General features: G+C 45.7%; 50 protein-coding genes (2 of these 50 cut by a window edge). 21 read left to right on the forward strand and 29 right to left on the reverse strand.

Annotation, left to right across the window (positions count from 1 at the left end):
* The 3 genes from C9J01_RS09360 to C9J01_RS09370 all read left to right on the forward strand — a co-directional run.
* On the forward strand, positions 1-1,127 hold the 3' portion of the coding sequence (locus tag C9J01_RS09360) for a phospholipase D family protein (RefSeq protein ID WP_158264517.1). The gene continues 274 nt to the left of window position 1, outside the view; the window shows 1,127 of its 1,401 coding nt (coding positions 275-1,401); the start codon falls outside the window, past its left edge; its stop codon occupies positions 1,125-1,127.
* Positions 1,128-1,297: 170 nt separating this feature from the next.
* Positions 1,298-1,480, forward strand: coding sequence for a hypothetical protein (locus tag C9J01_RS09365; protein ID WP_107297858.1), 183 nt, complete (start codon positions 1,298-1,300; stop codon positions 1,478-1,480).
* Positions 1,481-1,574: 94 nt separating this feature from the next.
* On the forward strand, positions 1,575-2,279 hold the full coding sequence (locus C9J01_RS09370) for an SDR family NAD(P)-dependent oxidoreductase (protein WP_107297859.1): 705 nt from the start codon (positions 1,575-1,577) through the stop codon (positions 2,277-2,279).
* A gap of 39 nt (positions 2,280-2,318) precedes the next feature.
* On the opposite strand, the gene C9J01_RS09375 is transcribed toward C9J01_RS09370, so the two are convergent.
* Entirely contained in the window at positions 2,319-3,686 is a 1,368-nt protein-coding gene (locus C9J01_RS09375) for a YjiH family protein (RefSeq protein ID WP_237156921.1), read from the reverse strand.
* Between the two features lie 281 nt (positions 3,687-3,967).
* On the opposite strand from C9J01_RS09375, the gene iadA reads away from it, so the two are divergent.
* The gene (gene iadA, locus C9J01_RS09380) at positions 3,968-5,104 is read left to right on the forward strand and encodes a beta-aspartyl-peptidase (RefSeq protein ID WP_107297861.1); all 1,137 of its coding nucleotides are present in this window, start codon (positions 3,968-3,970) and stop codon (positions 5,102-5,104) included.
* A 101-nt stretch (positions 5,105-5,205) separates the two neighbouring features.
* Positions 5,206-6,651 (forward strand): YfcC family protein, encoded by a 1,446-nt coding sequence (locus C9J01_RS09385; protein WP_107297862.1) that lies wholly within the window; start codon positions 5,206-5,208, stop codon positions 6,649-6,651.
* A 147-nt stretch (positions 6,652-6,798) separates the two neighbouring features.
* On the opposite strand, the gene C9J01_RS09390 is transcribed toward C9J01_RS09385, so the two are convergent.
* The 5 genes from C9J01_RS09390 to C9J01_RS09410 all read right to left on the reverse strand — a co-directional run bounded on the left by C9J01_RS09390 (position 6,799) and on the right by C9J01_RS09410 (position 13,116).
* Positions 6,799-7,863 carry an alanine/ornithine racemase family PLP-dependent enzyme gene (locus tag C9J01_RS09390; protein WP_107297863.1) on the reverse strand — a complete coding sequence of 355 codons (1,065 nt, stop codon included), beginning with the start codon at positions 7,861-7,863 and terminating at the stop codon, positions 6,799-6,801.
* Positions 7,864-8,089: 226 nt separating this feature from the next.
* Complete coding sequence (locus tag C9J01_RS09395) at positions 8,090-9,013, reverse strand: LysR family transcriptional regulator (protein WP_107297864.1); 924 nt, start codon at positions 9,011-9,013, stop codon at positions 8,090-8,092.
* Between the two features lie 266 nt (positions 9,014-9,279).
* A complete protein-coding gene (locus C9J01_RS09400; RefSeq protein ID WP_107297865.1) occupies positions 9,280-10,452 on the reverse strand; it encodes a MalY/PatB family protein in 1,173 nt (390 codons plus the stop codon).
* Between the two features lie 9 nt (positions 10,453-10,461).
* Complete coding sequence (nhaC, locus tag C9J01_RS09405; protein WP_107297866.1) at positions 10,462-11,958, reverse strand: Na+/H+ antiporter NhaC; 1,497 nt, start codon at positions 11,956-11,958, stop codon at positions 10,462-10,464.
* A 132-nt stretch (positions 11,959-12,090) separates the two neighbouring features.
* Complete coding sequence (locus tag C9J01_RS09410; protein WP_107297867.1) at positions 12,091-13,116, reverse strand: LacI family DNA-binding transcriptional regulator; 1,026 nt, start codon at positions 13,114-13,116, stop codon at positions 12,091-12,093.
* Positions 13,117-13,528: 412 nt separating this feature from the next.
* Here C9J01_RS09410 and C9J01_RS09415 point away from each other — a divergent pair, with 412 nt between their 5' ends.
* The 4 genes from C9J01_RS09415 to C9J01_RS09435 all read left to right on the forward strand — a co-directional run bounded on the left by C9J01_RS09415 (position 13,529) and on the right by C9J01_RS09435 (position 18,486).
* Positions 13,529-14,878 (forward strand): patatin-like phospholipase family protein, encoded by a 1,350-nt coding sequence (locus C9J01_RS09415; protein WP_107297868.1) that lies wholly within the window; start codon positions 13,529-13,531, stop codon positions 14,876-14,878.
* Between the two features lie 651 nt (positions 14,879-15,529).
* Entirely contained in the window at positions 15,530-16,543 is a 1,014-nt protein-coding gene (locus C9J01_RS09425; RefSeq protein ID WP_107297869.1) for a DctP family TRAP transporter solute-binding subunit, read from the forward strand.
* Between the two features lie 139 nt (positions 16,544-16,682).
* Entirely contained in the window at positions 16,683-17,156 is a 474-nt protein-coding gene (locus tag C9J01_RS09430) for a TRAP transporter small permease (protein WP_107297870.1), read from the forward strand.
* Between the two features lie 49 nt (positions 17,157-17,205).
* Positions 17,206-18,486, forward strand: a complete 1,281-nt coding sequence (locus C9J01_RS09435; protein WP_201797813.1) for a TRAP transporter large permease — start codon at positions 17,206-17,208, stop codon at positions 18,484-18,486.
* Positions 18,487-18,562: 76 nt separating this feature from the next.
* On the opposite strand, the gene C9J01_RS09440 is transcribed toward C9J01_RS09435, so the two are convergent.
* The 5 genes from C9J01_RS09440 to C9J01_RS09460 form a co-directional block, all read right to left on the reverse strand.
* On the reverse strand, positions 18,563-19,741 hold the full coding sequence (locus tag C9J01_RS09440) for a M20 metallopeptidase family protein (protein ID WP_107297872.1): 1,179 nt from the start codon (positions 19,739-19,741) through the stop codon (positions 18,563-18,565).
* Positions 19,741-20,190, reverse strand: a complete 450-nt coding sequence (locus C9J01_RS09445) for a hypothetical protein (protein WP_107297873.1) — start codon at positions 20,188-20,190, stop codon at positions 19,741-19,743. Before C9J01_RS09445 ends, C9J01_RS09440 begins: the two co-directional genes overlap by 1 nt.
* Positions 20,174-21,007 carry a DUF3100 domain-containing protein gene (locus C9J01_RS09450; RefSeq protein WP_107297874.1) on the reverse strand — a complete coding sequence of 278 codons (834 nt, stop codon included), beginning with the start codon at positions 21,005-21,007 and terminating at the stop codon, positions 20,174-20,176. The genes C9J01_RS09445 and C9J01_RS09450 overlap by 17 nt, the downstream gene beginning before the upstream one ends.
* 556 nt (positions 21,008-21,563) lie before the next feature.
* Complete coding sequence (locus C9J01_RS09455) at positions 21,564-22,280, reverse strand: SGNH/GDSL hydrolase family protein (protein ID WP_107297875.1); 717 nt, start codon at positions 22,278-22,280, stop codon at positions 21,564-21,566.
* A 149-nt stretch (positions 22,281-22,429) separates the two neighbouring features.
* Positions 22,430-23,362, reverse strand: coding sequence for a LysR family transcriptional regulator (locus tag C9J01_RS09460; RefSeq protein ID WP_107297876.1), 933 nt, complete (start codon positions 23,360-23,362; stop codon positions 22,430-22,432).
* A 112-nt stretch (positions 23,363-23,474) separates the two neighbouring features.
* On the opposite strand from C9J01_RS09460, the gene C9J01_RS09465 reads away from it, so the two are divergent.
* The 3 genes from C9J01_RS09465 (at position 23,475) to C9J01_RS09475 (ending at position 25,072) form a co-directional block, all read left to right on the forward strand.
* The gene (locus C9J01_RS09465; RefSeq protein ID WP_107297877.1) at positions 23,475-23,720 is read left to right on the forward strand and encodes a hypothetical protein; all 246 of its coding nucleotides are present in this window, start codon (positions 23,475-23,477) and stop codon (positions 23,718-23,720) included.
* A gap of 3 nt (positions 23,721-23,723) precedes the next feature.
* Entirely contained in the window at positions 23,724-24,650 is a 927-nt protein-coding gene (locus C9J01_RS09470) for a sodium-dependent bicarbonate transport family permease (protein WP_107297878.1), read from the forward strand.
* 116 nt (positions 24,651-24,766) lie between these two features.
* Positions 24,767-25,072: a nuclear transport factor 2 family protein gene (locus C9J01_RS09475; protein ID WP_107297879.1), complete on the forward strand. Its 306-nt coding sequence runs from the start codon at positions 24,767-24,769 to the stop codon at positions 25,070-25,072.
* Positions 25,073-25,157: 85 nt separating this feature from the next.
* On the opposite strand, the gene C9J01_RS09480 is transcribed toward C9J01_RS09475, so the two are convergent.
* The 6 genes from C9J01_RS09480 to C9J01_RS09505 all read right to left on the reverse strand — a co-directional run bounded on the left by C9J01_RS09480 (position 25,158) and on the right by C9J01_RS09505 (position 31,251).
* A complete protein-coding gene (locus tag C9J01_RS09480; protein WP_107297880.1) occupies positions 25,158-26,045 on the reverse strand; it encodes a RecX family transcriptional regulator in 888 nt (295 codons plus the stop codon).
* Positions 26,046-26,206: 161 nt separating this feature from the next.
* Positions 26,207-27,475, reverse strand: a complete 1,269-nt coding sequence (locus C9J01_RS09485; protein WP_107297881.1) for an NADH:flavin oxidoreductase/NADH oxidase family protein — start codon at positions 27,473-27,475, stop codon at positions 26,207-26,209.
* A 221-nt stretch (positions 27,476-27,696) separates the two neighbouring features.
* Positions 27,697-29,106 carry a uracil-xanthine permease family protein gene (locus tag C9J01_RS09490; RefSeq protein ID WP_107297882.1) on the reverse strand — a complete coding sequence of 470 codons (1,410 nt, stop codon included), beginning with the start codon at positions 29,104-29,106 and terminating at the stop codon, positions 27,697-27,699.
* Between the two features lie 42 nt (positions 29,107-29,148).
* Entirely contained in the window at positions 29,149-30,381 is a 1,233-nt protein-coding gene (locus C9J01_RS09495; RefSeq protein WP_107297883.1) for a urate hydroxylase PuuD, read from the reverse strand.
* A gap of 64 nt (positions 30,382-30,445) precedes the next feature.
* Positions 30,446-30,769 carry a hydroxyisourate hydrolase gene (gene uraH / locus C9J01_RS09500; RefSeq protein ID WP_107297884.1) on the reverse strand — a complete coding sequence of 108 codons (324 nt, stop codon included), beginning with the start codon at positions 30,767-30,769 and terminating at the stop codon, positions 30,446-30,448.
* The gene (locus C9J01_RS09505) at positions 30,766-31,251 is read right to left on the reverse strand and encodes a 2-oxo-4-hydroxy-4-carboxy-5-ureidoimidazoline decarboxylase (protein WP_107297885.1); all 486 of its coding nucleotides are present in this window, start codon (positions 31,249-31,251) and stop codon (positions 30,766-30,768) included. Before C9J01_RS09505 ends, uraH begins: the two co-directional genes overlap by 4 nt.
* Before the next feature lie 254 nt (positions 31,252-31,505).
* Between C9J01_RS09505 and C9J01_RS09510 the strand changes: the two genes are divergently transcribed.
* Positions 31,506-32,147: a TetR family transcriptional regulator C-terminal domain-containing protein gene (locus C9J01_RS09510; protein ID WP_107297886.1), complete on the forward strand. Its 642-nt coding sequence runs from the start codon at positions 31,506-31,508 to the stop codon at positions 32,145-32,147.
* Between the two features lie 81 nt (positions 32,148-32,228).
* Here the strand turns inward: C9J01_RS09510 and C9J01_RS09515 are convergent, their stop codons facing one another.
* The 7 genes from C9J01_RS09515 to C9J01_RS09550 form a co-directional block, all read right to left on the reverse strand.
* Positions 32,229-32,816, reverse strand: coding sequence for an HvfX family Cu-binding RiPP maturation protein (locus tag C9J01_RS09515; protein WP_107297887.1), 588 nt, complete (start codon positions 32,814-32,816; stop codon positions 32,229-32,231).
* Positions 32,817-32,863: 47 nt separating this feature from the next.
* Positions 32,864-33,550, reverse strand: a complete 687-nt coding sequence (locus C9J01_RS09520) for an HvfC/BufC family peptide modification chaperone (RefSeq protein WP_158264518.1) — start codon at positions 33,548-33,550, stop codon at positions 32,864-32,866.
* Positions 33,534-34,433, reverse strand: a complete 900-nt coding sequence (locus C9J01_RS09525) for an MbnB/TglH/ChrH family RiPP precursor modification enzyme (RefSeq protein ID WP_107297889.1) — start codon at positions 34,431-34,433, stop codon at positions 33,534-33,536. The genes C9J01_RS09520 and C9J01_RS09525 overlap by 17 nt, the downstream gene beginning before the upstream one ends.
* On the reverse strand, positions 34,421-34,747 hold the full coding sequence (locus C9J01_RS09530; protein WP_107297890.1) for a hypothetical protein: 327 nt from the start codon (positions 34,745-34,747) through the stop codon (positions 34,421-34,423). The genes C9J01_RS09525 and C9J01_RS09530 overlap by 13 nt, the downstream gene beginning before the upstream one ends.
* Positions 34,737-35,693: an MBL fold metallo-hydrolase gene (locus C9J01_RS09535; RefSeq protein WP_107297891.1), complete on the reverse strand. Its 957-nt coding sequence runs from the start codon at positions 35,691-35,693 to the stop codon at positions 34,737-34,739. The genes C9J01_RS09530 and C9J01_RS09535 overlap by 11 nt, the downstream gene beginning before the upstream one ends.
* Before the next feature lie 450 nt (positions 35,694-36,143).
* A complete protein-coding gene (gene cydB / locus C9J01_RS09545; protein WP_107297893.1) occupies positions 36,144-37,280 on the reverse strand; it encodes a cytochrome d ubiquinol oxidase subunit II in 1,137 nt (378 codons plus the stop codon).
* An 11-nt stretch (positions 37,281-37,291) separates the two neighbouring features.
* Positions 37,292-38,875 (reverse strand): cytochrome ubiquinol oxidase subunit I, encoded by a 1,584-nt coding sequence (locus tag C9J01_RS09550; RefSeq protein ID WP_107297894.1) that lies wholly within the window; start codon positions 38,873-38,875, stop codon positions 37,292-37,294.
* A gap of 344 nt (positions 38,876-39,219) precedes the next feature.
* Between C9J01_RS09550 and C9J01_RS09555 the strand changes: the two genes are divergently transcribed.
* On the forward strand, positions 39,220-40,218 hold the full coding sequence (locus C9J01_RS09555; protein WP_158264519.1) for an AraC family transcriptional regulator: 999 nt from the start codon (positions 39,220-39,222) through the stop codon (positions 40,216-40,218).
* A 100-nt stretch (positions 40,219-40,318) separates the two neighbouring features.
* On the opposite strand, the gene C9J01_RS09560 is transcribed toward C9J01_RS09555, so the two are convergent.
* Both C9J01_RS09560 and C9J01_RS09565 read right to left on the reverse strand, forming a co-directional pair.
* Positions 40,319-41,770 (reverse strand): coniferyl aldehyde dehydrogenase, encoded by a 1,452-nt coding sequence (locus C9J01_RS09560; protein ID WP_107297896.1) that lies wholly within the window; start codon positions 41,768-41,770, stop codon positions 40,319-40,321.
* Between the two features lie 131 nt (positions 41,771-41,901).
* Entirely contained in the window at positions 41,902-42,759 is an 858-nt protein-coding gene (locus C9J01_RS09565; protein ID WP_107297897.1) for a LysR family transcriptional regulator, read from the reverse strand.
* 97 nt (positions 42,760-42,856) lie between these two features.
* On the opposite strand from C9J01_RS09565, the gene C9J01_RS09570 reads away from it, so the two are divergent.
* The 6 genes from C9J01_RS09570 (at position 42,857) to C9J01_RS09595 (ending at position 51,606) form a co-directional block, all read left to right on the forward strand.
* On the forward strand, positions 42,857-43,921 hold the full coding sequence (locus C9J01_RS09570; protein WP_107297898.1) for an HlyD family secretion protein: 1,065 nt from the start codon (positions 42,857-42,859) through the stop codon (positions 43,919-43,921).
* 9 nt (positions 43,922-43,930) lie between these two features.
* A complete protein-coding gene (locus C9J01_RS09575; RefSeq protein WP_107297899.1) occupies positions 43,931-44,944 on the forward strand; it encodes a DUF2955 domain-containing protein in 1,014 nt (337 codons plus the stop codon).
* 32 nt (positions 44,945-44,976) lie between these two features.
* Complete coding sequence (locus C9J01_RS09580; protein WP_107297900.1) at positions 44,977-45,864, forward strand: LysR family transcriptional regulator; 888 nt, start codon at positions 44,977-44,979, stop codon at positions 45,862-45,864.
* Positions 45,865-45,960: 96 nt separating this feature from the next.
* Complete coding sequence (locus C9J01_RS09585) at positions 45,961-47,088, forward strand: efflux RND transporter periplasmic adaptor subunit (RefSeq protein ID WP_237156922.1); 1,128 nt, start codon at positions 45,961-45,963, stop codon at positions 47,086-47,088.
* Positions 47,089-47,093: 5 nt separating this feature from the next.
* Positions 47,094-50,162 carry an efflux RND transporter permease subunit gene (locus tag C9J01_RS09590; RefSeq protein ID WP_107297901.1) on the forward strand — a complete coding sequence of 1,023 codons (3,069 nt, stop codon included), beginning with the start codon at positions 47,094-47,096 and terminating at the stop codon, positions 50,160-50,162.
* A complete protein-coding gene (locus tag C9J01_RS09595; RefSeq protein ID WP_107297902.1) occupies positions 50,149-51,606 on the forward strand; it encodes an efflux transporter outer membrane subunit in 1,458 nt (485 codons plus the stop codon). Before C9J01_RS09590 ends, C9J01_RS09595 begins: the two co-directional genes overlap by 14 nt.
* A gap of 106 nt (positions 51,607-51,712) precedes the next feature.
* On the opposite strand, the gene C9J01_RS09600 is transcribed toward C9J01_RS09595, so the two are convergent.
* The 3 genes from C9J01_RS09600 to C9J01_RS09610 form a co-directional block, all read right to left on the reverse strand.
* Entirely contained in the window at positions 51,713-53,626 is a 1,914-nt protein-coding gene (locus tag C9J01_RS09600; protein ID WP_107297903.1) for a hypothetical protein, read from the reverse strand.
* A gap of 277 nt (positions 53,627-53,903) precedes the next feature.
* On the reverse strand, positions 53,904-54,599 hold the full coding sequence (locus C9J01_RS09605; protein WP_107297904.1) for a TSCPD domain-containing protein: 696 nt from the start codon (positions 54,597-54,599) through the stop codon (positions 53,904-53,906).
* Positions 54,600-54,617: 18 nt separating this feature from the next.
* Positions 54,618-56,768, reverse strand: a complete 2,151-nt coding sequence (locus C9J01_RS09610; RefSeq protein ID WP_107297905.1) for an adenosylcobalamin-dependent ribonucleoside-diphosphate reductase — start codon at positions 56,766-56,768, stop codon at positions 54,618-54,620.
* Between the two features lie 424 nt (positions 56,769-57,192).
* Between C9J01_RS09610 and C9J01_RS09615 the strand changes: the two genes are divergently transcribed.
* Positions 57,193-57,671: the 5' portion of a M15 family metallopeptidase gene (locus C9J01_RS09615; protein WP_107297906.1), read on the forward strand. It continues 208 nt past the right edge of the window; only the first 479 of its 687 coding nucleotides appear in the window; its start codon is at positions 57,193-57,195; the stop codon falls past the right edge of the window.

Consider the following 57,671-nt stretch of genomic DNA (forward strand, 5'->3'; position numbering starts at 1 on the left):
ACAAGTGGCTGGTGGATATCGATACTCACCCGAATCTATCGATCAAAATTTTCAACCCATTCAATGCCCGTAAACTTGGTTGGCTAACCCGAGCCGCAGACTTTGAAATGCACCGTGATAGGCTAAATCACAGGCTACATGAGAAGTACTTCAATGTAGATGGAAAGACCATGATTCTAGGAGGCCGTAATATCGGCGATGACTATTTTGGCTATAGCCCACAAGCGAACTTCTTTGATCTCGACGTCATAGTGAAAGGGCCTGTGATCCAAGATTATGAGCGTAACTTTAATACCCTATGGCAAGGGGAGTTAACGGTGCCAGTTAATGAGGTGATTGCTTATAACCCAGACAAGCACAGTGGTTCATTCGATAAAGTCTATGACAAAGTGATGGCAGAGAATCAGCCTTTACAGGAGTCAATAATTCGCAAAGTTAGCTTACTGCCGAAACCTGAGTACATAAAGGCATCAGTAACCCCGATGTTCGACTCGGCAAGCAAACGGACAGATAGCCAATCCTATCTGCGCAAGCGTATTGAACACTTTGCTAATGTGAACCAATGGCCCGCTGAAGAGTTATTCCTTTCAACGCCTTATATGATTAAGTCCGATGAACACGAAGAATTGTTTACCGCTTTAGCCGAAAGAAATGTTGAAGTCACTGTGTTGACTAACTCGGTCGCTTCCAATGATTCGCCATTTGCCTCTGCGTATTATCAAACTTATCGCTCAGCATTAATGGAGAAGGGCATCAACATATACGAGTACGACAGCCACGCTTTGCACTATAGCAATTTCTATAACGCCAATGCCTATTACCATAACAAGGCATTTATTGCTGACAATACGATTTCATTTATTGGTTCATCTAACTTCGATCCGCGCTCGGATATGACAAACCTAGAACTGGGTTTATTAATTGAAAGCCAAGCATTTGCAACAGAGCTTAAAGCCTATTTGCTCGATAGCCATACAGATAAGTTTTGGCAGGTGGAGCAAGCTGAGGGTGAGGGCTATGTCTGGTCGAAACAAGATGAAGTCTCTCATAACGAGCCAAGGATGAAGTCGGAAAAGCGGCTTATTAATGGTTTTTATCGCATGCTCAAAATTCAAAACGAACTTTAATTAGCCTTCATATAAGTCAAGGTCATTTTGCGACATAATAACTTAAAGTGTTGATTTTAAATTGTTTAATTTTGTTTTTGAAAAAAGTTTTGTGAGCTGGAGCCATAGAACCGAGTGAGCTGAAAATTAAGATGTAGGTGACTGGGAATCAAATTTAATGGAATAAACCTATGTGTAAAAAACATCAAGCAAGGCAGAGTATCGCCTCTTACATGGCACAGTCAGCGAGTGAAGCTAGCGTTGAGGATCTCGAGGTGTTACTGACGGAGTTAGTAAAAGAAGTTGAAACAAGACAGGGAACCGAATTTGCCCAGGTGATGTGCGAAAAGGCGAGTTTGGATCTGCTTCGTTAATGGGATCTAGCCTTGGGCGTTCTATAGAAAGCAAAATAGCTTTGCGACAAGAGCAAAATCTAATTCGATATACTCCCTAAAAAAGAGGTATCACATGATTAAAACTGCAACTGTCGCTGCGCCATTTTCTGAGGTGGCCACCCAATTAATTGAACAGTTAATCTCGGAAGGAACCAAGTTGGTTGGGTTCGCTCGTGTCGGAGACGAGCAAAGAGGTGCACTACTCGAGGCTAAGTATGAAGGGGCGATCCAAATCGTTTATGGCGATATGGCCGACCCAGAATCATCACAATACATGGTTGCATCGGCCATTGACCATTTGGGTAGCATTCAAGCCCATTATCATTTTGCCGGTGTGTTCTCCTGGAACCATTGGCAACATGTAGAACCTGAGGAAGTTGCACGTTTGTTTAATGCCAACTTCCAAACAGCATGGTGTATGTCTAAATCGCTAGTCCCTGTCATGCTGGGAGAGAGTCGCAGCAGTATGGTATTCGTATCAGCAAGGGACACGTCACGTTTTGTAAGTGCTGGTTTTGGCCCTTACATGGCTTCAAAATTGGCATTGAACGGCTTAGTGGAAAGTTTGGCTGCGGAGTTGATCAGCACCAATATTACCGTTAATGCTGTACAGCCGACGGTTATAAATACTGAAGTTAACCGTAAGGCACTGCCTGATATTGAGCCTGATAGCTTTGTCGACCCTGCCCAACTGGCTGGCATAATGATAGATATCACTAGGCCGACAAGGCATCAGCTATCGGGGGCACTGATCCCGGTAAATAGTGGATTGATATGAAAAAAAGGATCTGACTGAGTCAGATCCTTTTTCAATTTGTTAGCCAAATAAAAACAGTGCAGTAGGGATGGCTAGCATTAAGCTTAAGAAAGTCCTAATAAACCAAACTACGACAAGCTGGAAAATATTCAGCGGGATTTTTGTTGCGAGAATGCATGGGATCGATGCTGAGAAAAATAGGATCGAGGATACACAAACGACACCAGCAGAGAAACGGGCAACAATATCAGCATCTTTCATTAATAAGGCCGGCAAGAACATTTCTGCCAACCCGGAAGCACTTGCTCTTGCCAATGCCATTCCATCTTCCAAGCCCCAAATTAATGTCACCGGATAGAACAGGTAGCCAATCCAATCAAACACCGGAGTGTATTTTGCGACGAGCAAGCCAATCACACCCACTGACATAATTGAGGGTAATATGCTGATTGTCATGACTAAACCATCTTTGAAGTTCTCCAAGATATTTTTGCCAATCGGTGGGGCTTTCTCTGCAACGGCTAGGCCGTTTTCAATCGCAATTTTTAAGCGGCTTCCTTTGACAGTATTTGGCTCCCTATACTCAGCTTCATTGTTGATGCGTGACAGTGGAGGCAGGCGAACGGTAATCGCTGTAACAACAAATGTAATCAGTAACGTTAGCCAAAAATATTGATTCCATACCGGCATCAAGTCGAGTGTTTTGGCAACAATGATCATAAAAGTGGCCGACACTGTTGAAAACCCCGTCGCGATAATGGCGGCTTCACGCGCACTATAGTGGCCTGCAACATAGACACGGTTGGTGATCAACAGGCCAATTGAGTAACTACCGACAAATGAAGCAACAGCATCGATGGCACTTCTACCCGGTGTTCTCCACACGGGTTGCATCAACTTTTGCAGTAAAATCCCGATTGTTTCTAGCAAGCCATAACTGACCAGAAATGCGAGAAATACAGAACCAACGGGAACAATTAATCCTACGGAAATAACTAGCTTGTTGAACAGAAATGGCAGCATGTCAGGTTGTTGCAATATGGCAGGGCCTGATTGAGTAACGGCTAAAAAGGCAGCGATAACACCTAGCCATTTTAGTATCAGGAATACTTTCTCAGTCGTACTTTGCCGCCATTTTCCTGTTACTAAGGGATATATAGCCCCAGCCAATATCATTGCAATGGCATACCAAGCTGCGCCACTGCCAAGGCTGGTCTTGAGAAAGGTAACGATATGATCGAGAGGGATACTTTGTTTATCGTTAAAGGTGACTGGTACAAAAAAGATAAAGATCCCAATAGCACTTAACCCCAACAGCCTAAACCAATAATTGGTATTGGAGGGGGTAGATTCACTCATTTGACTCATAACACTCTCCTTGTTTAATTGACAATAATGTATATACAAAAGAGTGCGTAGTAAGTTCATGAATGGTTTGTTTGTGATCTAAGTGTTAATCATGTTGCCAAAATGAGATCTTGTGCCTGTTTTTTAATCGAGTTGGATATGGTTGGATATATACAATTAAGATCATTTTCTTAATGATGCAATACATCGATTTTCCGCAAAGTAACTATCTCAACCTCGCTATTTATCTTTTACTGCAATAGTCGTTCAATGTTTACAACCAACAAGCAGAGCGATGCACTTAGTTAAAGAATCCCTTCGCTTGTCTTCGGAAGTTACAAATCCCAAAGGAAAGAGGACACATGTTTACCCTACTGAAAAACGCAAATCTCTATAATCCCAATAAAGTTGGTAAAACGGACATCTTAATAGGACAAGGAAAGATACTGGCGATAGATCCTGATTTAAAGGTTAAGGGATTACCTAACCTTACCGAAATTGACTGTCGCGGCAAGATCGCTGCCCCCGGGTTGATTGATCAACATGTGCACCTTATTGGTGGTGGGGGAGAGTCTGGCTTTGCCAGTCGAGTCCCTCAGGTTAGCCTCAAAAAGTTATTGCAAGCAGGGACTACTACAGTAATCGGTGTACTCGGAACTGATGGTATATCGCGTTCACCTAGAGATTTGTATGCCAAAGCAGCAGCCCTGACTGAAAGTGGGATGAGTGCTTACATGTATACTGGCTCTTATGAAGTTCCGACCAAAACCATTACAGGGTCTATTCGGGATGATATGGCATTTATCCCGTCTGTATTGGGTGTCAAGGTAGCCCTGGCAGATCATCGATGTTCATTTCCGACCACTCAGGAACTTGCGCGTATTACCTCAGATATCAGAGTTGCAGGTTTGTTATCTGGAAAATGCGGCGTGCTTCATATCCACATGGGTGACCTACCCAATGCTTTTGACAAGATTGATGAACTCTTAGATATGGGAATACCCATTAAACACTTCTCACCAACTCACCTCGAACGTAATGCAAGCTTGTTTGATGAAGCGGTCCGCTTTGCTTTGAAAGGCGGGAAAATCGATATTACGTCTGCGCCTGGTAACTTTGCTGATCAAGAGCAGATGATAAAACAGGCACTTGAATCAGGGGTAGCTGCTGACCGTATAACGACCAGCTCTGATGGTAACGGCAGCCTGCCAGAGTTTAATGAACAAGGCGAGCTTACCGGTATTGTTGCGGCAAGTTGTGATAGCAACCTGGCATTCTTACCGAAATTAATCAATGTGGGCATTGAGCCTGAGAAGGCCATCGCCATGATGACGGCTAACGTCGCTGACACATTAGGAATCAATAAAGGTCGAGTCGAATTAGGTTGTGATGCAGATATCTGTATTTTTAATGATGACTTTACGATTGATTCGGTGATTGCCAAAGGGAAGACCATGATTTTGGCTGGAGACGTATTAGTAAAAGAGAACTTCGAGTAATGCTTTGATTTCTATATTTCCCAATAACAATTCCTACTCAGTGTTTGGTACAGAGAGTTACCGTTTTCTGCTGGTGACAGCAGTAAGACAAGGAGATAATAATGACGACCCAAACCGCGACAACAGAAGAGAAAACCGGCTTTTTTGCTAATTTTAAATTTCCTTCAGCTTACACCATACTTTTTGCCCTTATTGCATTTGTCGCTTTGCTGACCTGGATTATTCCTGCGGGTCAGTATGAGCGCGTGATGAACGAGGAACTTGGTCGAGAAGTGCCTATAAGTGGTACTTACCAACCGATAGACAGTAACCCGCAGGGTGTCGTGGATATTTTACTGGCACCGATAGATGGTTTTTATGATCACAACAGTTATGAAGCCGCGGCGATTGATGTTGCCTTGTTTATTCTCGTTATCGGCGGTTTCCTTGGTTTGGTGACCAAAACAGGGGCTATTGATGCCGGTATCGCTCGGGTAACCGCACGATTCCAAGGGCGAGAAGAGTTGATGATCCCTATATTGATGGCGATGTTTGCTGCAGGGGGGACAATTTACGGTATGGCAGAGGAAACAATCCCGTTCTATACACTGCTTGTCCCTGTCATGATGCTGGCTCGTTTTGACCCTTTGGTTGCGGCGGCAACTGTGCAGTTAGGTGCGGGTATTGGTAGCCTTGGCTCGACCATCAACCCATTTGCCACCGTAATTGCCTCTAATGCAGCAAGCATCTCATTTACAGACGGTATCGAACCACGATTTGCGATATTGCTAATTGGCTGGGTGATCTGTGTCGGTTATGTCATGCGCTATGCCAAAATGGTGCGTGAAGACAAGACCAAGTCTATCGTGTATGACAAGTATGAGGAGAACAAAGCTTTCTTCCTTGGTAATCAGTCTGATGAACTAATTGAATTTACGACAACACGTAAAATCATTTTGGCACTGTTTGCTGCGTCGTTCGGAATCATGATCTACGGCGTAGCGATGGCTGGTTGGTGGATGGCCGAAATATCAGCCATGTTCTTGGCTGCAACCATCATTATTGGCTCAGTAGCCCGAATGAGTGAAGAGGAATTAACATCCAGTTTCATCAATGGTGCCCGTGATTTATTGGGCGTTGCACTGATCATTGGTATCGCACGGGGGATAGTTGTCATCATGGACCGCGGGATGATCACCGATACGGTTCTTAACTATGCCGAACATGCAGTAACAGGCCTTTCATCGATTGTCTTTATCAACGTAATGTATTGGCTTGAGGTGTTATTGTCGTTCGTTGTGCCTTCTTCGTCGGGCCTTGCAGTCTTAACCATGCCGATTATGGCTCCCCTTGCCGATTTTGCGGGCGTAGGCCGTGATTTGGTTGTAACGGCATATCAATCCGCTTCCGGCTTGGTCAATATGGTCACACCAACGTCTGCAGTATTGATGGGGGGACTGGCAATCGCCCGCGTACCTTATGTGCGCTGGTTAAAATGGGTCGCTCCGCTGATAGGCATGCTGACCGTGTTAATCATGGCGACACTAAGCATTGGCGCAATGATGTAAATCATTCGGATTAAGGTAATAACATCGCCACCAGTAATTAATATTGCTGGTGGTTTTTTCTGTTTTATAGAGAGGAAATTAATCTGGGCTAATGGGGTAATTTATATATAGGCAAGGCGGGCTTTGTAGCCCGCTTAGTTTGCAGTATTAGATAAATCGCTTATTGACATACTCAGAAGTCATACATTGCAAAACACCACTATAGGAAAGATTGAATGTAACCAAGCTGCCAATTTGGTAGTTGATGTCGCTATCATTTATATCCAGAATTAAATGGTCACTGCTTCCGCCTATAACAATAATATGTTTGTCTTGCGGGATGATTTGACTGATATCGACGTCCTGTTTACCGATTGCACAGATGGCACGCTTACGAAGCCCTAGGTCGATAAATTGAGGTTTGTTACCAAAGGCGTCCAATGCTGTGGAATTAGCCGGTAAAGACGGTTTCACTTTTATCTCGATGATCTCTACCGAAAGATCGAAAGTGTCCTGACGCGTCTTGGGAACTGGATCATCGTTAAGTCCTATGCCCATTAGCAGTGATGCACCAAGTCTTAGTTGGTTGATCCCTTGAGGGAGTTCCCCTCGCCGCATAATATTCAGTCCGGCCGAACTGGCCCCGGTGACATACTTGAGCTTAATCTGGTTTTCGTATTCTATCTTTGCGGCAATGGAAAGCAATTCGTTTTGGTTTTCGGTACTGGGCTCGACACCACCGTAGCACGCAAGGTTAGTCCCGAGGCCAACAAGCTCAATGCCTGGTAATGCAATGGCCTGACGGGCAAGAGCTAACGTTTCTTCTTCAAAAAATGCCCCTTCACGCAGGTCGCCCAAGTCATGCATGAGAATAACTTGGTGCACTCGGTGTTGTTGCGTGGCTTCTGCTGAAAGGGCGCACAAGGTTGTCAGTTCAGAATTCAGTGAGATATCTGCATAACGGACAACATCATGTACTTCACTGATAGCAGGTAATCGAAGTAACATTTTTTCAGCATCGAGCTGATAGAGTTTTTTTAGGTTGGCAATGCGTGAATCAGCCAATAAATGAATACCGCCCTTGATGATAGCCTGGCCGACCTCTGGGTAAGCACAGGCGAGCTTGGTTACTCCTGCTGGAGTAACGCCATGTTTTTTGCAGGTCGCAACCATACTTTGGGTATTATGGGTTATCGTATCTAATCGAATATTAATGCATGGATAAACGCTCATTGATTTACCTTTGTAATTAACCCACATAAATAAATTAAAAGGCTTAGTGGCTTGCTAATCAGGTGGGTATGTTTTTATCTGTAAATATTTAGCGCTTTTGGGGAGGAATAATAAATAGTGAGGTTAATATGGTTACTTTGCGAAAACTCGATGTATTGGAAATAATGAAATAAAACCGACGGGATAAGGATTTTTATCCCGCGGGTAGATGATAAATAATAATGTTTTATGCTGTGTTTAAGTCTTTATCTTGATCAAGATGAACGCTGACAACAGCATTCATAAACTGAGTTGCAGCCAGAGACTGTTCTTTTGAATTCAGAGTAGTCAGATGGAAATCCGCAAGATATTCGAGAGAGGGGGCGTTGACTTTGACCATTTCACCGCGTTGCTCCCAGATATAGGCGTAGTGGTCAGGAAGATATCCAACGAAGTTGCCTGATAAAATCAGGTGTGCTGTTGCCTCCATATTCGTACTGCTGGCAAGGTGCATGATATCTTTCGTTTCGCTAAGCGGAGTGATTTTATGTGCTAAACCACGCTCAACAATCGGGTAATCGAGCAAATCCTCGACCTGAACCTCTCGGGTGAGGGTCAGGATTGGGTGCTCAGCCGAGCAATATAAGCATTGTTTTTCATTAAACAAAAAAGTGTAGTTTAGACCATCTTTAGGTGTTTCTGATGAGGTGATCCCCAACTCTATTTTACCCTCTAGTAACATCATCTCAATTTGGTAAGAATCACGGATATCGGTATCTATGGTTACTTTAGGGTAATCATTGCAAAAGTGGCGGATTGCCTGCTGGATTTTGCATCGTGGGTTGGTTGCTAGGTTATCGGTAAGGGCAAGGTGGATATGGCCATGAGAGACATTTCTAATACTATCTAGTCGTCTTTCGAAATGGGCGATATCCTTAAAAAGCTCTTTGCTGTACTGATAAACTTTTTGACCGTCACTGGTGAGTCTGAATCCTCTTCTGCCACGATGGCATAATGTCATACCGAGTCGTGTTTCCAAGTCATTCATCCGAGTACTGATAGTCGACTGGTGCATGTTTAATTTAAATTGAGCTGCAGAAAAGCCGCCTGATTCGACAATGGTAATGAAGAGGTGGAGCAATTTAATATCAAAATCATTAACTTTTTGCATTTGTGTTTCTCAGTTTCTATTTATCAGATGTTTTACTGATACCTGATGATATGTTGTTTAATGCTACTTTATCCTCCAGATTATTTCTGAGAGGTATCGCACTGATAAACAGAATGGTCAATAGCGGTTCGATTTTCTCTAATACATTTCGCAGCTGTTTAAGAGTAGTTGAGGGTTTATTGAACCCAATAAAAAAGGATCTGACAGAGTCAGATCCTTTCAGGTGGCTTCGTAACGCTATGGCTAAATTGTCATTTGGAAATGACCTATACAGCAAGCGCCGCTTTCAGTCTCTTACAAGCCTCAAGCAAAGTTTCACGGGGGCAACCTAGGTTCAAGCGGATATAGCCTGCCCCTTCAGTTCCGAAGGCAATGCCCATACTTGGCACAATGCCGGCTTCAACCAACTTTTGCTCCAGAACAGCATCTTCAAGCCCTAACTCGTGGCAATCTACCCAAGCAAGGTAACCAGCTTGTGGCGGCTGTAAGTGCAGTTGGGGCAGCTCTTTTTCAATGAAAGTTGAGAGGGTGTCAATGTTGCCTTGCAGATAGAGCTTCAATGCATTTAGCCAATCACCAGATGACTGGTAAGCGGTTGTCGCTGCGCACATTGCCAAGCTGTTATAGACATCCATGCCATGGGCATCAAGGCGACGGATAAAGGCCGTTTTTAGTTCGCTGTTTGGGATCATGAAGTTAGAGATCCGCAATGACGACAGGCCAAATGTCTTACTTGCAGCAGTGGCAACCACAAGGCGTTGTTGCAAAGCCTCCGGTAGTGCCAGAGCAGAGTGGTACTGGTGACCCGGCATAGCCAAATCGCCCCAGATTTCATCACTGAGCAGCCACACTTGGTAGCGTTCACATAATTCGGCCAGTGCCAGAATCTCTTGTTGCGACCAAGCTTTGCCTACAGGGTTGTGCGGGTTACAGAAGATCATCACCTTGCAGCCTTGCTCAAAGCATTGCTCGAGGTGGCTCAGATCCATCCGGTAGTCACCATTGTCATTAACCAGAGGGTTAGCGATGATTTCACGGTCATTGAGTTCGGTGATCTTGCGGAACGAGCCGTAACCCGGAGTTTGCATGACCACCTTGTCGCTAGTTTGGGTCAGCATCTGGATCAACATTGAGAGGCCGGGTAGGACACCGTGCACTGTTGTGATCCAGCTATGATCGATATTGATCCCATGTTGCTGCTGGTACCAGTTGATGATCGCTTGGTAATACTCATTGCTACGTTCGGCATAACCAAAGATGCCATGCTCAATACGGTGGTTGAGTGCTTCCAGTACTGCTGGTGGGGCTTGGAAATCGTAATCCGATACCCACATAGGTAGGCGCTCTTCAGAATCAAGCCCTAGCTTTTCGGTCATGAAATCCCATTTGAGCGAGCCGGTTGAGCGGCGGTCATGAACCTGGTCGAAAGATACTGTCATGGTGTTACCTTAATTCGCTTCAGCAGTTGCCGAAGGGGTTGTTGCTTGTTGTTCTGAGGCTTGCTCAGTTGCCTGATTCATTGCTGTTTGGGTAATTGGCGCTTTTGCAATGCCGAAGCCAGTGAAGCCGTAGATAATGGCGAAGATCACGCCGGTGTAACACTGGATAGCCCAAGGCAGGTAATCGAGGGTGGATACGCCAAGGGTGCCGGCCATGTATACACCTGCAGCGGTCCAAGGCACTAGCGGTTCGATGATAGTACCGGCATCCTCGATGGTACGGGACAGGTTCTTGGTATCTAACCCCATCTTGCGGTAGGCATTCTGGAACAGTTCACCCGGGATAAGAAGCGCCAGCTTACCGTCGGATGTGGTGAATACAACGGTGATGGTAGCGATGACAGTCGACAGGATTAACTGGCCAGTAGTGCGGATAAGGTGCAGGAAGTGGCCCAGTACGACATTGAGTGCACCTGTCAGGCTAAGGATCCCGGCAAAAGCAAAGGCACAGAAGACCAATAAGATAGTGCTCATCATCGAGAATAAGCCACCGCGGTTAAGCAGTTTGGCAACATCGGGAATAATACCGTCTATTGCGTGGCCGTTGGCGCTGAACATACTGATGTTGAAGCCATCGACATAGGCTTGGAAACCTTGTTGAAGGCTAAAGCCTTGGAACACCATACCCAGACCAAGTGCGATGGCTGATGCAGTCAGCATCAAAGGGATCACTGGTTTCTTGGTCAACGCACCCCAAAGGATCATTACAGGTGGAATAACGAGTAGAATGTTTAGGTTATACAGGCTTTCAAGGCTAGCGAGGATCTCAACCACTTTTTGCGGCTCGGCTACACCTGCGATATCGCCGTGCTGGCCAGCGAAAAAGAACACGACAGAGGCGATGACAAAGCCAGGCAATGTGGTGTAGAGCATATGCTGGATGTGCTCGTAAAGGGTGGTGCCTGACACAACCGGTGCGAAGTTGGTTGAATCGGAAAGTGGGGAGATCTTATCACCGAAGTAAGCACCAGAAACCACAGCACCTGCTGCAGCAGCAAGTGAAACATCCAAACCTGCGGCTACACCCATTAGCGCCACACCCACAGTACCCGCCGAGCCCCAGGAGGTACCGGTGCATACAGACACGACACTGGTGACAAAGAAGGCGGCAATCAAGATATATTCAGGGCTGATCACTTTCAGGCCCCAGTAGACCATGTAAGGGATAGTGCCGCTGATCATCCAACTGGCAATCAAACCACCGACCGAGACCAGAATAAGAATAACCGGCATGGCTTTGGCGAGCTTCTCGACGATAGCCCCCATGATGTCATCCCAGTTGTAGCCCATGCGATAAGCGATAAAGCCCGTAAACGCGGCTGAAACTAATAGTAGCGGTTCGATACGCAGTCCAAGCATGCCGTAACCAATTGCCAATAAGCCAAACATTACCGCGATAGGGGCTATCGCCAGCGGGAGTGATGGCAGAGGCTTTGTATTTGTCATTGTGTTGTCCTCTTTGAGTCAGTACAGGTTTGTTTCAATGACACAATGTTAAGGGGGCACCCAGATACAAAATGAGAGCTAGGTGTTGGTTTCATGTAAGCGCTTACATGGCGTGTGTACATATGAGATACATCACAGTTTTTTGCTTAAAACAGTCTTTCTGGGGCTTGCAACGGTCTGCCGCTCGACAAGCGTTGCTTCGAATTGGTGCTCACTCGGCGGGTTCATGCCCGTTGCTTTTAACTTCAATGCCAGTTTGGCGGCATAGGCCGACATTTCATCGATGGGGTTGTGCATGGTCGACAGGCGAGGGTAGAGATAACGGGCCAGAAGGACATCATCAAAGCTGACAATTGAAATGTCATTAGGCACATTCAAGCCTTGTGAATGCAGGCTAGCCATCAGTCCTGCCGCCATGACATCGTTGAACGTGACAACCGCAGTAACCTCCGGGCATTGGGTTAACAGCTGCTCACCAGCCAGCTCGCCACCGTGCTCGCTGAAGTTTTGATTGATGACCCAGTTAGGCTCTACCGCCAAGTTCGCTTGTTGCATGGCATCTCGATAGCCTTCGAGTCGGTCCGTCCTGTCTTCAATCGGAAGATCGCTGGTGACACAAGCTATTTTGCGGTGGCCTTGGTCAATCAGGTATTTGACTGATTCAGCCGCTCCCTTGCGGTTATCGACCCACACAGAGCGGTTGGCTATCTGGGGAATGGTCCGGTTGAGCAGCACCATCGCAGGTAACTGCGCGCTGTATCTGAGCAGGGTAGAGTCGTCGAGCATCTTGGAGTGGACCACCATAGCTTCGCAGCCTTGGCTGATAAGAAAATCCAACCCTTCTTTTTCCCGCTGGGCATTGTGGCCGCCGCTGACAACAACTAACTGGCAGCCTTGCTGCCGTGCTACTTCTTCAACATGCTTGGCGATAAGGGCAAAGAATGGATCTGCAAGGTTACCGGTCAACAAGCCAAGTGTGTTATTGGAGCGGCTGGCAAGGGCCGTCGCTCTGGCGTCACGCTGGTAGTTCAAGCTCTTAATCGCCTTTTCAACCCGCTCCAAAGTGACGGGTTCTACATAGGCCGAGCGGTTGATAACCCGTGAAACGGTCGCGGTGGACACGCCTGCCATTTGGGCGACATCTTTAATGGTTGCCATAAATCTATACGTCGAATATGTGCTAAGGGAATAAACGGCGCGGAGTGTAGCGAGATTGAAGGCAGAAAGCTGTTAGGTGGGTCAAAGGTAAGTAATAAAGGCTGCTTTTTTATTGAGACTAGGCAGAGCACTGGGATATTGAAGCAGTACTCAAGCCGGAACAAAAAAGTAGCTACTTTAAAGACTAGTTGGTAACTGCTCGAGTTGTTTGTTAAGTTAATTTTCAGCCTCGCAATATAACAGGCTTAATATGAAATAATTGACCATATTTGAATAACACATATTCGTAGTACAGTATGGTGGGTATTGCTATGATGTTTTAAATTTAATATTTAATCAGTGTCTTACTGGCAATGACAATTATTTTTCATATGCATTGATTTAGTTATTGCTTGGTTGGGTTGGATAACATATGAAGAAAAATATCCTTGTCATTTTATTGTCTTTTATTTTATTTGGTTGTAGTAATGGTTTACATCGTAACCCTGTCCCTTCTCATTTAGAAGTCAATGATGGCTTACTAAGCTCGAAAACATTAAGGCATTGGGGTGATATACCTTACTCTGTTGAGCAGTATGTATTTGATGAGAAGTTGCGGAGTGCTACATTTGATAAGAACCTCATTGTTGATGAAGCGGGAAATATTAAGCCACAACACTTTTTGACAATATCGGGAGGGGGGGCAAATGGTGCATATGGTGCTGGCCTTATAAATGGTATGACAGAAAGTGGTAAACGTCCGGAGTACCGTATGGTGACAGGGATAAGTACCGGAGCTATTCTGGGTTTATATGCGTTTTTAGGTGAAGACTATGATCATAAACTAAGGGAATTTTATACAGAACTCTCAGATCAAGACCTTTATGAAACTCGATATATTTGGCAAATATTTTCAAGTTCATCGCTATTGAACACAGCAAGGTTCGAGAAGCTTGTAAGAGACGAAGTTGACCGAGAACTAATAGATAAAGTAAAGAAAGAGTACTTGAGAGGCAGAACTTTTCTAGTCAAAACCACCAATCTTGACGTCCAAAGACCTGTGATTTGGAACATGGGGGAGATTGCAATGCACGATACTGAAGAGGCAGTGCGACTATTTCAAAGCGTGCTTATAGCTTCTGCTTCAATTCCCGGTGTATTTGAGCCCGTTCTAATTAGATTCAATATCAATGGCGTTATTTATGATGAATTGCATGTGGATGGTGGTGTTATAGCACAGGCCTTTTTCATTCCAGAAAATATGGATGTTGAAGAAATGACTAGTGTTGAAGACAAGCAACTCACACAGTTAGGGATAAATCTGCCAGAGAGCAGAGTAAGTCATACTTGGATGATAAATAACTCACGAATCGGGGCTATTTGGGAGCCTACACAACCGACATTAACTAATATATCAAGTCGATCAATATCAACGATGATAAAGTATCAAGGTCGAAATAATATAAATAATATATATCACCAAAGTAATTTGATTGGATCTACTTTCAACTATTCATATATAGATCATCGGATCCCTGATACACCACAAGACGCTCCGTTTAGTAAGGAGTATATGCAACATATGTATTGCTATGGATATGTGCAAGGCCTCAGTGATAAGCATTGGCATAGTCAACTACCAGATTATTCAAAAATGAAAAATATTGAACCATGGTACGATTTGCAGGCTAGAATTGAGAGTTTTAATTGGAATGTAATTCAGCCAGGGTTAGCCGAGTCAATTAATCGATGTATTTTGGATTTAAATAGTATTAATAGGTGATATTACATCTACGGTGTTCAGATGCTGAAAAATTCCAGTTGCTGTTATTGGAATAGATATAATATTAGGGCCTCTCGAGCGTAACGCGAGGCCCTACTTTTCTATATGTATGTCGTGATTATCGCGTTGCGGTAGTAATGAAGTTTTGTGCCTCTACCAGCGGTCTGTCCTGTCTTCACTTGATTAAGGTATTTGACTCAGCCGCTCCCTTGCAGTTATAGACCGACACAGAGCGATTAGCTATCTGGGGAATAGTCCGGTTGATCTGTACCATCGTAGGCAACTGCGCGCTGTATCTCAGCAGGGTCGAGCCGTCTGGCATTTTAGAGTAAACCACCATGGCTTCGCAGTCTTGGCTGATACCGATTTTTAAAGCGGATTAGAACAGTATAAAAGTGGTATTGCCGGATAATTAAAATCGGGGTGTTATGGTCGTTTGCAGTTAATTAAACTAGGAATGTCAGAAACTTCATTTCATGTGTCTTGTAAATGAAGGATTTATACGTGTTAATTTTTTCAATATAAATTTGAAGTGATAGAATATTAATTACTAATATCCCAAGTTGTGATATGTAATGTTGACATTGAAGTATTGAATTACAAACAATGAGTTTTGTGTGTTAAATATAAAAACATGGATGATATCCTTTTATGAAAAAAAATTTAATAAAGGCTAAGGGTTTAGCCAAATTAACGACTATTGCATTTTTGACGGCGAGCGTAAGCTTTGCGGCTCAGGCAAAAACCTTCCGTTTATCTCACAATGTCTCAAACACGACAACTTGGCAGCAGGGTGCTGATAAGTTTAACGAACTACTGCAAAAAGGCAGTGATGAAAAATTGAAAGTGCGTGTTTTTCCAAATTCTGTTCTTACTGGTGGAGACCAAATAAAACAGGCTGAGATGTTGGGTGCCAACAAGATTGATTTTGTCCTGACATCTGCCATCAATGTGACGCCGCTAATTCCTGAAATGGCGGTATTCTCCTTGCCTTATTTATTTGATAGTTACCAAGCGGTTGACAAGGCTATTCAGGGGAAAGGGGGCAAGCTTATTGAAGAAATTGCCCTTGAGAAAAACATTATTATTCTGGCCTGGGGCGAAAATGGCTTTCGTGAGTTGACCAACAGCAGGAAGGCGGTTACTTCGCCTGATGACTTGAAAGGAATGTCGGTACGTGTAGCTGGTCCTATGTATATTGATGTATTTAAAGATCTCGGTGCAAACCCTCAGCAGATTCAATGGGCTGAAACCTTCTCAGCGCTCCAGCAAGGGGTTGTTGATGGGCAGGAAAACCCAGTAGGTGCCATTATTGTTCCGCAGCGCCTATATGAAATCCAAAGTAATATCACCCTTTGGCACTATTCCTATGATCCTATCTTCCTAGCGGTCAGCCGCAAAGTGTGGGATGGGTTTGATACCGATACCCAAAACATGGTCGCGAATGCAGCCAAGGAAGCGATGCAATACCAAATTGATGTATCACGGAAAATGACTGCCGATGGGGTACAGGTACTAAAAGATGAAGGCATGAATGTTGTTGAATTAAATGCTGAGCAGATAGAGCAATTTAGACAGAAAACTAAACCATCTTTCAATAAATGGAAAGATGTTGTGGGTGCCGATATTGTCAAAGTCTTTGAAGATGCTATGGCAGCAAATTGATGTATTAGTGTTGTAGAAGTGGTTTGAGGGAATCAACCTGCTTTGATAGATAATAAAATATGATATACCCAGGCCTTTAATAGGCCTGGGTATATCAATTTCTTGAAGTGCCAGAATTGAAGTAGTGAAAAGATGTATTATGGCTGATAACGTTAAATCCCTATGGGGAAAACTCGAAGAGATAATTTGCTTTATAACATTTGTTGTAATGCTTGTTTTAGGATTTTCTAATGTTGTTGTACGGAGCCTTACCAATTACTCACTTGCATCAACGCAAGAGATTGTTATCAATGGTATGGTTATCTTGACTTTATTTGGGGCTGCTATCGCAATCAAACGTGGGCAATTGCTTGCGGTTGGCTTTTTGATTGACAATGTAAGTGCCCCATTCCGAAAAGGGATGCAGGTCATCCTCTCTTTGGCCGTCGTATTTACATTGTCTGTAATGTTTTACTTCATGCTCGACTTGCTTAGTAATCAATACCAGTCCGGAATCACTTCTAGTGCCATGCAGGTTAAGGTGTGGTATTACACGGCACTATTACCTCTTGGTTTCGCAATAATGATTGTGCGGCAGATTGAATGGCTGTTCAGTCAGCTAAGAAGCAAATAATACTCATAATATCAGGGACGTAATTATGGATTTCTCCACCGGAAGCCAGATGATAATGTTGTTTTTTATATTGATCATCTGCGGTATTCCTGTCGCGTTTTGTTTGGCTTTGTCAGCATTGTTTGCAATGTGGCAGATGGATTTTGGCTTGGACATGGTTGCAGACTTGCTGATTGCGGGCAGTTCTAAATATACCTTACTGGCTATACCGTTTTTTATTTTAGCGGGCAACATCATGGGGGTCAGCGGCATTGCAGAACGCATGATCCATTTTTTCAGGGTACTGGTTGAAAAACTTCCTGGGAATATGGGACTGGTTGGCACTGTAGTCTGCTTGTTCTGGGGAGCGGTAAGTGGCTCTGGACCGGCTTCTGTCGCCGCTATAGGTCCTTTGATCATTAAAGGAATGGTGGAGGATGGTTACAGCAAGCCATTTGCTGCCGGTTTGGTATGTACCGGGGCTGCACTCTCGTTGATTATTCCTCCTTCTATTGGTTTGGTAATTTACGGCGTGATAGCTGAAACCTCGATAAGCAACCTGTTCCTTGCCACTATCGTGCCTGGAATATTACTGGGTTCATTGATGTTGCTAATGCTGCCTTTATCTCGATTTTATCAAGAAAATTATCACCTAGAAGGGCCTATATCTATTAAAGCCCTTGAAGTTGACGAGCCATATTTTAGCCGCTTATACAACGCTTTCAGCCACGCATTTTGGGGATTGTTTACGCCAGTACTGATCTTGGGTGGGATCTATGGTGGGATATTTACTCCAACAGAAGCGGCAATAGTGGCTTCGGTATATGCGATTGTGGTGGGGACCCTGATCTATCGTTCTATTGGCTTGAAACAACTCTATTGCTCATTTGTCGATTCTGCTTGTTCTTCGGCAGTGGTGATGCTGGTCGTTGCTTTCGCAGGGCTCTTTGGCTGGGTGATTGAAATCGATGGTTTGGTCGGTGACTATTCCGAAGTATTGATTGCAATGAGCCAACATCCGCAGGTTATCTTGTTTGTCATTCTGGCGATATTGCTGGTTGCAGGGATGTTTATGGATGCGGTAACCATTATGTATATCACCTTGCCGATATTTTTACCGGTCGTCCGTTCCCTGGGGATAGATCTCACTTGGTTTGGTGTTTTGCTGATGACGGCATTATCGATTGGTTTGATAACGCCACCGGTTGGTATCAACTTGTTTGTTGCGGCAAACATTTCCCACTGCTCATTGGGTTCGATAGCCAGAGGGGTGATGCCATTCCTATTGATTTCAATATTCGGCCTTTGCTTGCTGGTGTGGTTCCCACAGATATCTCTATTCTTACTTTAGCCTCTCAGTTACCGTATAAAAAAGGTCTGGTACACATAGCACCAGACCTTTGAATCACACATTGAAATCGCAGTGGTTATCGTGTCGCGATATTAATGAAGATTTGTGCGCCTACCAGCGGGGCGTGCTCGTCAACATAGTACGGATTGGAGTGAAGGTAGTTACAGATCCCTTTCTCTTTGTTACCCGAACCCAAGAAGAAGAACGCACCACGCTTGTCTTCAGTCGCGTTAACCATGTAGCTGAAGTCCTCACTGCCGGTCATTGGCGAGCCATTGACGTTCATCATATCAGCAGGCACGGCATCTCCAGCAGCTTCAACTATGCGCTGGTAAGCTTCTGGATGGTTGATAATGGCAGGGTAACCGCAGTATGTCATGGTGGTGTTGAAACCACGGAGTTTGCTCTGGGCAACGATTGACTCAAAGCTGCCGCGCAGCACTTCATCGGTTTCACTGTCCATCGAGCGGATAGTCCCGCGCGCCTGTACATTAGCCGCTACAGCATTTGGCACCGTACCACCGTTGAACATGCCGCAGACGAATACCGCAGGCGAGAACGGGTTGGTCTGCTTGGCAACGATGTAGTCCATGTCTTCGATAATACGTGCACCTTCGCGGATAGCATCTAACCCTTTGTGGGGCGTTGAGCCATGGGCAGATTTGCCCTCGATGTCCAGAGTCCAGGCACTGCCGTAAGAAGACATAATGCCGTTGTTGATGCTGACGAAACCACATTCAAGCGCCGCGTCATTGTGAAGGGCATAGACTTCGTTCACGCCATTCATACAGCCAAATTCGACCATCTTGTTAGCGCCATCGACACGCATATCTTCTTCAGCCATCTGGAAGATGAAACGCACGTTGTGCTTTAGCTCATCCTGGTAAGCTGACAGATATTTTGCCGCAGTCAGCAGGGTTGCCATATGGACATCGTGGCCACAGTTGTGGGCACGACCTGCATGCTTTGAAGCATGTTCGTTGTCCGTAAGGTCATCCATCTCCAGTGCATCCATATCAGCACGGAAGGCAACCATTTTGAAAGATTCATCAACAATCAAATTAGCAATAAAGCCGGTGTAGCCTTCGTAAGTCGTGATTGAGTAGCCACACCCATTCATGATGTTCTGGCAGTAAGCCGAAGTCTTGTATTCTTCGCCCGACAGCTCAGGGATTTGATGCAATTCTTGGCGAGTCGTGATACTGAAAGTGGTTAGTTCCAGCAGTTTATTGTCGATATTAAAACGAGACAGCATTAGATAATCCCTTTCATTGAGAAGCCAATTTGTGCAATCAAAGATGCGCCTAGGAAACAGCTAGTTGAAACAACTAGGAACAATACAATCACTTTCCAAGATAGCTTTTTCAGCTCTTCCATCTTGCCACCTACTGACAGACCCGCAAAGGCCAACAGAGGAACAGTACAAGACAGGAACTGGACCTTGCCGATTGAATCGAGGAAGAAGGTTCTAATGGCCGTTTCAGGTAAACAAATCAAAATACCGATAATGGTTGCGTAAGCAAATGTCGGTAGCGGTGACTTGATGTAGTTTTTGGCCACCAGAGATAGGAATACCACAATCGACATCGCGATAAAGCTATCCCACATATTGAAGAAGTTGATACCTGTGGTCAGGGTTTGTGTGAACATGGCAAGTAACAGTGCCAAGAACACAAACTTCATATCATTAAGCACCGACTGCATCTTGCACCTCTTTCTTCTGGCAAATTTTGTAAACGAATTCGGCAAGTGGAATACCGATAAATGTTAGGGATAGTGCACCTAGTACAGATGAAAGCAGGTTAGATGCTGCAGCAATACTCAGGGCTTGCTGGGCCATTTCAGGGTTAAGGTTACTGACCAGTGCCCCCGACGCTGCACTTAGCATCGAGCCACTGCCAACACCTGTGCCGGCAGCAAGTGCGAGCGGGTGAATACCTGTTAGCGGGCCAACACTACCCAGTACACTGAACCACAGGGTACCGATCACCGAACCACATAGGTAAATCGCAAGAACGCCAATGTACTCTTTGGTACCCGTACCGTATTTGCCTTGAATTACAGCAATAGAAGGCTCACGGCTAATTGATGAACATGCACCGATAGACTCACGACCCATACCGAATTTCACCGCTAAAGGAATGGCTATCAGAATTGGCAACAGGTTGCCAAGCTCTTGGAAGATAAGCGGGATACCGGCATCCAAAATGATGTCGATGTTTGGAATGATCATACCTGCGTACTGGGTGCCCAGAACAAGCAGGCAGAAGCCCACCATTTTTGATGAGAAAGATTCTTCTTCTTCGGTGAAGATCTTACCCCATGCGCTAATTTTATTACGTACTGGATTTAAAGAAATGATCATCCCGATCGTTACGGCAAACAGCATTGGCAAGATGGCAATGTTTATTTCCCCGAACGAAATATTTTTTGTTCCAATAACAACTTGCGCAATGAATATAACAGCCATTGCGATAACAGTTGATATTGCAACTATTTTTATAGGCGAGCGATTACTCATAGGTTTCTACCTGGTTAGTTATTTTTCGGGATGAGATATTAAAGAAGGCTAAAATATAAAATGTGAAGCAAATCGACTTTGTTGAGAATCAAAAGTTATTAGATATTTTGTTTTTTGGCACTTAAACCAACTGGCAACAAAGCCTATGGAATTGCTAAACATATGATGTTAAATGACTTGTTACTTAACTTAAAAACAACATAAAATTTGTGGTTTTTGGTATGCGAGACAACTGTGCAATGCGGTGTTAACGCTTTGGTATGGTTATTCTTTACTTTTTTTAAACGTGCAAGGCTTTGCTCTCAAGTAATGTTATAAATGTTATTTGAATTTTTTAGCCGAAAGAGTGGTGAATGATATGCGATTGCATGAAGGGGAGAGTGTTAATGGTAATATGTTGCTAATATTAAGGTGATACTGATTAATTAAATAACAATTAAAGTTTGAGGCGGACCAAGGCCGATGTTTGGTTTTTGATAGTTTCCAGGCTTATAGACACGAAGAAATAATAGAACCTACTAAAAACAATGATATTAATAACTAGCTGCAATAGTTTTTATCGGTGCGAGGACCACCTCGCCTCAATGAGTTTCGCCACCGCTTGTCCCCATTGTTGGTAAATCCGTGGACCGGGGTGGAAGCCATCAACGGCCATGTGGCCGACATCCAGTGGACCGCCAATATTGACCAGTTCGCAATCTGGCTGGGTGTCTACCCATTTTGTTAATTTCCGATTGAAGGCCTTGGCCTTACTGCCTAAATACCAACGCAAAGGATGGGGCAGGGAAGGGAAAACCTCCATGGGTGGAATTTCATTAAGAATGATGTGTTGGCAAGAGAAATGGCTTCGCAGTGTGTTGGTCAGTGTCTGCTGGTGTTTGAGCCACTTAGCCGCACTGGTTGGTTTGGTCACGTCATTTACCCCAGCTGAAATGACCACGACATCATACATTTGCTTGGGGTGTAACAACGCTGACTGGAGCACTTGTTTGGTGGTAAATCCTGTTTTGGCGATAAGCTGCCATTCGACATGGAACTGTTTTTCCAGAGCGGAGATAAGCTGGCCTGACAAGGCTTGAGATTGACATTCTGCCCCCACACCGGCGGCAGCTGAGTCGCCGAGCAATAGCACTCTGAGCGGCTTTTTACCTTGTCCACTTTGGCCTTGACGTGGCCCTTGGGCTTCATTGAGGCATGGAATAGACTTGCGGACATACTTGCCTTGTACCCAAAAAATGGGGCCCATCAGAACCAGGATAAGTTGATGCAGCATAGGGAACTCTCTGTTGCTTCTTCCTACCATTTTAGGGTTAAGCCTAGCCCGAATTGACCTAGGCTGCAGGCTCAGAATTAAGAGAGTCGTTTTCCATCTGCGTTGTGTATTTGGTGATGGAGAAAGTGCTTGCTAAGGCCCGTGTTTGATTAAAACTGCACTGCTTTTTTCATTACCTCCCGGCCCTCGGTTTCCACATAGCTCAGAAACACTTGGGCGATAGGGGATAAGCTTTCGGCTTTTTTCCATGAAAACGACCACTTAGATTGAATGGGCAACCCCTCGACATTGATGGTTTTCACGCCATATATCTCGCCAAAGGCAAGCGTATGGGCTGAGAGGATTGAAACGCCAAGCCGGGACAGTACCGAATGAATGATGGCTTCATTACTGGCGATAGTCATTTTGATGTTGGGCTTATGCTGCTGCTCATTGAAAAAGCCCTCGATGGCATAACGGGTACCCGAGCCCTGTTCCCTGATAAGGAAATCCTGTTGGCAGAACTCTTCCATTGTCACAGAAGGCTTACCTGCCAATGGGTGGTTGGCTTCGGCAATAGCGACCAGATCATTGGACATAAACTCAATCACATCGAGGTCAAGCCCTTCGGGCAAGTGACTAAATACATAGAAGTCATCCAACCCTTGTTCCAGACGGTCGATGATCTGTTGCCGGTTGGCGATGGTAAATTGGATATCAATGCCGGGGTAGTGTTCGCAAAAAGGCCCGAGCAAATGTGGGATAAAATATTTTGCTGTTGTGACACAAGCTAGCCTTAGCGTTCCCGATTTCAGCCCCCTCAGGCTGGAAAGTTGCATATCCAATTCTTCACAGTTTTGCAGAATTTTCTTTGCCGTTGTGACTGTAGCCAGCCCAGCATCGGTGAACTTGAGCTTTCTGCCGACTTGCTGGTACAGCGGTAATCCGATGGCCTCTGCGAGCTTTTTCAGCTGCATAGAAACAGTTGGCTGGGTCAGGAACAGGGCTTCAGAGGCTGATTTAATGCTTCCTTCCTCGTAGACAGCCAATAAAATCTCCAACTGGCGGAAGGTGCCAATATGGGCGTGGAGCCGAGAAGACATGAGGTTCTCCAAAATATAAATTAGATTTTTATCTAATCATAATATAGTTATTATCTATTTTTATCTATTTTAAGCTGGCGTTAAGATTTCCTCAATTTCGATGGAGGTCAAGATGAAGATAAGAAATGTCGCTTTGCCAATGCTAACCAGTGCGATGCTGGTTTTGTTTTATAGCTTGAGTGCAGCACTGGGCCAGGGATTGTTGGGTTTTGCTATTTTGGCTGCGGGCTTGGCTGGCTTTACCGTGTTTTCTGCCGTTAAAACCGAACAAACTAAAGGCGCAAAATCAGCCGGTGCTGTGGCTGGTCAAGTGTTACGGGGCCAGTCTTTGGCTGTTCAAGGTTCAGGGAAGCAGTAGAACATGGATGCCGTTGTCGCTTTTTTTGTCCTTGGGGTAGTGTGCCAACTGCTTGGTGCTAAGGTTTCTTTTCCAGAAGGGCTATATAAAACCTTGAGTATGTTTCTAATGGTGGCGATAGGCCTTAAAGGGGGCATCGCGCTACAGGAACATATCGACCCAAGCTTGTTTACTATGTCTATTGCGGTTATTGCCTTTGGCTTGTTATTGCCGCTGATAGCCTATCCATTACTGCGTTATTTTGGTCAGTTGGACCGAATCAATGCCGGTGCGGTTGCTGCCCATTACGGCTCGGTCAGTGTCGCGACCTATGCTGTTGCTGTGGCCTTACTCGAGGCTAACAACATAAACTATGAAGCTTATTTCCCGCTGTTTGTAGTCTTACTAGAAATGCCAGCAATTTTGGTTGGTTTGATACTGGCCAAGGGAAGCTTGAAGCTCATCAATGCCGAATTTATCAAAAAAGAACTGGTGGCCAACCAAAGTATCCTATTGATGGTCGGCAGCTTGTTGATTGGCTATTTCGGCGGGCACAGCGTGCAGAAACTGTCACCGTTTTTCATTGAACTATTCTCGGGCGTATTGGCGTTGTTCCTGCTGAAAATGGGCCTTGTGGCAGGTGAGCAACTATCGGCACTCAAAAAGAACAGCCTGTTCTTGGTGAGCTTTGCCATTCTGATGCCGATGATAGGCGGCATCGCAGGGACGGGCCTTGGGTATATGCTTGGCTTTAGTGGTGGCGGGATTGCATTAATGGCTATTCTGGGGGCGAGTGCTTCTTATATCGCAGTACCTGCAGCAATGAAAGAAAGCCTGCCGGAAGCCAATGCGGGAATGTCGATAACGGCTGCTTTGGGTATTACTTTCCCATTCAATGTTTTGCTGGGGGTACCGTTCTTCATAGCTCTTGGGCAATATCTACAGGCTTAGAGCAATATTGATAATCTGCTATTTATACTCACCCTTTGGGGTTAAGGTTGAAGCGGGGCTAAGTACTATACTGCTAGTTAACTTTAGCTCTTCCTAGACCGAGAGAGGATAGGATCATGTCAGCACAAGACAAGTTGGGTGGTTACGCGAGTGGTTTCACCCATTTAGATGCCGATGAGATTGCAGATAACGTGACCTCTGATTACATGCTGTTGGATCAAAATGGCATTGTCCACAGCAAAGAGGGCCTTCAAGCCTACATCACTGGGCTGAGAGAACATGGCGATAAGATGGATATCACAGAGGTCATGGTAGATGGTGGTAAGGCCTGGTGTAAGTGGCAGGTTGGCGAAGTTGTGGGAGCAGGCTTAATCAGCTTTGGTGATGAGGGTGTTACGCAAGAGCAACTGTTTTTCCTCTAGCGAAGAACATCAATAAATGAACATCAGGGAGCAAACGAACGTTTGCTCCCTTTTTTTTGCAATTTGAAAGTTACTATAACCCAGCTTATTCCAAGTGATGTTCAAGGGCGTAGTTGGCATCCGCAAAGCTAAATCCTTTACGGACCAAGAAAGCGGTGGCCTTTTTCTTCTCGGCAAAATCGACGATAGGGGATTTATACTTTTTATTGAGATGTTCCAGCGCCTTTTGCTGGTCTTCATTCTCTTGCTGTTCACTATCATCGCTAGCTAGCGTCTGTTCAATGGCTTCCTGGCTGATCCCCTCGCTGCGTAGTTTTTGGATCAGCCCTGTTCGGCCCATTTTCTTGCTGTGTTTGTTGACTAACCTTTCTGCCAACTTCAATTCGTGCTCCAAATCCAATGATTGCGCCATGATGGCTTGAATTTTAGCAGGGCTAACCCCTTCTTGTTGCAGGCGTAAGCTGATATCCCTAGCACTCTTTTTACCTGCGTATTTACTTATGGTTCGGGTTATTAATACTTCTAATTCTGAATCTTCGATAGTCTGTAGCGCATTATCGATATCGTCTTGGCCTACACCTTGGAGCCTAAGCTTTTGTGTCAGTTTAGTTGGTCCATAAGAGCGGCAGCGCGAGTTGACGTAGGTTTCAGCATAGCGTTGGTCATTGAGATAACCGAGTTCGAGCAAGCGGCCGATAACCTGGTTAATCCATTCGGTGTTGGTTGTTTTCTTAGTCAGCTTTTCCTTTAGCTTCATGACGGAATAGCCGCGTTGGTTCAACCACCAGATGGCATACTCGTAGACGTCCTCGACCTTTTGAGCTGGCTTAGGGCCGGTCTTCTTTTGACTATATGTATCGCCGTTTACCTGTTTTTTATTGCCAGATTGATGCTTATTATTGCCAGACTGCTTTTTATAGGCTGGGCGATTGCTAGGTCGGGTATCGTTATTATCAGGCTGATCAGGAGTCATGTTATCCAGTTTTTGCTGTGTTTATTACTGCCAAGGTATTGAGAGGGGTTATAACAAACAGTCAGTTGGGAATGCAAGGCATTACAATGGGGTATAAATGAAGAAAACTAGAATCACGGCACGCAATCATCGTCGTGCCGCAACTTTGGTTGACGGTCAGGTTAAGCCCGACGTTTTCTGAAGGCGTAAATTCCTGCGCTGGCAAGGGTTTTAAATACCACTCCCCAAGCATTTAACCTAGGTTTGGGGTCAAGCCCTTTAGCCATGCGCCACATCTGCTGCTCATACCAGGTGATGCTTAGCATGCCCAAACGATCCATCGCTTTGTTTCCTGTTGTGGGGTTGGCTAACGGCATGCTGTAGTTGGCATTGGCCAGCAACTTATTTGGAAACTCAGCATCAATAGCCGTGGTACGAGCCAGACCAATAAAGTCAGTAGCGCCGCTCTCCAGTGCCTCATTCATCGCCGGCGCACTGCGAAAACCACCGGTTACAACCAGTGGCACATCCACTAACTTCCGGACCTTCTCCATATAATCAAGGAAATAGGCCTCACGTTGTATGGTGCTTTGTTTTGCTGTTTTGCCACTCATCATCGAAGGGCTCTCATAGGTGCCGCCGGAGATTTCGATTAAATCTATCCCAACTTCAGCCAAGGAACGAACAACTTGCATGGAGTCTTCTTCGGTAAAGCCGCCTTTCATGAAATCAGCGCTGTTGAGTTTTATGCCAATCGGGAAGTGCGCGCCAACTTGCTCCCGGATCGCGTGGTAAACCGAAAGGACAAAACGCATACGGTTCTCGAGGCTGCCGCCCCACTGGTCATCCCGTTGGTTGTGCCTTGGAGATAGGAATTGGCTAACCAAATAACCGTGGGCACCATGAATTTGCACACCAGTAAAACCGGCGTCTTTGGCCAGTTTCGCGCTGGTGGCAAATTTTCCGATAATCGAGAGAATTTCTGGTTCGGTAAGGGCTCTTGGGGTGTTGAAGCCTTTTTCTAACCCTCTCGATAAAGATATTGCCGAAGGGGCGACGGGTTCTTTGCAAAGGAAGTTCGGTATTTGCTTACCAGGGTGATTGAGTTGAGGCCAAATGTGGGAACCACTGTGTTTTCCGGCTTCTGCCCACTTTCTAAAAATAGTGAGATCGCTCTTTTCGTCAAGAACGACATTTTTCGGCTCACCGAGTGCATTTCGGTCAATCATGATGTTGCCAGTCATTGCCAAACCAATCCCTCCTTCGGCCCAACGGCGGTAAAGGGTGACCAGACCCTGTTTAGGGTTATGGTTGGCATCACCGAGTTGTTCACTCATTGCTGACTTGAACAAGCGGTTCTTTATTGTTGTGGCTTTACCTAGCGGAAATGGGCTATTGAGAGATGGCGTGTTAGTTGCTTCCGTGCTTTGTTGTAATTCTGCTTGCGCCATAGTGATTTCCTTATCGGATATGTTTGGGAGCGATAAAATAAGTACGATCGTGCTTTTTATATCATCCTATAGAACGGATAGATACTGTTCAGATCGCATCAATAGCTTTTTTGCTGTGGTGTGAGAGAGTTTTTACGGTTGAATTTTTGCAGGGAACAGGTGGTATTTGGGAAGTGGCAAGCGGGGGAGTGCCCCCCGCTGGTATCGTTGATGGCAAGAAATTATGCCTTTTTCTGCGCGAGAGAGTGGTCGATTCCGCTACTTTGTTGATCTTTGATATCGGTACTTTCGTGTTTGGGCATTGCCAAAGTCATGAATATGGCAACGAGGCCGCTGGTGGTGACCGGGGAAATAAAGATGCTTTGTATGATTTTCGGCATATCGGAAACCACCTCTGGAACCATCATCACGCCTAGGCCCATACCGAATGAGACTGCCATGATCATTAGATTTCGACGATCCAAATCTTCACGGGCAATGATTTTGATCCCAGCCGCAGTCACGGTTCCAAACATGACTAATGTAGCCCCGCCAATCACAGGTTTGGGTATTGTCATCAAGATGGAACCGACAATGGGAAACAAGCCCAGTACAACGAGAATAAGGGCAATGTAGTAACCCACGAAGCGGCTAGCAATACCCGTGAGTTGAATCACGCTGTTGTTTTGGCTGAAGGTTGTATTGGGGAAAGTATTGAAAATTGCTGCCAACATTGAGTTGACACCATCTCCTAAAATCCCGGCTTTCAGGCGCTTTAAATATCCGTGCCCTTCGACAGGTTGCTTGGTAACCAAGCAGTTAGCGGTAATATCTCCAGCAGATTCAATTGCTGTGATGGTGTAGATGATGGCAATCGGGAGGAATATGGCCCAGTCAAAGTCGAAGCCGAACTTGAAAGGGACAGGTACACTGAATAACGGTTGATTAAAGGCTTGGCCAAGATTCACCATCCCCATGTTATAGGCCAATAGGTATCCGGTAGTAATACCGATTAAGATTGCCGACAACCTGATAATGAGGTGTGAAGATCGGTTGAGTAAAATAACCATGCTTAGCACGACACCGCCTACCAATAGGTTTTGCCAACTGCCTAAATTAGACGCGTTGACCCCTCCTGCTAGATCTGTCATCCCTACTTTGATTAACGATACGCCAATGGTGGTAACAACAATACCGGTAACCATCGGAGTGATAATGCGTTTTAACTTAGTAAGGCATTGTGAGATTAATATTTCAATAAATGCGCCGACAAAACACACCCCAAATATCATTGCCAATATTTGCTCTGGGGTGGATCCATTTGCTTTCATCAAAAGGCCACCGGCTAAGATGGAGCCAAGAAAAGCAAAACTGGTACCTTGAACACATATCATCCCCGCACCGACAGGGCCTATTCTGCGGGCCTGAATGAAAGTACCCACACCAGAGACGATTAACGCCATGCTGATCAGGTAGGGGATATGTTCGCCAAGCCCCAATACGCCACCAATAATCAGTGTGGGAGTGATAATACCTACAAAACTGGCCAGTACGTGCTGGAATCCGGCATACAGAGCTTCTCCTGTCGCGGGTTTATCGTCGAGCTGATAGACAAGATCAGTATCGTTTTCACTTTTTTGATCCTTTTTCATAATGACTTCCTTTTCTGCTGTATTTATAAAACGGTTATCGGCTTAGCTTCCGGCATTTGAGCGCAGAACGTTATTGAGCTTTTTACGTTCTTCGTCGGTCATTGTGGTTTTATTGAGGAATGGCATATCGCCGGTATCAACAGTTCTGACAAGGATCCGCTCTTTCCAACGTTCAACATCCTGCCAATTGTCGAAAACCGCACCAAGCGGGGCGACCTTGAAAACATCATCAGTCGGGTTGGAGCTATGGCAGCTGCTACAGCGCTGTTCGATGATGTCCATTACCGTGTGCTGGCCGGGTGAAAGCGGGGCCGCTTCAGAATTAACCATGGCTGGTTGGATAGCGCTGTTGTTATCTGGGAGAGTCGCTGCTGGTAGGCTGATGACAACCGCAAGCGAGAGCATAGCGACTGAGCCTGCACCCAATACCCAAGGTTGGTGCTTGCCACTGTGTTTTAGATTGAAGTAATGGCGAATATAGGCACTGATCAGCAAAATAGCCATACCGACTGCCCAATTGAACGGGTGCTGATATATCATCGGATAGTGGTTGCTGATCATCAGAAACACTACGGGTAAAGTGAAGTAGTTATTATGGACGGACCGTCTTTTTCCCTCTAGGCCCGGCTTGGGATCGACAGGCTTACCGGCGGTAACTTGCCGGACCATCTTACGTTGTCCGGGAATAATTTTGAGAAAAACATTGTTCGCCATAATTGAGCCGATAAGGGCGCCCATATGGATAAATGCACCACGACCGCTGAAAATCTGGCTGAACCCGTAGAAAAATAGCGCACCCATTAGCAGCATTACGGGAATAAACACGCTCTGCTTCCGGCTTATCGGTGAACGTAAAATTAGCTCATAGGCTATGACACCCAGAACAATTCCTCCTACACCCATTGCAATCGCTTCGTGAATACTGAGTGCCATAACCCTTGGATCGATTAGGTAGGCTTGGGCGTTAAAATAGTACATCCAAAACAGCAACAGCGTACCAGTGATCCAAGTGGTGTATGCTTCCCACTTGAACCAGTGTAATTGTTCGGGCATTGCTGGTGGTGCAGCTTGGTACTTGGCAACTTCGTAAAAGCCTCCCCCGTGGACGGCCCATAGATCGCCCTTGATACCTTGTTTCTTTTTATGTTCTGGAGGCGTTTTCAAACTGTTATCGAGCCAAGTGAAATAAAAGCTCGCCCCGATCCAGGCAAACGCACAAATGACATGAAACCATTTGATGAATAGTGATATCCATTCATAGAGTTGTGGCCACATAGATTCCTTTCCTTTTATTATTTTTTGTTGACTTTACTTGTTCGTTTTTTTGTTCTTCTGAGTGTTAGCTTCCCCTATATGTGCTGTATGAATAGGGTGATAACAAAAGGGGGATGTGATAGTGCCTGTCATCGGTAACGCAAAAGGTCACCCTGACTTCAGGAAAAAAAGCCTCACCGAACTGTTGCTTGCAATACTTATCGGTATCGAAAACTAAAGTGTATTGCCCCTGATAGAGTTCTATTTCTTCAAAGCGAACGCGACCATCACTGTCTGTGAGTTGTTGATCCAGCGGGGTAGGTGTCGTGGCGTGATACAACGAGATGGCAATACCGGCAGCAGGTGTGCCCTTGCTGGTATCAAGGATATGGCAACTTAGCGTTCTCATTGGAATGCCTCCATGCGGTGTTTGCTGATTTTAATTTGCTCTTCAGATGCGGTTTTAAGTTCTTGATCAAAGCTCCTATCGATCCGTGCTTTAATGAGCCTGAGCATTTCGGCGGCAGTTTTATCCGAGGCGAATACGATAAAAATAAATCCGAATTTATCGAAATAGGCTTGGTTAAATTGATGGAGGGAGAGCAGCACCTCAGGGTCGGCTGCGCTGACTTGTTGCTGCTCTTGTTGGCTGAGGCTCTTTCCTTGGGCGTATTTTTTGTTCAGTGAATCCAAATCACCGATCATAGGGTGGCCTTCGAATGCTTCCAACCAGTCGGCAGCAACCATGGCTTCAAAAGCATGGTCACTGGCTTTTATGAAGTCGGCATAGTGCTTATATGGCCCCATCCTTTGCATCTTGGCGCACCAGAACTGACTGGTACAAATACCTGCAAGCTGCTGGTTATCTAGGGCTAAGGGGTATGCTGTCATTGTCTTCCTCATTGGTAATACAAAAGAGATCTATTGCTTTAATTGTTTCAATGCAAAAAGTTGACCAACTGTTCAGGTTTAGTGGTGGCGGGGCTTCGGACTGAATTTCATGGATTTTTTGCGGGAGCATTCGAGCAATCATGGTGCAGTTGCACGCTTTTTGTGCGTCAGGTTGAATAACGTTGGTGGCTTGACATATCAGCTATTGAAGGGGTCTACTGGGTAGTAACAAGGACTTAGGGGATGGTTGTTGAATGGATACAAAGAGTGTTGCAGTTGAGGAAAGCGGTGGGGAAATTAGGCGCCGAAACCAAGCATTAATTCTGCAGGCATCAGCTGAAGAGTTTGCCAAGTATGGCTTTAAAGGTACCTCTCTGCAGTCCATAGCCGACAAAGTCAGCTTGCCAAAAGCCAATATCCTTTATTACTTCAAATCGAAAACGGGGTTATATAAAGCGCTACTGCAAGACATTGTGACAATGTGGAACGACGGTTTTGCAGAAGAAGCTGCCAGCCAGCCACCGAATGACGTTTTGGCCGCTTATATCAACAAGAAAATGCGTTATAGCCGAGAGCATCCCCAGGCGTCGAAAATTTTTGCGATGGAGATAATCCAAGGGGCCCCGGTTATCGGAGAAGATATTCACTTGCCGATGATTGAGTGGTCACAGAAAAAAATCACAGTAATTCAAGCATGGGTTGAGCAAGGATTGATAAGGCCGGTTCAGCCAATGTACTTGCTCTATCTCATTTGGGGGGCGACACAATTCTATGCAGACTTTGATACCGAAATAGGTTTGCTGCAAGGGAAGTCATTAACAGAGCAAGAATTTGATGAAGCTCGTCAGTTTATTGTAGATATGGTATTACGTGGTATTGCCGTCGAGAAAAGTTAATTGATAAGACAGCAGTAAAATAAACAAAAGCCGTTGCTTGGCAACGGCTTCCTTTTTTATGCTGACTGAATTTCTTTAATTTTATTTTTTGTTGATAGCTTTGCGTAGCCAGTAGTCTGCGCTCACGTAGCGGCCACCACCGAAGAAGAACAGTACCAAGAGCATAACAAAATACGTAATGGAGAATTCCATGCCGTTATTTAGGATCACCGGGTCGCCAAGTTCAGTAATGTAGTTGTATCGGCCAGGGAAGTTTTCTGCCAACCACACAATGAAGTTGTTGAAGCGTACCGCAGATTCCATATCGTTCGACGCAATCGCCAACCAACCGTGACTCATGTGAACCATGGCACTGGCTACTGTCATTACCACCATCATAGGAATGGAGATCAAGCGGGTGAATAGACCCAGAGCGATACAAATTAGGCCGGTCACTTCGGTAGCGGTCGCAAGGAAAGCCAGTAACTCAGGAAACGGTAAGTTCAAACCGCCAGCTGATTTTGGTGAGGCGAAGAACTCGACTGTACCGCTAAACCCCATGACTTTCGAGTGGGCACCTTCATAAATCACTGGCAATAGAAACAGGCGGCAGCCTAGTAGAGCTATAAAATCGAAGCGTTTGCATTTTTCGAAAATGCCGTCAAAAAATGACGTGATTGATTGGATCATCATTAATCTCCTGATGATTAATTTGATATTAATATGGCTATCAATGGCTAGTGTTGACTTAAGATCACCAAGCCAGTTTGGTAATAGTGCTTTATCCACTCATGGATGTAGTTTTCCGATAGTTGAGGTATTACTTGAGCGAGTAATTCATCTACGGAAATAGAGTATTGATTACTGACTATTTCCAATATGTATCGGTCGTTATAACCCAGTGGTTGAGAAAGCACCTGGTGTTTCATATTTCGGTATATCGCATAGGCTTGAAGTTCCTGATTAACTTTATGGAAAGCGATTTCATTATCGTTAATTGAAAATGGAACCTGGATAAAGGTGACCGTCGGATTTAACTCAACCCTATACTCAGTTAGCAATGCCTTTTCTGAAAAAATATCGCTATGGGCTTTCACCCCTTCGGTATTTATTTCAGTGTTGAATATCACCCATTCATATTCCAGCAACGTTTTAAGCTCTGGTTTAACAGCATGGTGTCCAGACTGTATAAAGCGAACAAACTCTGTGGCGATATGATGAAATTCAGGCTCTATTGCTTGGCTATGTTCAACAAACGCCGTAACCAAATTATTTAACTCATTTTCCTGAAGTTGTTGGCTGAACATCGGAAAAGTTTGGTTAACGACGCTATGAACATTGCCCCAAATAAAGTCATGGTATTGCCCAATGCTTGTTTCCCTGTGTTCATTATGCTGACGGACTCCGTCAGCAAATGCCTGCATCAGAGAGAGCATGTTGCTTGGTGGACAGTGCATATGCTTCGATCTCATTCTGTTCATGATTGCCATTCATCGCGTACTGATGTATTTGGCAAAGTTCCTGGGTCAATTCTTCGAGCGATGGCACAAAGTGATCCCGTTCAAGTAACAAAGGTCTTGGACCATGAAAATCGAAGACATGCCTAGCCAGTTCGATCACTTCAGCGGTTACCGCTTTGCCATGGGTATCAAGTAGCGAGTTATCTTGTTGTTTCAAATGCCCCGCGATATGGAAATACCGAATAGCTTTTGAGGGTAAACCTTTAATCATCTCTAACGCGTTATAACCGTGGTTGGTTGCATTAACAAAGACGTTATTTATATCTAGCAATATTTCACATTGGGTCTTCTCAATAAGCTGTGAGAAAAACTCGGCTTCTTCGATATCTCCTGGATAGCTGTAATAATAGGAGATGTTTTCCAACACCAGTGGCCGCTGCAAAATATCTTGTACCGCATTGATCCTACCTGATAAATAGTTCAGGTTTTCCCTGTGTCTTGGTATTGGCAATAGGTCATACAGGTAACCTTTGCTGTCACGAGAGAAGCTTAGGTGTTCGCTGTAGATTTCAATATTGAATTTATCCAAAAAGGTGCCAACTTGTTTAACAAATTCCTTATTAAGCGGTTGGGCGTCACCAATAGATAAACTCAAACCGTGCGCAACGAGAGGATATTTTTCTGCAATTATCTCAAGTGCGTCTTGCTTAACTCCGCCAATACTCATCCAGTTCTCAGGTGCCAATTCTAGAAAGTCAATGTCAATATTGGCTGGTTGCTGGCAGAGAATATCCATATGTTCGTTACGAAGACCTATCCCTTTGCTAAAAGGTGTTATTGTCCGCATAACCCACCTGCGCATTTTCCTGGCTGGGCGACAGTGGCTTTATCTGGTGTTAGGCCTTGGCCTGAAATGCCACATTTACCATCGCGAGCCCTGACCAATTTATCTTGTGGGTTTGAATTTAACTCAACCTTGGCAAAGATTTTCTCGGTACCACATTTACCACTGGCACATTTACCGCCGTTGTTGCTGCTAGGGGCTGATACAACGGGCTTTTGCGCGGCTGGTGCGCTGTCCTGGGACTCTGCCTGTACAGCGCCTGCGTTCATTGCCAGTACGGATGTCATTGCGATAGAAAGTACGATCTTATTGTTCATTGTTTAGCTCCATAATTGCGCTCATTGGGTAACTAGATAGGTCGCGGCCTGCGTAAACTGGACCTTTATAGTATTTTTTCACGACTTCGATATCTTCATCTTTCAGTGCCAGGCCTTTACCCATCCAGTGGTTGAGAACCAGTGCTTTAGGGTTGATGGTCTGGGCCATTTTGCCGATTACTGAAGGGGAGCCATGCATGTAGTTGGAGATATCGTCAGCGTCCTCATAAATTGCCATTGGCATGACTAGCAGGTCGGCGCCTTTGGCGAAATCAATAAAGCTTTCATCTGAGCCATTGTTGTCGGCAGAGATGACCATGGTTCCTTCTTCAGACTCAATGCGGAAAGCGAGGGTAGGTGCATCACCATGTGGGATCCCTTTGGCGTAAATGGTTAGGCCATCCTCCTCGTAAACTTTTGTCCCGGTTTTCTTATGGAAGTCGACATCTTGGATAGATACAGGGAAAAGGCCGTCGCTGCCGTCATAAATTCCGTTAAGATAAGCGTATGCGCCAGAGTCACGGTTGAATTGTGCATCCATATATTCAGTCAGGCTTGGGAAAGCACCTTCCCCTGTAGGGCCCGCAATCGCCAGAGTAGAAGAGCGGTCGAAGAAGTAGCCGCCTTTTAGTAGTGCTGGTAAGTCAGTCACGTGGTCTGTATGGAAGTGGGTAACACCCAAGAAGTCGAGCTCTTCCATGCGTGAACCTGATTGGCCGAAGCGTAGGTAAACGCCGGCACCGGCATCGATAAGGATTTTGGATTTACCTTTCCACCAAATGACTTCACCAGAAGAAGCCCGGACATCATCGGTAATAGGGCCGCCTGAGCCTAGCAACTGTAGAGTGTAATCAGTGTCAGCTGGCTTTAGGGGAATTGCGTAAGACATACTTGAAGCAAGTGTTAAACCTGTAGCAACAAGTAGTGTTTTTAATGTGAATTTCATAGCGCTTACCTTTGTCGTTCAAGATTAACTTTGACTTAATTACTGCGAAAAATATCGTTTTATTGATGTCGGTCAAAGCGTGTGGCTAAGATAAGAGATAAGTGGGGTTGTGTATATTTGATTGTGTTTAATTGATGGTTAACATCTGCTTAATCTGTTTCACATTCATTGAGCTAGCTAATACCGATATGATTTTCTGTTGTCTGAAAAAATAAAAAACTCGCCAAAAGGCGAGTTTTTTATTTTGAGTGAATGTTATCTCTATAAAATATTACGGAGGTTTATTTATAGAAAACGAATTCACCATATGTTGGCACTCATATTTTTATCGTATTAGTGTTTTTTCCAGTTTCGCTCATTGCGTTCCATGCGGAATCCATTTTTAATTCCGATGTAGCTGGCGAAAGCCAAACCAATAACCCAGGCTGCATACCACATAATAGCTGCTCCTTAATATAATGTTGTTTTGTTCTGTTCGATGTAACTCTTATCAACCCGGCCAAACATCTTGCGGTAGCACCACAAGGTATACCCGAGAATAATCGGTACCATGATGACAGCTATCAAGGCGACAATTCCCAGCGTCTTTTCACTTGATGTCGCATCCCATATTGTCAGGCTGTGGGATGGGTTGATACTCGATGGAATGATGAACGGGAATAATGCGATACCCGCAGTCAGTATGATACTGGTCACCGTTATGCTCGACATCGCAAAAGCGGTACCGTCTTTTTGTTTTTTCGCTGATAGCGCTGTAAAGATCGGTGCAATCACTGCCAGTGCCGGAATGATCCAAAGAACCGGATAGTGGTTGAAGTTCTGGAACAATCCGTGGGCAACAGTTACCACCTGTTTGTTAAGCGGGTTGGCTGCCGCATCTGTGACAACCGCGCTGGAAATATGGTAACCGTCTAGGTTGTAGGCCCAAATCCCGGCGATGACATATAGCGCTGCTGTTACAATGGCTGATAACTCGCTAAAGGCGCAGGCTCTGGAATGCAACGAGCCGGTGGTTTTCATTTGTAGCCATGTTGAGCCTTGGGTCAGAATCATGCTGAGGCTAAGTAAACCACACAACAGGGCAAATGGATTTAGTAGCCCCCAAAAGCTGCCTTTGTAACTGGTCATTAGCAGGTCATTCAATACAAACGGGATACCTTGCATCAGGTTACCAAACGCGACACCAAATATGACGCTTGGAATCAAACCGCCGGCAAACAAAGCCTTGTCGCAGACATCTCGCCAGACTGGGCTATCGATTTTTGAACGGTAATCAAAGCCTAACGGGCGTAACCACAAGGATGCCAAGGCAAGCAGCATGGCAAAATAAAACCCAGAGAAAGAGACGGCGTAGACCAAAGGCCAGACGGCAAAAATAGCACCGCCAGCAGTTATCAACCAAACCTGGTTCCCGTCCCAGTGGGGACCGACAGTGTTGATCATTATGCGGCGATCCATGTCGCTCTTGCCCAGCACGGGCAATAGCATACTGACGCCCATGTCAAAACCATCGGTAATTGCAAAGCCAATAAGCAACAGGCCAATTATTACCCAAGCGACGCATCGCAGTGTTTCGTAATCAATCATAATAGCATTCCTTAGTGGCTAGTTGCTGAAGTCAGCGCTCGGTCTTCAGGCTGGTTCTCAAAGTGGTAACGACCTGTTTTGAGAGCACTTGGCCCAAGTTTGGAGTAGCGGACCATCAGGAATGATTCGATGATCAGGAATAGGGTGTACAGCACATAGACCATTGCAATAGATAGCATGATTTGACCCGGTTCAAGCTGGGAGGCTGCCATATTTACCGGTAGTACTTCACCCACTGCCCAAGGTTGACGGCCATATTCAGCAACAATCCAACCCGCTTGGCTCGCAATCCATGGCAGTGGCATCGAGATAAGGGCCAATTTGAGCAACCATCGTTTCTGCGGTAGGGACTCACGGCAGCTATACCATGTGGCCAAGGCAAACAGCATAACCATTAGCATGCCGCAACCAACCATAATCCTGAAGCTCCAGAATAGCGGTGCAACTTGCGGGATAGTGTCTTCGGTTGCTTGCTTGATCTGTGCTTCGGTCGCATCGACCACAGAGTTGGTGTAAGACTTCAGCAGTAACCCATAACCGAGATCTTTTTTCACTTCGTTGAAGGCTTGGACATCGTCCTCGGTGTGGAATCCGCTACGCAGTTTTTCCAGCAGGCCATAGGCAACCATACCATTGCGGATCCTAGCCTCGTTTTGCTTCATCAGGTCATCGATACCCATGACTTGTTCATCAAATGAGCGGGTTGCAATGATGCCCATAAGGTAAGGGATCTTAATGGCGTAGTCGGTTTCCTTGGTTTCTTGGTTAGGGAAGCCAAATAGCGTGAAGGATGCAGGCGCTTCTTCGGTATGCCATTCGGCCTCAATCGCTGCCAGTTTGACTTGCTGTACGTCACCGAGTTCGTAACCAGACTCATCACCCAGTAGCAATGTACCCAGGATAGCGGTAAGGCCGAATGCTGCAGCAACCGCAAATGAGCGGCGAGCGAAGGTGATATCTCGGCGTTTTAGCAGGTAGAAGGCACTGATGGCCATAACAAACATAGCGCCAGTGGTGTAACCGCCGGCGACGGTGTGCAAGAATTTAACCTGAGTGACTGGGTTGAAAACGACTTCGACAAAGTCGGTCATTTCCATGCGCATGGTTTCAAAATTGAACTCTGCGCCGACCGGATTTTGCATCCAGCCGTTGGCCATCAAAATCCATAGGCCGGAAAAGTTCGAACCCAGTGCCGTCAACCAAGTGATGGCAAGGTGCTGGCGTTTTGAAAGTCGGTCCCAACCAAAAAAGAATAGGCCAACCAAGGTTGATTCGAGGAAGAACGCAATAAGCGCTTCGATGGCCAGCGGCGCACCAAAGATATCCCCAACATAGTGGGAGTAGAAAGACCAGTTTGTCCCGAACTGGAATTCCATGGTGAGGCCAGTAGCAACACCAATCGCAAAGTTAATCCCGAATAACTTGCCCCAGAACTTTGTCATGTCTTTGTATATTTGCTGGCCGGTAATGACATACATGGTTTCCATGATTGCCAGCAATACGACTAGCCCTATGGTTAAGGGCACGAAAATAAAATGGTACAGTGCCGTCGTGGCGAACTGTATCCGCGATAGTTCGGCTACTTCGTTGAGCATGATTTCCTCCCCGTCAGGCTGTTTGACGGAATATTTCTTTATATTTCTTGGATATTCTCTATCGGGTCGAGCAACACATAGAGCGGGGAGAATGGTAATGCTGGCTCGGAGTTAAGGGTAGTCAAACATATATAATCAAGGGTTAAGTACCTCTTAACAATGACTGAATTACTCATTGGTTAAGGTTAGAGATATTCACAGAAGCTATTGATTGCTGGTAAGGTCTTTTTGCCTCGGGGGCGAAAATTGCCTTACATTTATTAAATGTGAGGCAAAAGGCGGATGTGGCCAGATGGCCAATGGGTTCAACCACCTCGATTTCATGGAACTGGATAGAGAAAACAATGAGAACAATAACAAGCGTCCGATTAATTTGTGACGCTGCCAAAGGGAAGGGGATCAGTGTTGCTGATTGCTTGAGAGACACCGGCTTGTCAGAAAGTGAAATCGGCCACGATGATCTTACATTGACGGTGGAACAAGAAATCGCAGTGATCCAAAACTATGTCTCCTTGTCTGGTGGGCAGGTAGGGCTGGGCGCAGAAATCGGTTTCCAGATGCATGTGAATGTCTTTGGTATTTGGGGCTTTGCCATATTGACCAGCCCAACGATGCGGGCTGCGTTCTTGACTGCCATTGATTACGTCAAATTGTCCTTTGTGCTTGCCAAGCTATCTTTCGCTGAGACAGAAACGGTGGGCGTGCTTACCTTCGATATGAGCGAACTGCCAAAAGCTATCGAACCTTTTGTCCTTGAGCGGCATACTGTAGTCACGCTTAACTTTTTGAAAGAATCCCTGCCAGAGTCAGCCCTTGCTGATATCTATCTCAAGACAACACTTTCTGATCCGGATTATCTCGCTTCGATTGAGAAAGTCCTCGGAATAAAGGTAAAGGGCGGTAGCGACAGCCATTCTCTGGTAATTCCCAAACAGTGGCTGGATTTGCCCCTGCCTAAAAGTGACCCTGTCACATTAAGGTTCTGCCTTGAGCAATGCGATACCATCGTGGCAAAAGAGGCTGATGAGGAAAACCAATGGACCGAAAAGGTCAAGCAAGTGGTGCTCGAAGATATCGCAGAAGAGAAAACCCTCAATGCGGTTGCTGAAAAGTTATCGATGACCGAGCGTACTTTGCGCCGCCGTTTAAACGATGAAGGAACGACTTATCGGGAACTGTATGCCAATACCCGTCTGACAGTTGCCAAGGAATTGCTTGAAGCATCATGCTTGAATGTGGATACGGTATCTTGGCGGGTGGGTTACGCTGAGCCGGCCAGTTTTGTGCGTGCTTTTATCAAGAAATTCGGCTTTTCGCCTGGCAGCATCAAAAAAGCATGCTGACCTTCAACCAAAGGCCTGTCATGAGTTAACCACCACTGAAATCAAATAGCAGTGGTGGTTTTCAACCTTTGATTTTTAATTACTTAGGTACAGCTTTCAGTTAAAATTTTTTCAGCCGTTTTAGCTGGAAGTTGATAAAGAAATTGAACATCTTGTTGCCCCATGGTGCTGCGATATATTGGCTGGCATCAAAGCGGCCTTTGACCACAATCGATTTGGCCTTGGAGAAATTCAAGAAGCCTTCCTTGCCGTGATAATGCCCCATTCCAGAGGGACCGACACCGCCAAACGGCATATCATCCACCATGGTGTGGGTCATCACTTCATTGATACAGACCCCGCCGGAGTGAGTGTTTTGTACCACTTTATCTACCCGGCGTTTATCCCAGTCAAAATAATATAGTGCAAGCGGGCGGTCATGGTTTTGCACGTATTCAATCGCATCATCCAGCGTATCATAAGGAACCAAAGGCAGGATTGGGCCGAAGATCTCTTCCTTTAGCACTCGCATATCCGAAGTGACATTTTTCACAACATGCATGGGTAACTTGCGAGTGCCAGCGAAGTCTTCATTGGCGGGGTTAATCACAACAACGTCTGCGCCTTTTTGTTTGGCGTCCTCAATGTTATCTAACAATCGGTCGCGTTGCCGCTCAGTAATGATCGACGTGTAGTCATTGTTGTCGCGCATGGTTGGGTAGTGCTTGGCAATAGCGGCGCTGAAGGCGTCACTGAACTGATCGATTTTATGGCGGGGTACCAGAATATAATCAGGGGAAACACACACCTGTCCGGCATTGAGTCCTTTACCAAAGGCGATCCTCTTAGCCGCCTCCTCAATGGGGAAGTCATCATGGATGATAGCCGGTGACTTACCGCCCAACTCCAAGGTGACAGGGGTAAGGTTTTTTGCTGCAGCCTGCATAACGATACTACCGACCTGGGTTGAGCCAGTGAATACGATATGGTCAAAAGGAAGTTGGGTAAACTCAGTTGCGACCTCGACACCGCCGTTGACGACGATAATTTCGTCTGAGGTAAAAAACTCTTCAATCATTTGCTTGATCAAAGCCCCTGTTTCCGGTGCAAATTCCGAGGTTTTGATCATTGCCAGGTTACCGGCAGCAAGAGCCCCCGCTAGTGGTGATAAGCCCAAAAAGATCGGGAAGTTCCAAGGAACCACGATACCAACAACGCCGAGTGGCTGGTAACGGACCTCGGTCTTCGCTCCGAATAGCATCAATGGCGTTTTGCGGCTTGAGGTTTTCATCCACTTGCGAAGGTGTTTCTTGTTGTAGTGGATACCTTCGAAAATAGGCAGCAGTTCGATCATCAGGGTTTCGGCACGGGAGCGGCCATTAAAATCACGATCTACTGCTTTAATTAGGCGGTCTTGATAGGTAACAAGTGCTTGGTGTAAACGCTGCAGGCGCTCAATTCGCTGCGCGGCAGTTGGCGCAGGGGTACGCAGAAAAGCACTTTTCAGGTTTTCCAGGCTAGGGCCAAGGGCCACTTCCGGTTTATCAATGTCATAAATTGGATGAGCTGACATATCTGACTCCTTAATGGATCATTTTAGCTTTGAGTCAGAGTATGTCGTTGGCAAGTGACAAACCGAATGTTGATAGCGGACAATTTGTTGTCGAAAGCGGACACCACAAATGGCTCAATTGGCCAAAATCATCAGAATGTCTCGCGGAATAAATCGATTAAAACTTTAATTTTTTCCGGAAGATAGACAGCAGAGGGGTAGACCAGAGTGAGGTTATGGTCGGGGTATTCAAAATGGGGTAGCACCTTGACCAATTGGCCTTTTTCAATGGCTCTTCTAGAGTGGGCCTCTGGAATGAAAGCAATACCGCTACCGTCCATGGCCATGTTACGCAGTAAGGTTAGATCGTCCGATTGAACTGAGATATGCAGCTCGGATGGGATCAAGCTAGCATTGTAGCGATTGGTCAGCAGCCGGTGTGATTTGAGATCTTCGGTTGATTCAATCGGCGGAAACTTTGCTAGATATTCTTTTGAGGCAACCAGGTTGCTGCGATATGACAGCAAGCTAAATTGAATGTAACTGTCATCACTGACTTTGACTACGCTTGGCAGTACTTGTAGGTCAAAAGCTTGCCGCTTTAAATCGACACTCTCTTGGTGGTTTTCAATTTCCACTCGTATGTTCGGATAGCGACTAGTGTATTCAGTGATGATTTCATTGAATGCAGATAGCGTCATTATCGCCGTCGGAATAGCAAGCCTAACCGTGCCGGCAAAGTTTGACTGTTGCTCGCTAAATACCTTTATCCCCTGCTGCAACAACTCAATGGGTTGTGAAGCCATATCAAATAGCTGCTTGCCTTTGTCTGTTAGTTCAATCGTTCGCGTTGTTCGGATCAGCAGTTGACAGCCAAGGGCGGATTCAAGCTCTTGTAAGCGACGACTGATCTTAGAACGTTGAAGATTGTTGGCAGCCGCTGCAGCACTGATACCGCCATGTTCTACGGTTTGGATGAAGAGATGGAGATCATCAAGATTGACTTTCATTGTCCTATTTTTAGGTCTTATGTGTGTTAGTTATCATTCTACTTTAACACAGACCATTTCTTTATAATCCGCGAAAAAAGGATTCGTGGAGTGAAGAATGAACGCTGATAAGCAATTTAGAATTTGGATGCGTACGCTTATTGTCCTGTTTATTGTGCTTTTTGCATATGTGATCACTGCTGATAGGTATGCGCCGATCACCACAGAGGGACGTGTTCAGGGCTATGTGGTTCAAGTGGCACCGGAGGTTTCCGGAAAAATTACCCAGGTTCTGGTAGTGAACAATCAGCAGGTACGAGCCGGTGATCCGCTGTTCAATATTGACGATCGCAAATATCAAATTGAGCTTGAAAAAGCCAAGCTGTCATTAAAGTCGGCTTATGAGAAAGAAGCGACGTTGTACTCTCAACGTGAAGCAGCCCTTGCCAACATAAGTCGGGCAGAAGCCAATTATATCAACTCCCACCGAGAGTACTTACGGTTACAAAAGCTGTCGAATCGAAAAGTGATTTCCCAGTCCCAACTTGATAATGCACAGGCACAAGACAGGGTAGCGAAAGCGACTTTGCTTGCTGAGGAGCAAAATCTGAAAGTGATCGAAAGCCAGTTGGGCCGAGCTAAGGGGGAAAGTACCGCAGTTCTCACCGCCAGAAACCAAGTTGAAAGGGCCGAGCTTGATCTCAGCAACACCGTCGTGGTGGCACCAAGCGATGGTGTTGTTACTAACCTTCAGCTTGAAGAAGGAACTACGGCAAATGTGAACTCGCCACTTCTGACCTTTGTTCCCTCTGGATCGTTATGGTTAGCCGCTGATTTTCGTGAAAAGTCTGTTGCGGCAATCAATCAACATTATTCTGCGTTAGTTGCCTTTGATGCTAACCCCGGTGAAGTCTACCCATTTTCAATTAGCAGCCGTGATTACGGTGTCGCGGCGGCCCAGCAAAGGCCAGATGGCTTCCTGACCGAGGTGGCAAGCAATAACCGCTGGGTTCGTGATGCCCAACGAACAAGAATTAATTTAACCACTGACAAGCCACTACCTCAGTCCCTCTTCGTGGGTTCGAGGGCAACCGTGGTGGTTTATCCACAAACCGATTCGTTCTGGGCAACGATGGCCCGAGTCCAAATCAAACTAGCTAGCTGGTTTCACTTCATCTATTAGGAAAAGTTGATGAAAACCTTACGTATTTGGTTCGGTTGCTCAATGGGGCTGGCCCTTAGCATGGTGTTTGATTGGTCCTATGGATTCTTCGCCATCATGCTGCCGCTGTTTATTCTTGGCAAAATGGAACGATTTAGTCTGGCAGCCAACATCTTAGTACTGGTTTCTGTGGTGTGGACAACCACCTTGGCTACTATTTTGGTGCAGATGTTCCAGTTTCATCCTGTCATCTTGAGCGTGGCCGTGGGGTTAATGATGCTGGTTAACTGTATTGCGATGATGAAGCCATCGACGTATCTGTTCGGGTTTATTGGGTTATTTGTTGGTTCGATTGTATTGAGTTTTGCTAGTTACGATTTTATCGATATAGAAGACTTTAATATTAACCTATGGGTAACGACGGTTGTGAATATTGGTGTATGTGCTTTTGCATATTGGTTGTTCCCAGAAAGAACCTCACAGTGCGTGGATAATCAAGTATCGACACCGGTAAAAAAGGACATTGATTATATCGCGCAGGTCGCCTTGGGCTGGGTAGTTGCCATGGCTGCTTTTTTCGTGTTCCAAGTGGCAAATCTCTACGACTCGCTGTCGGCACTGGCTTCCATCATTATCCTTCTCACACCCATGACGTTGGCAGGTTCGATGGGTGTAGCAAAGATCCGGATTATCGGCACTGGGCTTGGTTGCCTTGCCGGTGCCATGGTCCAGCTCATTCTGGGTAAATGGTTTGGGAATGGGGTATTGCTCTGGTTGGCACTGACCATAGCAATGGGGTGGTTTTGTCACTGGCAGACCAAAGGTCAAATCAAATCTGCCATTGGGTTCTCGGCAATGTCTGCGTTGACTGTGCCGATGACGACCTCTTTGGTCCCTGAGCAACAAGATGCGTTTTTCTCCATTTTGTACCGTTTCAGTTCAATATTTGTCGCAGTAGCACTGACCGTTATGGTGATCTGGGTTGCCCATCATTGCATCCGAGAGTGTTTGCTGCCTGCAAAAAGCCTAACTCAATCCAATTAGGCCTGGCCGGTATATTTGCCAAGAGAAGTAATATGAAAGTTGAAGATCTTGAATTATTTACCACCATTGTTCGCTTGGGTGGATTCACTGCTGCAGCCAATGCGTTGGAATTACCAAGAAGCAACGTGAGCAGGCGGATAAGCAAGCTAGAGGAAGAATTGAATCTGAAATTGTTCTTTCGTACTACCCGGCAAATATCGTTAACCCAATATGGGAAAAAGTATTATGAAGAGGTGGTCAAGGCGCTTGAAACCTTAAATAGGGCACGGTTGGCTACGGATTCAATTTCAGATGTACCGAAAGGAAGAATTAAAATTGGGTTATTGCCTGAAACCGATGAGGCTATTTCGCCTCTATTATTTTTATTTCTCGATAAATACCCCGAAATAGAACTGGATATTCGCAGTATCAACAACGGGTTTATTGATACCTATCAACAAGATCTGGATCTGGCCTTTCATGCTGGCGAGGTCATAGACTCGAACTTGGTGGCAAGGGAAATTACCGGGCTTAATGGCAGGATTGTCGCTTCGCCTGATTACATTGAAAAACATGGCAGGCCGCAGCAACCCCACGATCTCTCCGATCACAGCTGTATTTGTTTTCGATGGCCAAATGGACAGGTTGTTAATTGCTGGCCGATAGCAGGAGAAGAGGTCATGGTAAGAGGGAAGCTGACCAGCAACAGTATTGGGTTGATTAAGCGTGCTGCTCTCAATGGACGCGGGTTGGCGTTCTTACCGAAATTATTTATTAATGCTGAATTGAAAGATAACGAGCTTATTTCACTGCTCAATGACTTTGAAAATCCATTTAATAGTGAAAAGGTCTGGTTACTTTATCCGGAAACCAAAGGGATCAGCCGAGCCACAAGATTGTTAATTGAATATTTGGTTGAGGAAGTCCCTAAAATTTCATGATTGTCCGGAAATGTGCAACATAGATTTCCCGAAACGACGGATTATCTCATATAGCTAGCTATATAAAATGACCTTCACATTTTTGAGGGTCACATTATGAAACCGACACTTCACTTGATTCCGATGATGGCAATAGCTTCAGGCTTGGCCCTTACCGGTTGTGATAATCAATCACCTTTAGAACCAACCCATACGATTAAACAACCCGTCAATGTCATTCGTTTGGCTGACAGTCAAAAAATAAAGCGCCACCAGTTTACGGGTAAGCTCAAATCATCAGAAACGGCCGCCATTGCCTTTCGCGTTCCGGGTCTGATCCACGAGTTACTTGTTAAACCTGGGGATTCAGTCAAAAAAGGGCAAGTGGTTGCCCGTTTGGATCCCCATGATTACCAAGTGTCTATCCGTGAACTGGAGGCGCGCCTTGATGAAGCAAAAGCGTCGTATAAATTAGCCAAGATTGAACTCAAGCGGGTCAAACAAGCGGTCAAAGACGATGCTGTCTCTAGTGTTAGCTTGGATAGGGCACAAAGTGGTTATGAGCGTGCCAAGGCCATGGTTGAGGTGGTGAGCCAAAACCTGCAAAGAGCCAAAGACGCACTCTCCTATACCGAGCTTAAAGCCCCGTTTGAGGGAGTTATTGCCCGAAATAATTTTGAAGCCTTTGAGCAAGTTTCTCCCGGTTTATCGGTTTTCACGCTGCATAAACCGCAACTGCTTAATGTAGAGATTGATGTACCAGAAAACCTCATTGACCAATTCTCTGACACTATTTCCACATTGGCTTCGATCTCATGGTATCAGGCTGAACGCACATTGCCTGCAGAACTGATTGAAATTGAAACATTACCGGATCCAATCAAACAGACCTATGCCGTGACCTACCAAGTTGATACCGAGGCTGTGGCTGAGGCTCGGGTTCTACCGGGGAAAAGTGTCACGCTGACGACTTCTCTGGCAGGTCAGAGTGATGTTTTTTGCCTGCCATATTCAGCGGTGCTGGGTGAAGAGGGTGAGCATTATGTTTTCAAAGTTGATCATTATGGCACTGGTGAAAATAACACAGTGCAATCTGTCGGAGTGCAAGTTGATACTTTCCAAGACAGTAAGATGTGCGTTCAGGGACGGCTGAATTCAGAAGATTTGATTGTCGTTGCGGGTGGAAGTTACTTGCAACCGGGCGATACCGTTGGTGATATTCGCCTGCGTAGCAAAGAGGGGTAACGGCGGTGAATTTAGCAGAATTTGCATTGCGACAACGTACCTTTGTGATGTTTTTTGTCGTGGTTAGCATCATTGGCGGTTTTCTGTCTTACCCGAGATTGGGCAAGTTGGAAGACCCGACATTTACTGTCAAAACAGCGCTGGTGCTGGTGGCTTATCCTGGGGCATCTGCGAAAGAAGTTGAGGAGCAAGTTACAGATATCGTGGAGACCCGCCTTCAGGAAATGGCTACGTTAAACCGGGTACGTTCCTTATCTCGGCCAGGTATGTCCATGGTGTTTGTTGATCTCCAAGAATCAACCAATACCAAGGCCTTGCCGCAAGAGTGGGATTTGCTGCGACGTAAGGTAAACGATCTCAGCCTTGAGCTGCCTGCAACGGCTCAGATCAGATTGGTACGCGATGAGTTTTCTGAAGTCTACGGCATGCTGTTTAGCATCTATGGCGACGATGCAGAGCCCTATGAGCTTCGGGAATACGCTAAAGACTTGCAGCGCCGGATCAAGCAAGTACAAGGCGTGAAAAAGGTGGTGCCACACGGCGTCCAAAACCGCGCGGTCTATATTGATTTACCTGCTGAGCGATTGGCCCAATATGGACTATCAGCGATTCAGGTTTGGGATCAAATTAATAGCCAGAGTGAAACCTTCTATGCCGGTAGCTTTGCCGCTGGTGAAGAGAGGATCCGTATTGATCAAAGCAGCCAGTTCCAAACCCTCTATGATGTCGAGAATGTATTGATAAAAGGCGGATTCAGTAGCGTCGGTACTGGCATGCTGCGTCTGGGAGATATCGCTGACATCACTATGGAGTACCAAGATCCCGCTACCACGATGAACCGCTTCAACGGCGTAGATGCAGTGACAGTTGCAGTCAGTATTGTCGAAGGTAGTAATGTGATTGCGATGGGAGACAGTATCAACGAGGTTGTCGATCAGTTTGCCAAGGAATTACCGTTGGGAGTGAAGATCGGCACAGTGGCTTTTCAGCCTGAAGAAGTCGATTTATCTATTAAGAACTTCTTGGTCAACCTTGGCGAAAGCATTCTGATCGTTGTTGTGGTGTTATGGCTGTTTATGGGCTTTAAAAGTGCCTTTATTGTCGGTACAAGCTTATTTTTGACCATCCTGTTTACCTTCATTTTCATGTATGCCTATGACATTGGCCTGCAACGGGTGTCGTTAGGGGCGTTTATTATTGCGCTGGGCATGCTGGTGGATAACGCTATCGTTATCACCGATATGTTCAAAGCCAAGGTAATAAAAGGGATTGGGCGGAATGAAGCGGCGATCAGTTCTGTAAAGGAAACCGCTATCCCTTTGTTAGGCGCCACGGTTATCGCCATTATGGGGTCGAGTCCGATCCTGTTTTCAAAAACGGATATGGCAGAATTTACCCTCTCATTGTTCCAGGTGATGGCGGCTTCACTGCTGTTCTCTTGGTTTGTTGCCATGCTGATAACGCCGTTGCTGTGCTGGTTCCTTATTTATCCAGATCACAAGCAGGGGAAGAAAGAAGCTGTCGCGTATAAACAAGTAGTGACATTTGCGGTGGAAAACCCTTGGAAGGTGTTATCCGGTGTTGTTCCCGTCATTGTCGCTGCAGTGTTATTGATCCCGAACGTGCAAATGAACTTTATGCCATTGTCTGATCGTTCTTTGGTCTTTCTTGATTACTGGCTACCAAACGGAAGCCGGATTGAACAAACCGCTGCTGATATGAAGATCATCGAAGCTTGGTTGTCTGAACAAGAAGAAGTTGAGAGTACGGCAACGTTTGTTGGCGAAAGTGCTCCTCGTTTTTCTATGACGATAGAACCAGAGCCGCAAGACGCTGCTTATGGGCAGATCGTTATCAATACGACTGACTATGAAGCGGTCGATCGTCTGATTGACAAAGGGGATCGCTGGATGAAGGCTGAGTTTCCCCAAGCTGAGCCAAGGTTCCGTAACCTGAAAATGGCTACCCAAGATAAGTACAGTATTGAAGCGCGTTTTTCGGGGCCGGACCCAAAAGTCCTACATGAATTAGCCAATCAAGCAAAAGCGATCTTTAAGCAAAACCCGAGTATCAAATATGTTCGTGACGACTGGCGGCAGCGAAGCAAGGTGATCAAACCTGTGATCAATCAGGAGCGGGCGCGAGAAGCGGGGATCACCCATATGGATATTGCTTTTGCCTTATCGCGGGCATCGGTGGGGACACCGTTGGGCCAAATGCATATAGGCGATGAGGGGATCCCGATTTTCTTACGGGGTGAGGAGCGTAACCTTTCCTATCTTGAGAGCTTGCCGGTCCGCTCGCTGCTCGGGGCGCACAGTGTGCCGCTTGGACAGGTGGTTGATGGATTTGAAGTCAGCCATGAAGAGAGCATGGTTTGGCGACGCAACCGCCTGAAGACGATAACTGCTCAAGCGGGTGTGGTATCAGGTAGAACGCCATCTGACGTACGTAAAGAGATTGCAGCACAAATTGAAGGAATTGAATTACCACCAGGCTACTTCTTCGAGTGGGGCGGGGAATTTTACGATGAGCACAAATCTGTCACCGATATATTTAACCAGCTACCCAAAGCCCTGTTTGTCATGGTTGTCATCATAGTGGCGATGTTTAATGGTTTTAAGCAGCCAATGATAATTTTCGCGACGATTCCACTGGCTGCAACCGGCTCAGCACTGAGTTTGATCGTTTTTGATGAAGCCTATGGGTTTACAGCATTAATTGGTGCGATTTCACTGAGCGGCATGATCATTAAAAACGGTATTGTTTTGATGGATCAAATTGAATTGGAGAGATCCCAAGGCAAGTCTCTTGATGAGGCAATCATTGATTCGACACTTAACAGGACCATGGCCATTTCGATGGGCGCTTTGACGACAGTGCTAGGTATGATCCCGTTATTGACCGATACCTTGTTCTCACCAATGGCGGCAACCATTATTGGTGGCTTGGTATTGGCGACAGTACTTTCTTTGATCCTGATGCCGGCCATGTATCGAATATTGTTTAAGGATGAACCTCTAGATAATGCTCAATTAGACGATAAGCTGGAGGTCAGTGATGAAAATGCGTAAGACATTGTCGGCCGCTATTCTTCTTGCATTGTCGGGCTGCGCTGTTGGTCCTGATTACCAAGTGCCAAGTATGGTATTGGATGAAACGTACCTTTATGCGCAAAGCACTACGAAACAAAGTGAAAATAGCCACTGGTGGCAGAGCTTTGGCGATCCGGTTCTAAATCAACTTGTGTCTGATGCCCAGCAACAGAATATCTCGTTGAAAATGGCGTCGGAACGAATCCAAATGGCGCAAAACTACCACAAGATTGTAGAGTCTTATAAGTTACCGACAGTGAGCCTTGGCGCGGGGTACTATCATTACCAAATTAGCGAGAACACCCCCTTGGCGGGAGATTTGGTGTCGCCTATTTCGGTACCCGCAAATTTACAGCCAATGTTAGGTAGTAGCCTGTCGATTGCGGATAACCAGCAAAATGGAGTCATGCTGGGGGCCAGTATTGGCTGGGAAGTCGATCTGTTTGGTCGTATTGACCATCAAACAGAGGCGGCTGAAATTCGCGCTGAGCAGTCGGTTATTTACCAAAAGGGCTTGTATACCCTTATCACCGCAGATGTGGTTCATAACTATTTGCAATTACGTGGTGCTCAAGCTCGAAAACAAGTCCTTCTCGAATCGATTTCTGATCAAAACAAGATCTTGCATTTGATTGATAAGGTCGTGCGCAGTGGTTTCGGTTCTGAGCTAGACCACGCTCAGGCTGAAGCGATGCTGGCGGCTACAGAATCAATGTTACCTCAATTGGAGGTCACCGAGCAGGTACACAAACACCGCTTGTCGATTTTGCTTTCCCTTTCATTGAAAGAGATTGATGAACGTTTGTTTGAAGTTACTGAACTGCCGGAAATCAACGGGATTATTCCAACAGGGCTGCCTTCCGATTTGCTGACGAGGCGGTTCGATATTGCTTTTGCAGAGCGTGAGATGGCAGCACTCAATGAAGAGGTGGGGGCAGCCGTTGCAGACCAATATCCCAAGTTCTTTCTTACGGGTATGCCTGGATTGTCTGCAGGTAACTTCAGTGAACTGTTCAATGGAGATTCATTTGGCTGGGTAGGCAGTGCAGGAGTGCATTGGAATGTATTTGATGCTGGACGAGGTGATGCCATGGTAGCCTTTAATGAAGCAAGGTTTAAGTCGGCTGCGCTGAGTTACCAAAATACGGTAGAGAGCGCGTTCAAAGAAGTCGACTCTTTGTTATTTGCCTACGGCAGAAGCCAGCAAAGCCAGCTCAAAGTAGACAAAGCAACACAGTCGACGCAAAAGGCGGTTGATAAAGCGAAGTCACTTTACGATGCAGGCCTGACCGATAGCCTTTCGGTGCTAGATGCACAGCGTCAATTGAACGCAATGCGTGATAGGCAAGTGGTCGCAAAGCTACAAACGGCGCAAGTGACAGTGAGCCTCTATAAAGCGCTTGGAGGAGATTGGGTGTTGTAGAGGCTGGGTACCATGAGAAAAGGAAAGCGACCATTTATGGTCGCTTTCATATTAATCACCATTTTAAGCCACAACAGGCGAGTTACAGACAACACGGTGATGTCGGTTATAGGTGGTATGGGTACTCTGGTTCACCATTGTTTTTGATACCATGCTCAAAAGCGATGCCTTCGATTTCAACATCGTTTTCTTCCCCATATGTGACAGCAGTGATGTCTTCGGCATCGATCCAAATAGAGATGTAGCCATAAGGGGTGATCTTGAAGACATTGCCGCCTTGTTCACCGTCACCATCAAAAGAGTTATGGTTACTGGCAAACAGGTTTCCGTCCTGGTCGTAAGCTAATCCACCTTCCATATCGACACGGCCTTTATTCGCCACAACGAGTTCCCATTCCGTGATGAGGGTTGAGACGTAGCCATTTTTATCGATGTTATAGATAAAGTGGGCACCAGCATCGTCAGCGAGGGTAATGTCACCATTGTCTCGTCGTGTCATGAAACCATCGGGATCATCAAAGGCCCTCGCATCTTTGAGTGTGCCGGTTAAGATCTCTTCTGGCTTAATTTTGTCGTAGTTATCGTTAAGAATATTAAATTCGACTTCTTTATATTTGTAATCGCCACCGAATATAAATATCCAAGGGGATTTAATCGTTCCTGTGCCTTTGACCTGAACATCACCTTCGCCAAGGTGAGTCTTTTTAACCAGTTTATCTTTTACGGTTTCAGGGCTATCACCCACTTTTATATTGAGGTAACCGATATTTACTTCGGAGTCACCTATATCTGTACTGCTACCGCTTATCACTTGTACATTTACCTGAAGCTCAATTCTTCCATAATAAGCATCTGTACCCAGTGCTTCTATGTGGTTTTGTCCTTCAACTGCTTCTTTAGGTGAGGAATCATCATCAGGTTCTTGTTCTTTCGAAAGTTCGGCCACGGCATATTGAAGTCCATAAGAATTGACGCTTTCTAGTCGGTATCCTTCAGGATCATTAAATGTCCATGGTGTACCGATAGTACCGCGCCCCATAATTTTTACCGGTTCATAAAGCGCTTGTTTGATAATGCTGGCAACAAGGTACGGGGAAGCATCCCAAGGAATTGGGTCTGTTGTGATTTGTTCTGGCTCATAATAAGTATCTTCTACAAACGTCAGCGTAAACGTACCGTCAATATTTGCCGGCTTAAATGGAGCATAGTAATTGCCGGGGTAATATCTTTCATATGAAAGGGGGGGATTTTTCTTATTATTGACGATGTATAAGGTGTTGTCTTTGGATAGTTCATGTGGGTTTACGCCCGGACCTTTGGCGTGTATTTCCGGTGTGCCTGCGCCATATACATATGGGATGCGATAGACAACATTAGGTGTATCATCTGAGGCTAGGTAGATATACCGCTCATCGGCTGAAATGGCTGGCTGGATATCGAAAATAAAGCCGTCACCTAACGCCTCGAAAGCTTCTTTTTTGACGAAGCGATAGACATCTCCAGTGACAGGATCGACTTTCAGAACATCATCGCTGCCATCTTCCCCAACATACAGTTTGCCATCTACACCCATCACCAAGCCTTCAAAATCAGGAGCAACATTATCGTTGACATCCATAGCATCTTGGGAGGTGACGAGAATAGACAGTTCGCCGTAATGATCATGCTTTAGCAAAAAGTCTTCATCGCCAATATAGGGTTGATAGGCTTCGACACCAAAGATAATGGAACCATCAGGGAGCGCGACAATTGCTTTATTGTCAAAGCTAATGTCTTCAAACATAGCGCCTGACTCATTGAGAACTTCGAGGATGTCCTGTTCGGTTATCTTTTTTGTGATGACTTTTTGAGGTGTGATCTCAAGTACACATTCACAGTCAACTTCTAGTGCAAAAAGGTTTGCTGTCCTTGCCGGGGGGAGTAGTTGATCTGCTGGTGGTGATATTGCGTAAGCATTAGCTGCCAATCCCAGACCGACCCCAAGGGCTACTTTAGATAGGGTTTTATATGAAATAGCCATGATTTTCACTCTTATTGTTGTGGAGTAAAAAGCATAGATATACAAAAAGGTCTTAAAATCTTTACATGAATAAAAAAATACTACAGTCTGGTTAGCTAATTGAAATTAAATGCAATAAATAATTTTTAGATAATTTAATCACCATAATATTAATGGTTAATTGTTTAGAACCCTGTATTAATACTAAGAGAATCAAATTAGAATTTAGGCAATTTATTTATTCTAAGAATAAGAAAGCCGCCCGTTGGCGGCTTCCATTATTATTTAAAGAAGGCGTTTAACCGCACTTAGAGTCACCACAGTTCAAACAGGTCTGGCAACCGTCTTTGACGATCACCGACTTGTTATGGCACTTGTAGCAAAGTGTCGCGCTTGGTGGGAAGCTGCTGGACTCTTCCTCAACTTCTTCTTTTTTACCCTCAAGCTCAGCTTTTTTGGCGTCAAGGAACGCCTGCTGGTGCTCATCAACTTCTGGCTTACCCAGCATACCGATTTCAGTCAGGTGTTGTTCGATTACGTTACCGATCTCTGCAATCAGGGAAGGGACATACTTACCTTTGTTCCAGTAACCACCACGAGGGTCAAAGACAGAGCGCAACTCTTCAACCAGGAAGGTGCAGTCGCCACCTTTGCGGAATACCGCAGACATGATGCGGGTTAGGGCAACAATCCACTGGAAGTGCTCAAGGCTCTTGGAGTTGATGAAGACTTCAAACGGACGGCGAACTTCATGCTCGGTACCTTCGTTCAGCACAACATCATTAATCGTGATGAACAGCGAGTGCTCCGAGATATGCTCAGGTGTCTTTAGTTTGTAGGTCGTCCCAAGCAGTTTCTCTGGGCGCTGCATGTCTTCATGCATGTGCTGCACTTCATATTCAGGAACAGCGGGGGCAGGTGCTGCCTGCGGCGCTTCTTGCTCTTGGCTCTTTACTTTGAAGGCAACAATCTTACCGTCGATTTTCTTTGTCATGTCTTTCTAACCTATACCTTAAAATTTACCGTAGTAGCCTTCTTTCAAGGCATCATAAAGGTTTGCGGCGGTGTGTGTTTCGCCATCATACTCGATTTCTTCGTTACCCTTGGCTTCAAACGTTGAGCCATCTTCAAGGGTGAAGACATAGGTGGTGTTTTCAAGATCTTTCTCTTTCACCAATACGCCTTGGAACACTTCTGGGTTGAAACGGAAAGTCGTACAACCTTTCAAGCCCTTGTCGTAGGCATCCATATAGATGTCTTTGAAGTCCTCGAACGGGAAGTCAGTTGGTACGTTGGCTGTTTTCGAGATAGACGAGTCAATCCAGCGCTGGGCTGCTGCCTGTACTTCTACATGTTGGCTCGGTGTAATGTCATCTGCAGTAATAAAGTATTCCGGTAGCTGGCACTCTTCATCAGTGGTGTAAGGCATCGCCTTTTTGTTAACCAGTTTGCGGTAGGCTAGCAATTCGAAGCTGTAAACATCCACACTCTCTTTCGACTTCTTACCCGGGACGATAACGTTGCGGGTGTAGTGGTGCGCAAAGCTTGGTTCAATACCGTTACTCGCGTTGTTAGCCAAAGACAGGGAAATGGTTCCTGTTGGTGCAATTGAGCTGTGGTGCGTAAAGCGGCAACCGTGTTTCGCAAGATCGTCAACCAACTTAGGCTCAATTTCGCTAACCTGTTGCATGTAGCGGCTGTATTTGGCGTGAAGGACTTTACCTTTCACCTTGTCACCGACTTTAATGCCGTCTTTTGCCATTTCAGGGCGAAGGCGAAGCATCTTGGCTGTGATTTCGAACTCTTCGTCCATCACAGGCGCTACGCCTTTTTCTTTGGCTAGCTTCAGGCCTTCTTTCCAACCAGTGATCGCCATTTCCTGAGCAACTTGCTCGGTAAAGGCAACAGAAGCGGCGCTGCCGTATTTGTGCTTCAGCATAGTGGTGGTAGAGCCAAGACCCAAGAAGCCCATACCATGACGACGCTTGCTGGTAATTTCGTGGCGTTGCTTCTCAAGTGGAAGCTGGTTGATTTCTACCACGTTATCCAGCATACGGGTAAAGATAGCCACAACCTTGCGGTAAGCATCCCAGTCGAAGTGAGCGTTGTCGGTGAAAGGTTCGCGAACAAACTTGGTCAGGTTTACCGAACCCAGCAAGCAAGCACCGTAAGGTGGTAGTGGTTGCTCACCACATGGGTTGGTCGCGCGGATCTCCTCACAGAACCAGTTGTTGTTCATCTGGTTGACTTTGTCGATCAGGATAAAGCCCGGCTCGGCGTAGTCGTAGGTGGATGTCATGATGACATTCCATAGGTTACGCGCTGGCAAGGTGCGGAAGATTTTACATGCTACGCGGCCTTCTGCATCCTCAACCAGGTTCTCTTTGGTTGGCCAGTCAGCCCAAACAATGCTGTCGTCATTGTCTAGGTCCAGCTTATCCTGTTTGGCTTCTTTCGCCGTGATAGGGAAGATAAGTTGCCAAGATGTATCGTTCTTAACAGCCTCAATGAAGTCTTCGGTGATCAGCAGCGACAGGTTGAACTGGCGAAGGCGTCCGTCTTCACGCTTGGCGCGGATGAAGTCGATGATATCCGGATGGCGGATATCCATAGTACCCATTTGCGCACCGCGACGGCCACCGGCTGAAGAGACGGTAAAACACATCTTGTCATAGATATCCATGAAAGAAAGTGGGCCAGATGTGTATGCGCCTGCACCAGAGACAAAAGCACCGCGTGGGCGCAGGGTCGAGAAGTCATAACCGATACCACAGCCGGCTTTTAGCGTCAGGCCTGCTTCATGGACTTTGCCCAGGATATCATCCATTGAATCTTCAATGGTGCCAGAAACGGTACAGTTAATGGTTGAAGTGGCAGGCTTGTGTTCGAATGCACCTGCGTTTGAGGTGATACGACCCGCTGGAATTGCCCCGTTACGGAGTGCCCATAGGAATTCGTTATACCAATGATCTTTAGCGTCATCGTTTTCTAGATCTGCCAATGCGCGGGCAACGCGTTTGAAAGTATCGTCAAGCGTGACATCAATAGCTTCTCCGTGCTTTGATTTCAAACGATACTTACTGTCCCAAATTTCCATTGAAGTGGATTGGTACTCGATATCGACGGCTTGAGAGACTTCCGAAGCGGTTGGGGATTTCGCCATTATGAATGCACCTTACTGTTATCATGTTGTGTTGCTGCTAGCTAGAAACAGAGTTATCCAACCCATGTTTATAGCTTACTCACCCAGTTGAGCGTGGAGGGTGAAAATCAGCAAGGCGCAGATCAAACCACTAACCCAACAGATCTTCAAGTCTTGACAAGCCGATAATCAAGCTTTGTAACTAATTGGTAGTAGCAATGAATTTTATAGATGGATTGGTTGTAAACAACCTTGGTGAAATGTGATCAAACCGCTCGACAGCGGCAAAAGTAGTATAAGTCAGTTATCGCTAGTATATTGATTTATAAAACAACTTAGTGCCAAAAATTTGATGGCTAGCATGTAAGCAGGATAGGCGTTACATCAAATTTGTATGTTGCACTACAGTTTATTTACCGCATTCACATTGCCACAAGGAAAGTTTATGACTCAAAGGATGCCTATCTATAGCTTCATCGTGTTTATTGTGACTCTACTGAGTTTCCCTTCGATTGCCAAATCAATACCTGAAGGGTTCGTTGATATCCAGCAGGTAGATCCAACCATAGTGGTTGATATCCGTTATTTCAGTAGTGACAACTTTGTGGGTGATCGTATCAGTGGTTACAAAGCGGCAAAGGCAATCAGTACCAAGGAGACTGCCCAAGCGCTTGCCAATGCACAGCGTGATTTGAAACAGTTTGGACTCGGCTTCAAAGTGTTTGATGCTTACCGCCCGCAACCGGCTGTGGACCATTTTGTCCGTTGGGCAGAAGATTTATCCGATACGCGAATGAAAGAGAAATACTACCCAACAGTAGAGAAGAAGAATTTATTCCGTGATGGGTATATTGCTGCCAAATCTGGTCACTCGAGGGGGAGTACGGTGGATCTGACTTTGATTGATCTTGCTAGTGGCGATGA

Origin of the sequence: Photobacterium rosenbergii (genome assembly GCF_003026455.1) — a bacterium.
GTDB lineage: Bacteria > Pseudomonadota > Gammaproteobacteria > Enterobacterales > Vibrionaceae > Photobacterium > Photobacterium rosenbergii.

What these genes read in the sequence shown, in the direction of transcription:
- C9J01_RS09365 (WP_107297858.1), top strand. Translation starts at nt 1,298, where the DNA reads ATGTGTAAAAAACATCAAGCAAGGCAGAGTATCGCCTCTTACATGGCA.
- C9J01_RS09370 (WP_107297859.1), top strand. Translation starts at nt 1,575, where the DNA reads ATGATTAAAACTGCAACTGTCGCTGCGCCATTTTCTGAGGTGGCCACC.
- C9J01_RS09375 (WP_237156921.1), bottom strand. Translation starts at nt 3,686, where the DNA reads ATGAACTTACTACGCACTCTTTTGTATATACATTATTGTCAATTAAAC.
- iadA (WP_107297861.1), top strand. Translation starts at nt 3,968, where the DNA reads ATGTTTACCCTACTGAAAAACGCAAATCTCTATAATCCCAATAAAGTT.
- C9J01_RS09385 (WP_107297862.1), top strand. Translation starts at nt 5,206, where the DNA reads ATGACGACCCAAACCGCGACAACAGAAGAGAAAACCGGCTTTTTTGCT.
- C9J01_RS09390 (WP_107297863.1), bottom strand. Translation starts at nt 7,863, where the DNA reads ATGAGCGTTTATCCATGCATTAATATTCGATTAGATACGATAACCCAT.
- C9J01_RS09395 (WP_107297864.1), bottom strand. Translation starts at nt 9,013, where the DNA reads ATGCAAAAAGTTAATGATTTTGATATTAAATTGCTCCACCTCTTCATT.
- C9J01_RS09400 (WP_107297865.1), bottom strand. Translation starts at nt 10,452, where the DNA reads ATGACAGTATCTTTCGACCAGGTTCATGACCGCCGCTCAACCGGCTCG.
- nhaC (WP_107297866.1), bottom strand. Translation starts at nt 11,958, where the DNA reads ATGACAAATACAAAGCCTCTGCCATCACTCCCGCTGGCGATAGCCCCT.
- C9J01_RS09410 (WP_107297867.1), bottom strand. Translation starts at nt 13,116, where the DNA reads ATGGCAACCATTAAAGATGTCGCCCAAATGGCAGGCGTGTCCACCGCG.
- C9J01_RS09415 (WP_107297868.1), top strand. Translation starts at nt 13,529, where the DNA reads ATGAAGAAAAATATCCTTGTCATTTTATTGTCTTTTATTTTATTTGGT.
- C9J01_RS09425 (WP_107297869.1), top strand. Translation starts at nt 15,530, where the DNA reads ATGAAAAAAAATTTAATAAAGGCTAAGGGTTTAGCCAAATTAACGACT.
- C9J01_RS09430 (WP_107297870.1), top strand. Translation starts at nt 16,683, where the DNA reads ATGGCTGATAACGTTAAATCCCTATGGGGAAAACTCGAAGAGATAATT.
- C9J01_RS09435 (WP_201797813.1), top strand. Translation starts at nt 17,206, where the DNA reads ATGATAATGTTGTTTTTTATATTGATCATCTGCGGTATTCCTGTCGCG.
- C9J01_RS09440 (WP_107297872.1), bottom strand. Translation starts at nt 19,741, where the DNA reads ATGCTGTCTCGTTTTAATATCGACAATAAACTGCTGGAACTAACCACT.
- C9J01_RS09445 (WP_107297873.1), bottom strand. Translation starts at nt 20,190, where the DNA reads ATGCAGTCGGTGCTTAATGATATGAAGTTTGTGTTCTTGGCACTGTTA.
- C9J01_RS09450 (WP_107297874.1), bottom strand. Translation starts at nt 21,007, where the DNA reads ATGAGTAATCGCTCGCCTATAAAAATAGTTGCAATATCAACTGTTATC.
- C9J01_RS09455 (WP_107297875.1), bottom strand. Translation starts at nt 22,280, where the DNA reads ATGCTGCATCAACTTATCCTGGTTCTGATGGGCCCCATTTTTTGGGTA.
- C9J01_RS09460 (WP_107297876.1), bottom strand. Translation starts at nt 23,362, where the DNA reads ATGTCTTCTCGGCTCCACGCCCATATTGGCACCTTCCGCCAGTTGGAG.
- C9J01_RS09465 (WP_107297877.1), top strand. Translation starts at nt 23,475, where the DNA reads ATGAAGATAAGAAATGTCGCTTTGCCAATGCTAACCAGTGCGATGCTG.
- C9J01_RS09470 (WP_107297878.1), top strand. Translation starts at nt 23,724, where the DNA reads ATGGATGCCGTTGTCGCTTTTTTTGTCCTTGGGGTAGTGTGCCAACTG.
- C9J01_RS09475 (WP_107297879.1), top strand. Translation starts at nt 24,767, where the DNA reads ATGTCAGCACAAGACAAGTTGGGTGGTTACGCGAGTGGTTTCACCCAT.
- C9J01_RS09480 (WP_107297880.1), bottom strand. Translation starts at nt 26,045, where the DNA reads ATGACTCCTGATCAGCCTGATAATAACGATACCCGACCTAGCAATCGC.
- C9J01_RS09485 (WP_107297881.1), bottom strand. Translation starts at nt 27,475, where the DNA reads ATGGCGCAAGCAGAATTACAACAAAGCACGGAAGCAACTAACACGCCA.
- C9J01_RS09490 (WP_107297882.1), bottom strand. Translation starts at nt 29,106, where the DNA reads ATGAAAAAGGATCAAAAAAGTGAAAACGATACTGATCTTGTCTATCAG.
- C9J01_RS09495 (WP_107297883.1), bottom strand. Translation starts at nt 30,381, where the DNA reads ATGTGGCCACAACTCTATGAATGGATATCACTATTCATCAAATGGTTT.
- uraH (WP_107297884.1), bottom strand. Translation starts at nt 30,769, where the DNA reads ATGAGAACGCTAAGTTGCCATATCCTTGATACCAGCAAGGGCACACCT.
- C9J01_RS09505 (WP_107297885.1), bottom strand. Translation starts at nt 31,251, where the DNA reads ATGACAGCATACCCCTTAGCCCTAGATAACCAGCAGCTTGCAGGTATT.
- C9J01_RS09510 (WP_107297886.1), top strand. Translation starts at nt 31,506, where the DNA reads ATGGATACAAAGAGTGTTGCAGTTGAGGAAAGCGGTGGGGAAATTAGG.
- C9J01_RS09515 (WP_107297887.1), bottom strand. Translation starts at nt 32,816, where the DNA reads ATGATCCAATCAATCACGTCATTTTTTGACGGCATTTTCGAAAAATGC.
- C9J01_RS09520 (WP_158264518.1), bottom strand. Translation starts at nt 33,550, where the DNA reads ATGCAGGCATTTGCTGACGGAGTCCGTCAGCATAATGAACACAGGGAA.
- C9J01_RS09525 (WP_107297889.1), bottom strand. Translation starts at nt 34,433, where the DNA reads ATGCGGACAATAACACCTTTTAGCAAAGGGATAGGTCTTCGTAACGAA.
- C9J01_RS09530 (WP_107297890.1), bottom strand. Translation starts at nt 34,747, where the DNA reads ATGAACAATAAGATCGTACTTTCTATCGCAATGACATCCGTACTGGCA.
- C9J01_RS09535 (WP_107297891.1), bottom strand. Translation starts at nt 35,693, where the DNA reads ATGAAATTCACATTAAAAACACTACTTGTTGCTACAGGTTTAACACTT.
- cydB (WP_107297893.1), bottom strand. Translation starts at nt 37,280, where the DNA reads ATGATTGATTACGAAACACTGCGATGCGTCGCTTGGGTAATAATTGGC.
- C9J01_RS09550 (WP_107297894.1), bottom strand. Translation starts at nt 38,875, where the DNA reads ATGCTCAACGAAGTAGCCGAACTATCGCGGATACAGTTCGCCACGACG.
- C9J01_RS09555 (WP_158264519.1), top strand. Translation starts at nt 39,220, where the DNA reads ATGAGAACAATAACAAGCGTCCGATTAATTTGTGACGCTGCCAAAGGG.
- C9J01_RS09560 (WP_107297896.1), bottom strand. Translation starts at nt 41,770, where the DNA reads ATGTCAGCTCATCCAATTTATGACATTGATAAACCGGAAGTGGCCCTT.
- C9J01_RS09565 (WP_107297897.1), bottom strand. Translation starts at nt 42,759, where the DNA reads ATGAAAGTCAATCTTGATGATCTCCATCTCTTCATCCAAACCGTAGAA.
- C9J01_RS09570 (WP_107297898.1), top strand. Translation starts at nt 42,857, where the DNA reads ATGAACGCTGATAAGCAATTTAGAATTTGGATGCGTACGCTTATTGTC.
- C9J01_RS09575 (WP_107297899.1), top strand. Translation starts at nt 43,931, where the DNA reads ATGAAAACCTTACGTATTTGGTTCGGTTGCTCAATGGGGCTGGCCCTT.
- C9J01_RS09580 (WP_107297900.1), top strand. Translation starts at nt 44,977, where the DNA reads ATGAAAGTTGAAGATCTTGAATTATTTACCACCATTGTTCGCTTGGGT.
- C9J01_RS09585 (WP_237156922.1), top strand. Translation starts at nt 45,961, where the DNA reads ATGAAACCGACACTTCACTTGATTCCGATGATGGCAATAGCTTCAGGC.
- C9J01_RS09595 (WP_107297902.1), top strand. Translation starts at nt 50,149, where the DNA reads ATGAAAATGCGTAAGACATTGTCGGCCGCTATTCTTCTTGCATTGTCG.
- C9J01_RS09600 (WP_107297903.1), bottom strand. Translation starts at nt 53,626, where the DNA reads ATGGCTATTTCATATAAAACCCTATCTAAAGTAGCCCTTGGGGTCGGT.
- C9J01_RS09605 (WP_107297904.1), bottom strand. Translation starts at nt 54,599, where the DNA reads ATGACAAAGAAAATCGACGGTAAGATTGTTGCCTTCAAAGTAAAGAGC.
- C9J01_RS09610 (WP_107297905.1), bottom strand. Translation starts at nt 56,768, where the DNA reads ATGGCGAAATCCCCAACCGCTTCGGAAGTCTCTCAAGCCGTCGATATC.